This is a genomic window from Micromonospora sp. C97, from assembly GCF_018070385.1.
GTDB classification, from domain to species: domain Bacteria; phylum Actinomycetota; class Actinomycetes; order Mycobacteriales; family Micromonosporaceae; genus Micromonospora; species Micromonospora parva.
The window spans coordinates 170,872-227,388 of the sequence record NZ_JAGPXU010000002.1 but is presented as its reverse complement, the minus strand read 5'-3'; the positions used below and the strand labels follow the sequence as shown (position 1 = coordinate 227,388).

Below are 56,517 nucleotides of genomic sequence, written 5' to 3'. Positions count from 1 at the left end.
CGGCCGCCACCCAGGGCGGAATGGGTCACGGCGGTGGGGTGGCCGCGCACCCGGCGCCCACCAGCTACCCGTCGGTCGGAGCGGGACGCTTCACCGCCGCCGACGGCGAGACCCCCGTGCACGGCACTGACGGTCCGCTGCGCCGCTACCGGGTCGTCGTCGAACGCGACGCCGGCCAGGACCCCGACGTCTTCGCCGCAACTGTCGACGAGGTGCTGGCCGACCCGCGCAGTTGGATCGCCTCCGACGAGCTGCGGGTGCAACGGGTGGCCGACCCGGAGGACGCCGACTTCACCATCTACCTGGCCACCCCGGTCACCTCCGAGCGGATGTGCGCGGAGGGCGGGTTGACCACCGAGCGCTACACCTCCTGTCGCCTGCCCGGTCAGGTCATCATCAACCTGGCCCGTTGGATGGAGGCGGTCCCCGACTACGGCGCTTCCCTGGACACCTACCGGACCTACGTCATCAACCACGAGGTGGGTCACGAGTTCGGCGAGGACCACGAGGCGTGCCCCGGCCCGGGGGAGCCCGCTCCGGTGATGCAACAGCAGACGTACGGCCTGGAAGGCTGCGTCGCCAACGCCTGGCCCTACCTCGACGGCCGTCGCTACGCGGGGGACATCGTCCCCTGATCGACGGGCTCGTCGGTTATTCCCGCTCCCGCATAGCGGACCACGTGTCGTCAGTCATGGCCGAGCGGGGCTCCCGCGAGCAACAATGGCGCGGTTCACACCGCCGATCCCGGGGAGTCCACCGTGTCGTTGCCCCCGCTCGTCGAGCCCGCCGCCGAGCTGACCGTAGACGAGATCCGCCGCTACTCACGTCACTTGATCATCCCGGATGTCGGGGTGACCGGGCAGAAGCGGCTGAAGAACGCCAGGGTGCTCTGTGTCGGCGCCGGTGGCCTCGGGTCGCCCGCCCTGTTGTACCTCGCCGCGGCCGGGGTCGGCACGCTCGGCATCATCGACTTCGACACCGTCGACGAGTCCAACCTCCAGCGCCAGGTCATCCACGGGGTGTCCGACATCGGCCGGTCCAAGGCCGAGTCCGCCGCCGCGTCGATCCGCGAGATCAACCCCCTGGTCAACGTGGAGATCCACAACACCGCGCTGGACCGGGAGAACGTCCGCGAGATCTTCGCCCAGTACGACCTGATCGTGGACGGCACCGACAACTTCGCCACCCGCTACATGGTGAACGACGCGGCGGTGCTGCTCGGCAAGCCGTACGTCTGGGGCTCGATCTACCGCTTCGACGGCCAGGCGTCGGTGTTCTGGGCCGAGCACGGCCCCTGCTACCGCTGCCTCTACCCGGAGCCGCCGCCGCCCGGCATGGTCCCCTCCTGCGCCGAGGGCGGCGTGCTGGGGGTGCTCTGCGCGTCGATCGGCTCGATCCAGGTGAACGAGGCGATCAAGCTGCTCACCGGCATCGGTGAGCCGCTGGTCGGCCGCCTGATGGTCTACGACGCCCTGGAGATGGAATACCGCAAGATCAAGGTTCGTAAGGACCCGAACTGCGTGCTCTGCGGCGAGAACCCCACCGTCACCGACCTGCTGGAAGACTACGAGGACTTCTGCGGCGCGGTCTCCGAGGAGGCCCAGGAGGCGACGCTCGACGCGACCATCACCGCGCTGGAGCTCAAGGAGTGGCAGGACGCCGGCAAGGACATCTTCCTCGTCGACGTGCGTGAGCCGGCCGAGTACGAGATCGTCCGGATCCCCGGCGCCACCCTGATCCCCAAGGGCGAGATCCTCTCCGGTGAGGCCCTCGCGAAGCTGCCGCAGGACCGGCAGATCGTGCTGCACTGCAAGTCCGGCGTCCGCTCGGCGGAGGCACTCGCCGCGCTCAAGGCGGCCGGGTTCAAGGACGCCGTGCACGTGCAGGGTGGCGTGCTCTCCTGGATCAAGCAGATCGACCCGTCGCTGCCCGCGTACTGACGATCGGTCCGGGGCGGCCCGTCCGGCCGCCCCGGCAAATCGACGCAGATGACGCCGGGCGGCCGTCCGGCCGGAGCGACGCAGCCATCCCGGGCTGGCCGATTCCCTGAGGCGGCATCGCGTCTGCGCAGGTAGCGTCTCCGCCGTGGTCGACTTGGAAGCCGCGATCGGGTTCGTCGTGGCGCATGGGGATGCGGTGGAACGCGCCCGCCTCTCCTGGCTCCGCAACGGCACCCCCGTACCCGCCGAGTTGCTGGAGACCGCCGAGGTCGGCCAGTCACCGGACGGTGGTTGGCCGGCCACCTGGGGCGGCGGGACCGCCTCGATCGACGCCACCTGCTTCCGGCTCGCCGAGCTCGACGACCTGGGTGCCCTCGGTCGCCCTGCCGCTCGCCGGGCACTGGACTGGCTGGCGTCGCGACAGCAGGCCGACGGCAGTTGGGACGAGGACGCGTCGCTGGCCGACTCGGCCCCGGAGTGGGCCCGGCCCGGCGATCCGGAGGCCGGGTTCCTCCAGTCGGCCAACGCCGGTTTCTGGCTCACCGTCGCCGGCCTCGACGCGCGCGCGTCGGGCCCGCTCGACCACCGCGTCGGTGGGGCGTACGCCGGAGTGGTGCAGGCGGCGGCCCACTCGCTCGCCGCACGGCTGCGCCCGGACGGCAGCTGGCCGTCGTTCCTCGCCGCCGGCTGGCTGAGCGCGGCGGTGCTGCACCGGCAGGAGATGTTCCAGGAGTCGGCGCGGATCCAGGTGGTGCTCGCCGAGCGGATGCCGAAGATGTCCCCGGGGGAGGTGGCGTGGCTGGCGGCCACGCTGCGCCGCGCCGGCGTGGACCCACAGGACTGGACCATGGTGCGGGCGTTACGCCGGCTGACCGAGACCCAGCGCAGCGACGGTGGCTGGGAGAGCGACGACGGCCACCAGTTCGACGTGCACACCACGCTGGCCGCCATCCGGGCGGCCCGCCCCGCGCCGCCCGGCTAGCAGCGGCTGCCGTTAGCGCAGGTGCCCGTCGCCGGTGACGACGTACTTGGTGCTGGTCAGCTCGGGCAGGCCCATCGGGCCGCGCGCGTGCAGCTTCTGGGTGGAGATGCCGATCTCCGCGCCGAAGCCGAACTCGCCTCCGTCGGTGAACCGGGTCGACGCGTTCACCATCACCGCCGCCGCGTCCACCCGGGCGACGAAGTCGCGGGCCGCGCTCGCCGAGTCGGTGAGGATCGCCTCGGTGTGCCCGGTGCCGAAGCGGCGGATGTGCGCGACCGCCGCGTCCAGCGAGTCGACCACCGCCACGGAGATGTCGGCGGACAGGTATTCGGTGGCGAAGTCCTCGTCGGTCGCCGGGACCACGGCGGCGGAGTACGCGGCCACCTCGGGGGAGCCGTGCACTGTCACCCCCGCCTCGGCGAACGCGGCCAGCACCGGGGGCAGGAACGCGTCGGCGATGCCCGCGTGCACCAGCAGCGACTCGGCCGTGTTGCAGGTGGAGAGGCGCTGCGTCTTGGCGTTCAGCGTCACCGCGACGGCCTTCGCCACGTCGGCGGCGGCATCGACGTAGACGTGGCAGTTGCCCACCCCGGTCTCGATCACCGGCACCGTCGACTCCTCGACCACGGTGCGGATCAGCGACGCGCCACCGCGCGGAATGAGCACGTCGACGAGGCCCCGGGCGCGCATCAGCTCCTTTACCGAATCACGGGAGCTGGCGTCGAGCAGCTGCACCGCGTCGGCGGGCAGGCCGGCCCCGGCGACCGCGTCGCGCAGCACCGCGACCAGCGCGGCGTTCGAGTGTGCGGCGGACGACGACCCGCGCAGCAGCGCCGCGTTGCCGGACTTGAGGCAGATCCCGGCGGCGTCCACCGTCACGTTCGGCCGTGCCTCGTAGATGATGCCGACCACCCCGAAGGGCACCCGGATCTGGCGCAACTCCAGGCCGTTGGGCAGGGTGGACCCGCGGACCACCTCGCCCACCGGGTCGGGCAACGCGGCCATCTCGCGCAGCGCGTCGGCGATGCCGGCCACCCGACCCGCGTCGAGCGCGAGCCGGTCCAGCACGGCCGCGCTCAGCCCGGCCTCGCGGCCGGCCGCCAGGTCCGTCTCGTTCGCGGTCAGGATCTCCGGGGTACGCGCCACCAGCGCGTCGGCCATCGCCACCAGCGCGGCGTCCTTGACCGTACGCGTGGCCACGGCCAGCGTCTCCGCCGCCAACCGGGCCCGTCGCGCCTGCTCAACCACGCTCATGCCAGCACTCCTCGTGAAGGTGGGAAGGTCTGCTCACAGCAGCACCAGGTCGTCGCGGTGGACGACCTCTCGTTCGTACGCCGGGCCGAGCGCCGCGGCGAGTTCGGACGTGGAGCGGCCGAGCAGCCCGGGCAACTCCACGGCGTCGTAGTTGACCAGTCCGCGGGCGACCGACGCGCCGGCGGTGTCCACCAGGTCCACCGGGTCGCCGGCCGTGAACGTGCCGTCCACGGCGGTGATGCCGGCCGGCAGCAGCGACTTGCGCCGCCCGACGACGGCGGCGACAGCGCCGGGGTCGAGGTGCAGCCGCCCCCGGGGCGAGGTGGCGTGGGCCAGCCAGAACAGCCGGGCCGTCGGGCGCCGCTGCTGCGGGTGGAAGAGCGTGCCGACCGGTTCGCCGGCCAGCGCCGGTGCGGCCAGGTCGGCGGCGGTGAGCACCACCGGGATGCCGAAGCCGGTGGCGATCCGGGCCGCCTCGACCTTGGTCACCATGCCGCCGGTGCCGACGCCGGACCGGCCGGCCCCGCCGATGGTGATGTCGGCCAGGTCCGTGTCGTCGCGCACCTCGGCGATCCGGGTCGAGTCGGGTTTGGTGGGGTCGCCGGTCCAGAGCGCGTCCACGTCGGAGAGGAGCACCAGCAGGTCGGCGTGGACCAGCGCGGCCACCAGGGCGGCCAGCCGGTCGTTGTCGCCGAAGCGGATCTCCTGGGTGGCCACCGTGTCGTTCTCGTTGACGATCGGCACCGCCCGCAGGTCGAGCAGCTTGCGCAGCGTCCGGTACGCGTTGCGGTAGTGCGCTCGCCGGGTCACGTCGTCGACGGTGAGCAGCACCTGCCCGACGGTGCGGCCGTGCCGGGCGAAGCTGGCCGCGTACCGACCGATCAGCAACCCCTGCCCGACGCTGGCGGCGGCCTGCTGGGTGGCCAGGTCGCGCGGGCGTCGGGACAGCCCGAGCGGGGCGAGCCCGGCGGCGATGGCGCCGGAGGACACCAGCACCACCTCGCGCCCTTCGGCGGTGAGCCGACCGAGGGTGTCGACCAGCGTGTCGACGCGCTCGTCGGCCAACCCGCCGGTCGCGGTGGTCAACGAGGAGGATCCGATCTTGACAACGACCCGCCGGGCCGTCGTGACTGCGTCGCGCACCCGACCATTCTGCGTGGTCACGGACGCGCCGCCCGGCGGCGTTCCCATATGGTGGCGGATTGTGACTCCTGACGAGTACGTCGAGGCGGTGCTCGACCTGGTCGAGCGGATCCCGGAGGGCCGGGTCATGTCCTACGGCGGGGTGGCCGACGCGCTCTCCGAACGCTCGGGGCGTGCCTCCGCCCGGTTGGTCGGCAACATCATGGCCCGGCACGGCGGCTCGGTGCCCTGGCACCGGGTGGTGACAGCGAGTGGTCGACTGCCGCCGGGGCACGAGCGGGAGGCGCGGGCCCGACTGCGCGCGGAGGGGGTGCCGCTGCGGGGCGAGGGGGTGGACGTCGCGGCGGCGGCCTGGTCGCCGGAGGAGGAGTTGTGATCATCTGCGGGGGTGACCGGTGACGGCCGGGGCCTGCCACACCGACGGTGCCCCGCCCCGGGCGGGGCCGGGGCACCGTGCTGGCGTTCAGAGTGGCAGTGGGGACCGCACCTCGTTGTCGTTGCGTTTCAGGTCGGGCCACTGGCGGTCCGCGGCGTCGCAGTGGACGACGAGGAACCTGCGGACGATCGCGTCGGGCGCCGGCTGGCCGGGCACCAGAAGCACGAACGTGTAGCGGCGCGATTCACCGGCCGGCACCCCGGGGAGCAGGCACGACGGTTGATCGGCCGACGGCTTGGGGTTCGGGTCGCAGCGGGACCAGTCCCCGCCGGCCCGTTCGCCGCCCTCAAGGGAGTGGAACGCGACCTGGGCCGCGTCGACCGGCCCGGCGTTGGTGACGGTGAAGACCAGGGTGAGTCGGCGTCGACTGTCCGCTCCCGCACCGTCTTCGAGCTGGTGGGTCATGGTCACCCGTAGATCGGTGAGCCGGGGGTCCCTGCCGAACGTCGTGGGGCCGTTCGTCTGGCTGAACCGCTGCCCGTTCCATCGGTACGTCCGTACCTGATCGCGCCGCAGGTACTCGGGGGTGCCGCAGCACGGCACGATGTCGGCCACCCGCACCTCGACCGACCCGGCCGGGGTGGTCTCCATGCCGAGAATGTCGTCGAACCCGTCACCGGTCCGGACCACCCGGCCCATTGTCACGATCCGACCGTCCCGGTCCCGGTCGAAGGCCACCACCTGCTTGGCCGACGCCTCGCCGTACCGGCAGGCGACGATGGCGACGGTTTCGTCCGCCCCGTCACCATCGAGGTCACCGTGCTCGAACGCGTCGTCGGTCAGCGTCGACACGTAGGTCTTCGTCGTGTCGGTCCGCAGCCGCACGTTCGAGGTGGCGCAGCCGCCCGCCGCGAGGTCCGACGGCCAGCTCGGCAGGTCGATCCGGGCCGCGAGCAGCTGGGCCCGGCTGATCCGCCCGTCCGGGCCGGCCGGGGCTTCGGCGCTCGGCGTCGCCGAGCCGGTCGGCGGTGGCGTCGGCGGTGCCGAGGTCGACGGGGTGGTGGTGGGTTGGACCGATTCCGCCGGCACCGGCGTGTTCTGGGCGTCGCGCAGTGCGGCGTTGGCGACGACGGGGGCCACCACCAGGACGACCGCCGCCGCGGCCACCGCCGCCGCCGTCATCCGTCGGCGTCGGCGCAGGACGTGCCGGGCCTGGTCGGGGCCGGGGCCGGTGACGTGGGTGACCACATCGTTGCGGTACGCGGTGAACCGCTCGCGCAGTCGCGGGTCGAGGTCAGACATCGCACACCCCCTCGGTGTTCTCGTCGAGCAGCCCGGCCAGGGCGGCCCGGCCACGGTGCAACCAGGACTTCACGGTGCCCTCGGCCACCCCTTCCTGGGCGGCGATCTGGCTGACCGGGAGGTCGGCCAGGTAGTGCAGGATGACCGCTCGGCGGTGGTTGGCGGGCAGCTGCGCCAGCGCCGTGTCGATCGCCACCCGGTCGGGGTTCGGGCCGGCCACCTCCGCCTCGGCGCGGCGCTGCCGCAGCAGGTGGTTGCGGGCGGTACGCAGGCGTCGCCACCGGCTGCGGGCCAGGTTCCAGGCGACCTGCCGGACCCAGGCCACCGGGTCGTCGTACCGGACCAGGCGGTCCCAGCGGGCCAGCGCTCGGCAGAACGCCTCCTGGGCCAGGTCCTGCGCGTGCCCCAGATCCCCGGTGTACGCACTGAGTTGCGCGGTCACGCTGCCGAAGTGTGCGTGGTAGAAGTCGTCGAAGGTGATCGTCGCCGCGACCGCCGCACCGGCTGTCCAGGCCGCCGGTGGCTCATTGGCCCGGGCTCCCATCGTTGCTGCCACTGTCCCTCCCCGTCACCGCCGGGCTGGTCCGCCCTGGGCACCGGTAACACTCCGAAACAGTGACGGCGGTTGCGGGCCCGTGCTGCCGCCAACCTGACTGTTCGGCTGTGCGCACCAGGGCCGGCAGGTTGGTCAGGCCTCGAAATAACGTGAGTAACATTCAGCCCCATGAAAACGCCGCCGGGCGCCGGCTCGTCAGCCACCGGCTCGCTGCCCCGCTCGGTGCACGCCGGCTACGCGCTCGGTTCACTGGCCACCGGCGCGTTCGGCACCGTGCCCGGTCTGTTGCTGCTGCCGTACCTGACCGACACCCTGGGCGTGGCCGCCGGGCTGGCCGCCCTGCTGGTGCTGCTGCCCAAGGCCTGGGACGTGCTGGTCAACCCGGTCGCCGGGCGGATCTCCGACCGCACCCGGTCGCGGTGGGGCGCCCGCCGCCCGTACCTGCTCGTCGCCGGCCTCGCGCTCGCCGTCCTGTTCGCGTCGATCTTCGCCGCGCCCTTCGGTAACGGCTCGGCCGCCGCGGCGTACGTGGCGTTCGCCTTCCTCGCCACCGCCACCGCGTTCGCCTTCTTCCAGGTGCCGTACGTGGCGATGCCGGCGGAGTTGACCGACGACTACGCCGAGCGCACCCGGTTGATGACCTGGCGGATCGCGGTGCTGGCACTGGCCATCCTGGTCTCCGGCGCGGTCGCGCCGCTGGTGGTGGGCGCCGGCGGTGACGGCGTGGCCGGGCACCGCTGGATGGGCCTGTTCGTGGCGGCGCTGATCGCCCTCGGCGCCCTCGGCGCGTTCCTGGGCACCCGGTCCGCGCCCACCGGCACGGTGGGGGAGAGCGAACCGACCCTGCGTGCCCAACTCGCCGTGGCCGGTGCCAACCGCCCGTTCCGGGCGCTGCTGATCTGCTTCGTGGTGCAGTCCGCCGGGGTGGCGACGATCCTGGCCGGGGTCAACTACTTCGCCGGGCAGATCCTTCGCGACGACAAGAGCGGGCCGACCCTGCTGTTCGTCTGCTTCGTCGGGCCGGCGCTGCTGGTGATGCCGATCTGGACCCGGGTCGGTGCCCGGCTGGGCAAGCGGACCGCGCTGGTCGTCGCCTCGCTGATCCTCGCCGTCGGCGCGTTCACACTGGTCGCCGCGCCGGTGCTGCCGCCGGTCGCCGTCTATCCGGTGGTCGCGCTGATCGGCGTGGGGTACGCCGGCCAGCAGGTCTTCGCGCTGGCGATGTTGCCGGACTGCATCGCCCACGAGACGGCGCGCACCGGTCGACGACAGGCGGGCGTCTTCACCGGGCTGTGGACCGCCGGGGAGACCTTCGGCCTGGCGCTCGGCCCCGGCATCTACGGACTGGTGCTGCAACTGTCCGGCTACGTGTCCTCCGACACCGGCTCGGCGGCCGCCCAGTCCGACACGGCGAGGCTGGGCGTCCTGCTCGGCTTCACGCTGATCCCGGCCCTGCTGATCGCCCCGCCGGTCCTCCTGCTCCGCCAGTACACCCTCACCGCCCACAGCGACCTGGTCGATCATGGAGTTGGGCTGGGCGACAAGGCCGTTGACCGTCACCAGAAGGGCACCATGACTCCATGATCGACGAGAACAGGGTTGAGGCCGGGGCGCTCTCCGCCACCGGGGTACCCGCCGAGGTCGCGCTCGCCGAGGTCCGGCAACTGCGCGGCGCCGACCGGCCCACCCACGGGGGACGGCTCTTCGCGTACGTCTACGACCCGGCGGTACCGGGGTTGGACGAACTGGCCGCCGCCGCCCACCGGGAGAGCGCCCACGTCAACGGGTTGGACCCGACCGCGTTCCCGTCCCTGCTGGCGATGGAGAACGCGCTGGTCGCCGCCGCCGGCCGGGTGCTGGGCGCTGGCCCGGGCAGCACCGCCCCCGACGTCGTCGGCAGCGTCACCAGCGGCGGCACCGAGTCGCTGATCCTCGCCGTCAAGACCGCCCGCGACGCCCACCCGGAGATCGCCGAACCCCGGATCGTGGTGCCGTCGAGCGCACACGCGGCCTTCGCCAAGGCGGCGCACTACCTGCGGGTGGCGCTGGACGTCGTGCCGGTCTCCCCGCAGACGCTGCGTCCCGACCCGGCCGCGATGGCCGCCGCCATCCGCCCGGAGACGGTGCTGGTCGCCTGCTCCGCGCCGTCGTACGCGCACGGGGTGATCGACCCGGTCGCGCAGATCGCCGCCGCCGCCGCCGACGCCGGGGTGCGCTGCCACGTGGATGCCTGCTTCGGAGGTTGGACCCTGCCGTACCTGCGTCGCCTCGGGGAGCCGGTGCCGCCGTTCGACTTCGCGGTGCCCGGGGTCACCTCCATCTCGGTCGACCTGCACAAGTACGCGTACGCGCCGAAGGGGGTGTCGGTGCTGCTGCACCGGGACGCCACGCTGCGCGCCCCGCAGTACTTCGCGTACGCCGACTGGCCCGGCTACACGATGATCAACCCGGTGATCGCGTCCACCCGCTCGGGCGGCCCGATCGCCGCCGCGTACGCCACGGTGCGGCACCTCGGCGACGAGGGCTACCTGCGGCTGGCCGGCGTCACCCGGGACGCGGTCGCCGGGCTGGCCGACGCGGTCCGCGCTGTCGACGGGTTGCGGCTGATGGCCGAACCGGAGTCGACAGTGGTCTGCTTCACCGCCACCGAAGACGGCCCCGACCTGTTCGTGCTGGTCGACGAGCTGACCGCGCGGGGCTGGCACACCCAACCCCAGCTGTCGTACGCCGGTCTGCCCGCCAGCGTGCACCTCACGGTGACCGCAGCGGTCGCGCCCCGGGTGGCCGAGTTCGGGCCGGACCTGACCGAGGCGGTGGCCGCCGCCCAGGCGGCCGGCCCGGTCGCACTCCCGCCCGAACTGACGGCGCTGGCGACGTCACTGACCCCGGACGCGCTCACCCCGGAGCTGGTCGCGGGTCTCGCCGCCGGGCTGGGCATGGGCGGCGACACCGACGGTGCGCCGCTGCCCGAGCGGATGGCGGTGGTGAACACGCTGCTCGACGCCGCGCCCCCGGCGCTGCGCGAGCGGCTGTTGGTGGAGTTCGTCGGGCTGCTGCAACGCCCCACCTGGTGACCGGAGCGCCGGCCGCCACGGTCGCCCCCGGGACGTTCGTGGAGGGCGGCGACCGGCGCCGCCCGCGCGATGGAGACGGATCCGGTGGCGCGGGCGCTCAACTGGCGGGCAGCTGCAAGGTGGTAGCTGCGGTGTTGTCGCCGGGCGAACGGTCGGCCGGGAACTTTCCGCCCACGTTGGCCCGCACGGTGAGCGCGAAACCGGTGAGGGTCCGGGCCGGCCCGCCCGGGGCGATGTTCACCGTGACGGCGATCTGGTAGGAGCGGGTGCCGCCGAGGGGAATCGGCCCGTCGCCGGTACAGGTCATCGTCTTGAGGTCGTCGGTCTGGCCCTGGTGGAAGCAACCGCCGATGTTCGTGCCCTTCAGACTGATCGTCGCCTCGACGGGAAGCACCACGATCAGGTCCCCGGCGTCGTACGACCGGGTGGCGGCGTTGCCCATCGTGACGTCGAGCGTTCCGGTGTAGGCGGTGTCGGACGGCTCCAGAGTGAGGGAGCGCGGGGCGCTGATCGACAGGTCGACGTACCGGGTAGGGGTCGGCTTCGGCCTGGGCGTGGGGCGGGAACTGGTTGGCCGATCGGTCGGAGGGCTGGCGGAGGGCGTCGCGGTCGGCGTCGACGGACCGCTCGGCAGGGACGTGGGCGACTGGCTGGTGGGACCGGCTGCCAGACTCTCCATCTGGACCGAGGGAAAATCGGTGACCGGCGAGGGGGCGATGACATCGGTGGGCGGCGGAGCGGCCACGGGCCGAACCAGACTCACCCCGCCGACCGCGACGAGCACCGCCGCGGCGATCCCCGACGACACGACCCGGTTGCGAAGCCGGCGGTACGCCCGCCGACGCGGCACGTCCGGATCAGGCTTGTCGACCTGCTGGAAGCCGGCGATGCTCAGCTCGTCGAAGGCAGCCGCCAGCCAATCAGCTCGCTCGTTGCGCTGCTCCATCTAGTCCGCCCTCCTTCCGGTCGGGCCGCCGTCGACGGTCGCGGGTTGTCGGCTCGAGAGTCCGGACTCCTGCTCGGCCAGACGATCGGCCAGCGTGGCCCGGGCCCGGTGCAGCCAGGACTTGACAGTGCCGGCCGCCACCCCGCAGTCCTCGGCGATCTCACTGATGGTCAGCTCGGCCAGGTAGTGCAGAACCACCGCGCGCCGTTGGTTCGCCGGCAGGGTCACCAGCGCGGCGGTGAGTGCCACCCGATCCGGACCGGGCCCGTTGACCACCTCCACCCGCTGACGGAGGCTGAACAGCCGGGCGGTGCGCAGGCGACGCCACCGGCTGACCGCGACGTTCCAGGCGACCCGACGGATCCAGGCCACCGGGTCGTCGTAGCGGGAGATTCGGTCCCAGCGGGGCCAGGCCCGGCTGAACGCCTCCTGCACCAGGTCCTGTGCCTCGTTCATGTCCCCGACGAACGCGTACAGCTGCACCACCAGTGGCTGGAAGTGACGCCGGTAGACCTCGTCGAAGCGGGGACCATCGTCGTGCGGGACCGCTCCGCTCACCTCGATGTGCAGAAGCGCGGGAGCCGTCACCGGATCGGGTGCGGCGGGGGTGCGCGGCCGCAGGAACCCCTGCGGCCGCGCCTCCATCGAGGACATTCGGTCAGCCGGCGGTGACGGCGAAGGTGGCGATGTTGTCGGCCGGGTCGACGTCGGGCAGCTGGCCGCTCCAACCAAAGTTGCCGTACAGCTGCACCGAACCGGTGCCGAGGTCACCGGGAGACACCTCGGCGGGTGCCCAGATCAGCAGGGCTATCGTTCGCTCCTCACCGGGCATGAATTTCCCGCCGGCCACCATGCAGTGCGCCGTGCAGACGTCCGCGGGTTCGGTGCCACCGATATCGACCCCACGTGGCAGAGTCGGAGCGAGCCAGTACGCGTCGTGTGCCGCGTCGCCCGCGACCCGGACGGTAATCGGCACCCGCCCGAACCAGCTGCCGTCCTCCTGCCGCGTCATGGTGGCGGAGCCGGCGCTCACGGCCGCGTCCGCGATGGTGTCCCGCACGTACGGGCGGGGGGCGCGCAGTGAGCCCGTCGTCGAGCGGAACAGCGCGGAGAAGGCTGCCGTGTCGTTCGCGGGGTTCCGGTCTCCGGTCTCGATGGCGACCTTTCCACCGGGGGTGACCATCGCGTACGGCCGGGTGGTGGTGAGCACCCGGAAGTCAACGGTGAACGTTCGCCGCTCACCCGGTTGCAACGCGCCGCCCGGCACGCCGCAGTAGATCGTCCGGGCCGGCTGTGGCACCCCGAAATTGCAGGGATCGGCGGGGTCGAGCCCGTCGAAGGCGCCAGGGACCGGTTCGGTGACCGCCAGATTGAGGTACGCCGCGTCGTGGCCGCGGTAGTTGACTGTCACCGGAAGGCTGCCCACGTACCCCCGGGCGGTCGGCTCGAGCACCAGCCGGCCGACCGAGACCGCCGTGTCGCCCGGGCCGGCGACCGCCGGCCCCGACAGACCGGTCAGCGCGACCCCCGCGCCCAGGACACCGGCCAGCAGCCGGCGGGTGATGGTTCTGGTCATTCGTGTCTCCCCGTTCCCCGTAGTACCGCCCCATGGCTCCGGTGGCGGTGATGCGAGCAAGACACCCGACGGGCCCCGCAACGGTTGCAGGCCTCGCGCCCGTCGGGTTGTCAGGTGCGTGACAGGCTGCGGGGCTGTGCGAACCAAGGGGATCGTGACCGGCCCCAACGGGTACCCGCCGGAGCTGTGATTGACTGTTCGACGGGGGTAGGAGGGAGGCGGTCGTGCAGCTGCCGGCAGTGCTCGGTGAGCCGATCCGGTTCGTGCTCAACTGGGGGCGCCGCTACTCGCTCTGGGTGTTCAACTTCGGTCTGGCCTGCTGCGCGATCGAGTTCATCGCCACCAGCATGGGTCGGCACGACTTCATCCGGCTCGGCGTGATCCCGTTCGCCCACGGCCCCCGCCAGGCCGACCTGATGGTGGTCTCCGGCACGGTGACCGACAAGATGGCGCCGGCGATCAAGCGGCTCTACGACCAGATGCCCGAGCCGAAGTACGTCATCTCGTTCGGCGCCTGCTCCAACTGCGGCGGCCCCTACTGGGACTCGTACTCGGTGACCAAGGGTGTCGACCAGATCATCCCGGTCGACGTGTACGTGCCCGGCTGCCCGCCCCGGCCGGAGGCGCTGCTGCACGGCATCCTGCGCCTGCAGGAGAAGATCGCCGCCGAGCAGTCCGGCATCGGGGGTGTGCCGCAGCGGGACGTGCTGGCCGCGCCGCTGGACGCCCCGCCCCGCGAGGCCGCCGCACCGCGCTCGGTCGACTCGCTCACCGCCGCACCGGTACGCCCACCCGCAGCGAGCTGAGGACGACCGGCCGCCACCCGGAACTGGTCCGAGCGGCGGCCGACCGCCGCACCGTCAGGTCAGCTGGCCGCCACGGCCAGGTTGAACGTCACGGTGTTGTCGCTCGGGTCGACGTCTGGCACCGTCTCGTTCCAGTAGTGGGTGGCCAGCGCCACGGTGATCGGGGTCGACTCGTCCGCCGGGTCGGTCGGCCGGCTGATGAACAGCGCCACGTCTCGCTCCTCACCCTGCATCAGCAGCCCGCCCGGCACGAAAGCCTGGGAGCCATACACCGGGCCATCGAAAGGCTCGGTGAACAGGATCATCGACCCGGCGGGCAGCTGTGCGGCGGTGAGTGAGTTGGCGAGCTGCCGGGCGTCACCGGCGTACCGGACCCGGAGCGGCACCCGCCGGGTGTTCTCGGGGCCGTCGGTCACCGGCCCGATCACCTGGACGGACGCGTTCGCCTGGGTGTCCTGCACGTACGTCTGCGGGCGGGCGAGCTTGCCGTCGAGGGAGCGGAACTGCGCGCTGAACGGAACGGTGCCCAGCGATCCGGTTTCGTACGAGTAGGCGGTGACCAGGCCGCCCGCCGCGATCATCGGGTAGCTCCGGGGGGTGGTCAGCACCTGGAATTCGACAGTTGCCCGGCGGGACTCACCCGGGGCAAGGTCGTTGCCACGCGGCAGGGCGCAGGTGCGGACCAACAGCCCTTCCTCCACGCCGTCGGATTCGCAGCGTGACTCCGCACCCCCGGAGAATGAGCCCGCCACCGCCTCCCGGATCTGGAAGTAGAAGCCCTGGGTGCTGTCGCTGTTGTTGGTGATCGTCACCCGAAGGCTGCCCCGGTAGCCGCGTTCGGTCGGTTCGAGCACCAGCCGGCTCAGCGAGAAGGTGGGCGCATCCGCCGCGGCCGGTGCGGCCGTGGCCGGTACGGCCCAGCCGATCGTCGCGGTCAGGCCGAGCAGTGCGGCGGTGAGCAGGGTCCCCGTTTTTCGGTACATGTATCTGGTCCTCCAAGGTCGACGCCCGGCGAGGGGACCTGCCGCCGCCCGTGGCGACGACACGATCGACGGACGTAACCGTGGAATCCGGGCCCCCGCTCCGTGACCCAGACAGCATCATCGATGGCCGGGTCGTTCGCCACCCCGTTATGGACCCGCCGCACTAGCCTGCGCAGTATGAGCAGCTCAGCTGACCAGCGCTCCGCCCACATCGTCGACGTGCTCACCGAGGAGTTCGGCGCGTCGATGGCGATCGACCCGGCCGCCTTCCGCCGCAAGTTCCGCAAGATGGCGGCTTCGCCGTTCGCGTTCTACCGGGGCAGCGCCGCGCTGTTCTACGCCGACCAGCTCGGCGACTTCGCCGATGACAGGTATCTCGACGAGCGGACCAGCCGGGTGTGGATCCACGGTGACCTGCACGCGGAGAACTTCGGCACCTACATGAACGCCTCCGGGCAGCTGGTGTTCAACGTCAACGACTTCGACGAGGCGTACGTCGGGCCGTTCACCTGGGACCTGCGCCGGCTGGCGGCCAGCGTGGCGCTGCTCGGCTACGGCAAGGCGCTCTCCGACACCGCGATCGGGGAGTTGGTGGCCGGCTTCGCCAGGTCGTACCTGACCGAGCTGCGGGCCATCGCCGCCGGCGGTGACGACGCGATCGGTTCGATCACGCTGGACAACGCCGACGGGGTGCTGCGCCGGGTGCTGCAGCGGGCCCGGCTCAACACCCGCGTCGACCTGCTCGCCGCGCAGACCACCATCGACAACTACGAGCGACGCTTCTCCATTGGCGACGGGGTCTTCGAGATCGACGCCGCCACCCGGGACCTGGTCAGCGCCGCCTTCCACGACTATTTGGGCACCTTGCCGGCCGCCTCGACGCAGCTCCGCCCGGTGGCGGCCCGGATCAAGGACGTGGTGCTGCGCAAGGGGGTGGGCATCGGCTCGGCCGGGCTGCCGTCGTACAACCTGCTGCTGGAGGGGCACACCCAGGCGCTGGAGAACGACGTCGTCATCTACATGAAGCAGGCGCAGGTCCCGGCCGTGGCGCGGTACGTCACCGACGAGTCGGTCCGCGGCTACTTCCAGCACCAGGGGCACCGGACCGCCGAGTCGCAGCGGGCGTTGCAGGCGCACGCCGACCCGTGGTTGGGCTTCACCGAGCTGAACGGGGCCGGTCAGCTCGTCGCCGAGGTCTCCCCGTACGCCGCCGACCTGGACTGGTCGGACGTGAACGAGCCGGAGGAACTGACCGGGGTGCTCGTCGACCTGGGTCGGGCGGTGGCCCGGATGCACTCGGTGGCCGACGACGAGTCCAGCCACGACCTGGTGGACTACTCCACCGAGGAGGCCATCGTCGCGGCGGTGGACGCCGACGAGGCGGGCTTCGTCGACCACCTGGTGGACTTCGCGCACGCGTACGGGGTGCGTGCCCGCCAGGACCACCAGCTCTTCGTCGACCTGTTCCGCAACGGGCGCCTGCCGGGCATCTGATCGGGCGCGGCGTCGCTCAGGAGGCGAACTCCAGCACCACCTTGATGTCGTCCGGCCCGGGGGTGTACGCGTCGGCGTACCGGTTCACCGGCACCCGCCTGGTGATCAGTGACTCGAGCCAGACCTGGTCGGCGCGGGCGAGCGCCTGCGCGGCCATGTTCCAGTGCCGCCGGTTCGCGTTCACCGAGCCGAACACCACGTTGTTCTCCAGCACCAGGGACCGGTTGAGCGCCCCGGCGTCGAAGTCGATGATCCGACCACCGCTGGACACCCCGGCCAGGCAGACGATCCCGGTCGGGCCCGCCTTGCACATGACGTCGAGCACCACTGTGGGCGCGCCGGTGCACTCGATCACCACGTCCGGTTCGAAGGGCAGGTCGTTGACCGGCACCGCGTGGTAGGTGGCGCCGAGCCCGGCGACCAGCTCCGGCTTCGGCCCATCGGTGGCCCGGTCCAGCACGTGCACGGCGAGCCCACGTTGGGTGCCGAGCAACGCGGCCAGCAACCCGATCGGCCCGGCCCCGGTGACCAGGACGGTCTGCGGCTGCCACTCGGCCCGGTGCCCGATCCGCTCGATGTGGTCCCACGCCTTCGCCACCACACTTGTCGGCTCCAGCAGCACCCCGACCTGGGCCAGCGCCGGGTCGAGCTTGACCGCGAACTGGGGTTCGATCCGCCACCTGTCGCGGGCGAACCCGGGTAGCGCCTTGATGCCGTGCTCGGTGTACTGGCCGTTGCGACACATGTCCCACTCGCCGACCGCGCAGTTCGGGCAGGGCACCGGGTCGGGATGCCGGACGATCCCGGCCACCAGGTCGCCGGGTTGCACGGTTCCGCTCGGGTCCTCGATCACCCGTCCCAGTGACTCGTGCCCGATGATCAGGCGGTCCGCGCCCGGCGGCGCATCGCCGTACTCCCCGGCGATGATCTCGTGGTCGGTGCCGCAGATCCCCACCGCCAGCGCCTCCACGAGGACAGCGCCCTCCTCGGCAGGCGGTTCCGGCTGATCCTCGACGAGGCTCAGCGAGTTGGCGACCCCGGGTCTCACCGTCACAGCGCGCACGCCCTCATCTTTCCCCGCCGGGACGTGCACCGCGTCCAAAGCCGCGAGATCGGCTGGCGTCGGCGGCGGGCAGGTGCGGGCCCGGCCGGCACTAGGATCAGCGGCATGACTCCCGAAGAGGTCGGCGCTCGACTGGTCGCGCTGCTCGCGCCGGTCGCGGTGACCCCGTCGGTCTCCGGCGGGCAACGGTTCGCCCGGGCCACCGTCGACGTACCTCCGGCGAGCTGGCTGGCCGCGGTGTCCGCCGCCCGTGACGACACCGAGCTGGCCTGCGACTTCTTCGACTGGCTCTCCGCCGTCGACGAGTTGGCCGACGGCTTCGACGTGGTGGCGCACCTCTGGTCGAGCCGACTGCGCCACGGGGTGCTGCTGCGTACCCGGGTGCCGCGCGACGCACCCACCGTCGACTCGGTGGTCGACGTCTACCCCGGTGCCGCCTGGCACGAGCGGGAGACGCACGAGATGTTCGGCATCGACTTCGCCGGCCACGGGGAGTTGCTGCCGCTGCTGTTGCCCCCGGAGTTCGAGGGGCATCCGCTGCGTAAGGAGTTCGTGCTCGCTTCCCGGGTGGCGAAACCGTGGCCGGGTGCGAAGGAGCCGGGCGAGTCCGAGGCCGGCGGAGGACGCCGACCGATCCGTCCGCCGGGCGTTCCCGCTCCGGGCGAGTGGGGGCCCACGCCCACCCCGGCTGGCGCCGGTGGTGTGGGGGAGGGCCCGCGTGGCGGCACCCCGGCCAGACCGGCCGGTGAGCGTCCGGCCCGGCCCGCCCCGGGGGCCCGTCCGGCGCGTACTCCCCGGCCTGCCGGCACCGCCGACGCCCCGGCTCCCGCCGACCGCAGCGACCACGACGGGGGTACGCCCTGATGCCGCTCTGGGTGGAGTTGGTGCTCCGGATCGGCGGCGTGGTGGTCGCGTTCCTCACCCTGCCGTTGCTCGTCGGCCAGGCCGAGCACAAGGTGATGGCGCACATGCAGGGCCGGCTCGGCCCGATGTACGCGGGCGGCTTCCACGGTTGGGCGCAGCTCGTGGCCGACGGGGTCAAGTTCGTGCAGAAGGAGGACATCACGCCGCGCGAGGCGGACCGGGCGGTGTTCCGGCTGGCGCCGGCGGTGGCCCTGGTGCCCTACCTGCTCGTGCTGCTGGTCATTCCGCTCGGCCCGGACGACCTGGTCGGGCAACCGTTGGACATCGGCCTCTTCTTCGTGCTGGCGGTGGTCGGCGTCGGTGTGGTGGCGGTGCTGATGTCGGCGTGGGCGTCGGCCAACAAGTACAGCCTGCTCGGCGGCCTGCGCGGGGCGGCCCAGTTGCTCGGTTACGAGCTGCCGCTGGTGCTGGCCGCCGCGTCGGTGGCGATGGCCGCCGGCACGCTCAGCCTGTCGGGAATCGTCGAGGCCTGGCAGCCGTGGTGGCTGCTCTGGCAGGCACCCGCGATGATCATTTTCTTCGTCGCCGGGCTGGCCGAGATCCGTCGGCCGCCGTTCGACATGCCGGTGGCCGACTCGGAGCTGGTATTCGGCTACATGACCGAGTACACCGGTCTGCGGTTCGCGTTCTTCCTGCTCGCCGAGTACGTCGGCATCGTGGTGATCGCCGCGCTGACCACTGTGCTGTTCCTGGGCGGTTGGCAGGGCCCGTTCGCTGATGACCAGCTCGGCTGGCTGTGGACGCTACTCAAGATCTTCGCGGTCTCTTTCGTGATCATCTGGCTCCGGGTGTCCTACCCCCGGCTCCGCGAGGACCAGCTGCAACGCCTCTGCTGGCTGGTGCTGGTCCCCGCGTCCCTGGCTCAGCTGGTCCTCACCGCGGCCGTCCGCATCGCCCTCTGACCTAGCGCGGCAGTGCCTGGTCTCCGCGCGGCACTGCCCGGCCCTCGCGCGCCGGGTGATCGCGCTCGATCCTGGTTGCAGTGGTGTCGGTCGGCGCGGACAACCACTACATCATGATCGAGCGCGATCATCCTGCCCGAGTCGGGCCGGATCGCTCGACGCGGCGCTCTGAGGTGGTCCCGAGAGCCGCTTTCGAGCTGATGTCGTAGACGAATCGTTCGCTGCGGCTGCGGCTGCGGCTGCGGCTGCGGCTGCGGCTGCGGCTGCGGCGGCCGAGATACCGCCCGATGTCACAAACGATTCAGCTCGAAAGCGTCCTTAGCCCACTCCCCGCCCAGGCCCAAGACTGGCGAGCCCGGCCGCCCTCACGTCCCACGCCTGACGACCCCACGCCCCACGCCCGACCCCCGACCGCCGAAGATCCGCGCAACTTCCCCGATGTTGCTGCCTCCGGCAGGCGGGAGACACCAACATCCCTGATGTTGCGCGGATCTTGACGACGAGCCGGGGCGACGAGCGACGAGCCGGGCGGCGAGCGACGAGCCGGGGCGACGAGCGACGAGCCGGTGAGAGGTGGGCCGCTCAGCGCAGCGGGGTGTGCGCGGGGTCCACCGGCTCGGCCGGGGGTGGTGGCGGGGTGCCGTCGCCGAAGGGGCGGCCACCGAGCGTTTCCCGGCCGTGCGGGGTGAGCCAGTTGGACAGGTCGGGGCCGAGCGGAACGATGCCGGTCGGGTTGATGTCGCGGTGCACCTCGTAGTAGTGCCGCTTGATGTGGTCGAAGTCGATGGTGTCGCCGAACCCGGGGGTCTGGAACAGGTCCCGGGCGTACGCCCACAGCACCGGCATCTCACTCAGCTTCTGCCGGTTGCACTTGAAGTGGCCGTGGTAGACCGGGTCGAAGCGGACCAGCGTGGTGAACAGCCGCACGTCGGCTTCGGTGATGGTGTCGCCGACCAGGTAACGCTGGTCGGTCAACCGCTCGGTGAGCCAGTCCAGCCGGTCGAAGAGCTGGTGGTACGCCTTGTCGTACGCCTCCTGGCTGCCGGCGAACCCACACCGGTAGACGCCGTTGTTGACGTCCCGGAACACCACGGCGTTGACCTCGTCGATCTGCTCCCGCAGGTGCTCGGGGTAGAGCTGCGGGGCACCCTCGCGGTGGTACGCCCCCCACTGCGTGGACAGGTCCAGGCTCATCTGCGCGTAGTCGTTGGTCACCACCTGCCCGGTCGGCACGTCCACGATCGCCGGCACGGTGATGCCGCGCTCGTAGCCGGGGAAGCGCTTGAAGTACGCCTCCTGGATGCGCTCGATGCCGAGCACCGGGTCCCGCCCGTCCGGGTCGAGGTCAAAGGTCCAGCTCCGGGCGTCGTGGGTCGGGCCGGCGACCGCCATCGAGATGGCGTCCTCCAGGCCGAGCAACCGCCGCACGATGATCAGCCGGTTGGCCCACGGGCAGGCCCGGCTGACCGCCAGCCGGTACCGGCCCGGCTCGACCGGGTATCCGTCGCGCCCGTCCTCGGTGATCCGGGTGGCGATGTACCGCTGGTCGCGGGTGAATTCGCCGCCCGGCTCGACGTACTTGCCGCCTTTTTCCTCGCCCACGTCAGCCTCCCGGTCGTGTTGCTGCCCTGCACCCCATCCTTACCGATCTCCGACCGATCGACGCGGTGAGCCCGGATACCCTCGCCGGCATGACGGATGTGGAGGCGGCGGCCCGGCGGTTCATCACCGATGTGTGGAACGCCCGCCGAGAGGAGTCGGCGTACGAGTTGGTGGCCGAGGAATGCCCGGGGCTGGGCGGCACCGGCCCGGAGGCGACGTTGGCCTGGCATCGCGAGCGCCGCGCGGCCTTCCCCGACCTGCGCTACAAGATCGTCGACGTGGTCGCGGCCGGTGAGCGGGTGGCCGTGCACTGGCGGGCCGCCGGCACCCACGTCGGGCAGTTCGGGCCGGTGCCGCCGACCGGGCAGGTGGTCAGCTACTCGGGGGCGACGTTCCTGCGCTTCGACCCGGCGGGCCGGATCGTCGAGGTGTGGAGCTGCAACGAGCTGTTCCAACTGCTGCAACAACTCGGTGTCGAGATGCTCCCACCGGCAGCCGTCGGCGGACCCGGGGCGTGATCCGGTTGATCCGCAGCTGACCGTGCTCCTCGGGTGAGCCCTCCGTTCGTGGACCTGTGGGTGGTGGTCGCGCGCGCCGGGGCCACAGGGCAGGATGGTCGACATGAGCGACCCCAGCGAGCGTGGTGACACCAGCGAACGCGGCCTTCCCGGCGCGGGCCTGGTGAAGGGGCTGGCGGTCACCCTCAAGACGATGACCAGCCGTTCGACCACCCAGCAGTACCCGGACACCGCTCCCGACCTGCCGCCGCGCTCGCGCGGTGTGATCGCGTTGTCCGAGGAGAACTGCACGGTCTGCATGCTCTGCGCCCGCGAGTGTCCGGACTGGTGCATCTACATCGACTCGCACAAGGAGGAGGTGGCGGTGCCCGGCGCCGCCCGCCCCCGCCAGCGCAACGTGCTCGACAAGTTCGACATCGACTTCTCGCTCTGCATGTACTGCGGCATCTGCATCGAGGTCTGCCCGTTCGACGCGCTCTACTGGTCGCCGGAGTTCGAGTACGCCGAGTACGACATCAAGGACCTGCTGCACGACAAGGACCACCTCGGTCAGTGGATGGCCACCGTCCCGCCGCCGCCCGCGCACGACCCGAACGGCGAGCCGGCCAAGGAGGAGACCTCCGCCGCGCGCAAGGCCGCCGCCGCACGTCCCGCTCCGCCAGCGGTACGCCCCGACGCCGACCAGGACCCGGCGTCGTGACCGCCCGAGCTGCAGGGGCGGCCCGGTGACCGGCGCGGATGTGCTGCTGCTCGCCCTCGGTGCGGTGGCGGTCGGCGCCGGCGTGCTGGTGGTGACCACGAAACACCTCGTCCGGGCCGGGCTCTACCTGGTGGTGTGCCTGGGCGCGTTGGCCGGTGACTTCCTGGTGCTCAGCGCCGAGTTGGTGGCCTGGGTGCAGGTGCTGATCTATGTGGGCGCGGTGGTGGTCCTGCTGCTGTTCGCGGTGATGCTGACCCGGGCTCCGATCGGCGCCTCCGACGACCTGGACCGGCCCGGCTGGCCGGCCGCGCTGATCGGTGGCGGCGCCGGGCTGGGGCTGACCGTCCTGCTGGTCGACGCGTACCGCTGGAGCACCGTCACGCTGCCGCCCGCCGGCACCGCCGAGCGGCTGGGTGAGCAGATCTTCCAGTCCTGGGTGTTGCCGTTCGAGGTGCTCTCGGTGCTGCTGCTCTCCGCCCTGGTGGGCGCGATCGTGCTGTCCCGGCCGGACATCGGCCGCGCCGGCCCGCCCGGCGACGGCCGGGCAGCCGACCTGGTCGACAGCGAGCCCGGGGGGCGCCGGTGAGGCCGGTCATCCCGTACGTCACCGCCGCGCTGCTGTTCGGCCTCGGCGTGTACGGCGTGCTGCGTCGCCGCAACGCGGTGCTGGTGCTGATGTCCGTCGAGTTGATGCTCAACGCGGTCAACCTGATCCTGGTCACCGCGGACACCACCGCCCGCGCCGTGCTCCCGCACTCGGGGCAGGTCTTCGCCCTGTTCGTCATCGTCCTCGCCGCCGCGGAGATCGGGGTGGGGCTGGCGATCGTCCTTCAGCTCTACCGGCTACGCGCGACCGTCGCCGTGGATGACGTGCCGTTGACCGAGCCGTCGCCGGCGGTCGGCGGGCGCGAGCCGGCCGTCCTGGATTCGGAGGCGGGCCGGTGAGCGGGCTGCTCGGGGCGCTGCTGCCCGCCGTACCGCTGGTCGCCGGGCTGCTCGGCCTGTTGCTCCCCGCCGCCTCCCGGCGCGAGAACGCGACCGGGGGCGACCGGGCCCGGGCGGCGGCCGTGACGCTCGGCGTGACCGGTGCGGCCGGCGCGTTGGCGCTGGCCGTCGCGCTGCTGCTCACCGTCGACCGGCCGACGGAGACGTCGGCCACCTGGGTCGACTTCGGCGGGCTGGCGGTGACTCTCGGCGTACGGCTGGACGGCGCCGCCGCGCTGGTCGCGGTGGCGGTCACCGCTGTCGCCCTGGCCGTGCAGGTCTACTCGATCGGCTACCTGCGGCGCGGCCCGCACGACGATGTCGACGTCGATCACCGCTATCCGCCCTACGCCGCCCAGATCAGCCTCTTCACCGGTGCCATGTTGCTGGTGGTGGTCGCCGGCGACCTGATCATGTTGTTGGTCGGCTGGGAGGTGATGGGCCTCTGCTCGTACCTGCTCATCGCCCACGACCGCCGACTGGCCGGCGCGCCCGCCGCCGCCATGAAGGCGTTCCTGGTGACCCGGGTGGGTGACGTCGGGTTCCTGCTCGGCATCGCGCTGCTGGGTGTGTCGACGGGCAGCTTCCGGATCGCCGACGTGCTCGCCCACGACCACTCCGGCGCGGCGTTGACCGCCGCGGGCCTGCTGCTGCTCGCCGGTGTGGCCGGCAAGAGCGCGCAGTTCCCGCTGCACACCTGGCTGCCGGACGCGATGGCCGGTCCGACCCCGATCTCCGCGCTGATCCACGCCGCGACGATGGTCGCCGCCGGGGTGTACGCGGTGGCCCGGCTCTACCCGCTGTTCACGGCAGCGCCGGTGACGCTGACAGTGCTGGGGGTGCTCGGCGCGATCACGCTGCTGCTCGGCGCGCTCGCCGCCACCGCCCAGGACGACATCAAACGCGTGCTGGCCTGGTCGACAGTGTCCCAGTTGGGCTACATGACCGGGGCGCTGGCGGTCGGCTCACCGTCGGCCGCGTTGTTCCACCTGCTCACCCATGCCGCCTTCAAGGCGCTGCTGTTCCTCGCCGCCGGCGTCGTGATCCACGCCGTCGGCACCACCCTGATGTCGGAGATGGGCGGGCTGCGGCGCAGCATGCCGGTGACGTTCTGGTGCACTGTGGTGGGCCTGGGTGCGCTGGCCGGAGTGCCGCCGTTGGCCGGTTTCTGGAGCAAGGACGGCGTACTGACGGTCGCCGAGTCGGCGGCGTTGGAGGGCACCGGCCCGGCGCCGTCCTGGGTGGGCTGGATCGTCTGGGTCGCCGGGCTGGTCGGCGTGGCCGTCACCGCCTGGTACGCCGGCCGGCTGCTGCTGCGCGCCTTCTTCGGCGATGCGCGCCTGCCCCTGGTTCGGCCGCACGACCCGCCGGCGGTGCTGCGCTGGCCGGTGGTGCTGCTGGCCGTGCCGGCCGCGCTGCTCGGTCTGGCCGGGTTCGTCGGGGCGTTCGCCAACCGCCTGCGGTTCCCCACCGTCCCGGTGGCGGGTTCCGAGGACGGCCTGGTCCACCTGGGTTCGGGGGTGCTGCTGCCGCTCGCGTTCCTGCTGCTCGGCGCCGGGCTGGTGACGTTGGGCTGGCGTCGTGACCGGGCCGCCGACCCGGCCGCCGCGCTGGGTCCGCTGCGGCCGGTCTTCGCCAGCGCGTTCCGGCTCGACGACGTCCAGCACACCCTTGTCGTACGCCCCGTGCGCGCACTGGCCCGTGTCGTGCGCACCGGTGACGAGGTGCTGGTGGACGGTGCTGTCGAGGGCAGTGGCCGAGCCGCGTCGGGTCTGGGCGCGGGGCTGGCGGCGCTGCACCGAGCGGCGCTGCCCCGAGCCGCCGCCGGTGTGCTGGCCGGCGCGCTGTTGATCGGCCTGGCCGCCGCGGTCATTGGAGGAACCCGATGAGTGTCGGGCAGGGGTTGCTGGTCGCGGTGCTGGCGCTGCCGGCGCTGGGCGCGGTCGCGGTGGCGGCAACGCCCCGGGACCGGGCAGCCCGCCTGGTCGGCACGGTCGCAGCGGCGTTGACCCTGCTGGCGGCGGTGCCGCTGGTGTTCGGCGGTCGAGGTTGGGTCGCCTGGTCGGCTGGCGCTCCGGCGGTGCGCCCGTGGCACCAACTGGATCTGCCGTGGGTGCCCGGTCTGGAGTTGCGCTTCCACCTCGGCGTCGACGGCATCTCCTGGCCGCTGGTGGTGTTGACGGCGCTGCTCACGCTGCTCTGCTGCGCGTACACGATGTGGCGGGTGCCCGGCGGCGGCAGCGGCCGGGCGTTGGTCGCGCTGCTGCTGGTGGTCGAGGTGGGCATCCTGGGCACCTTCCTCGCCCTGGACCTGGTGCTGTTCTTCCTCTTCTTCGAGGTCGTCCTGCTGCCGATGTACGCGATCATCGCTGGCTGGGGTGGCGCGGACCGGCGTCGGGCCGCCCGGAAGTTCGCCCTCTACACACTGTTCGGGTCGGTGCTGCTGCTGGTCGGCGTGTACGTCGTGGTCGCCGCCGCCGGCACCGCCGACCTGGTGACGCTGACCGGTGGGGCAGGGCTGTCCAGGGGCACCCAGTTGGCCGCGTTCACGCTGTTGGCGTTGGCTTTCGCGGTGAAGAGCCCGCTGTGGCCGCTGCACTCCTGGCTGCCCGACGCGCACACCCAGGCACCCACTGTGGGCAGTGTCGTGTTGGCCGGTGTGCTGCTCAAGATGGGCACGTACGGTCTGATCCGGGTCGCGGTCGGGGTGGCGCCGGAGGGTGCCCGTTGGGCGGCGCCGGTGCTCGGCGTGCTGGCCGTCGCCGCGATCCTGATCGGTTCGCTGGTCTGCCTGGCCCAGTCGGACGTGAAGCGGCTCATCGCGTATTCCAGCGTGGGGCACATGGGTTTCGTACTGCTCGGCGTCGCCACGCTGACCGCCACCGGCATCCAGGCGGCGTTGATCGGCAACGTCGCGCACGGCGTGATCACCGGCCTGCTGTTCTTCCTGGCCGGGGCGGTGAAGGACCGTACCGGCACGGGTGCGCTCGCGGAGCTGTCCGGGCTGCGGGAGACCGCGCCCCGGTTGGCGGGTCTGCTCGCGTTCGCGGCGATCGCGTCGCTGGGCCTGCCCGGGTTGGCCGGCTTCTGGGGTGAGGCGTTCGCGGTGGTCGCCGCACTGCAGGTGGGCGGCCCGCTCTGGACCACCCTCGGGGTGCTGGCGGCGGTCGGTGGGGCACTCACCGCCGCGTACTTCCTGCGGTTGCTGCGCCAGGTCACCCACAACCGACCGAGCCCCGCCGTCGGGCAGGTCGGCGCCGGCCTGGCCGGGGCGGAGTTGACCGCCTGGGTGCCACTGGTGCTGCTCGCGTTGGCCATCGGGCTGGCGCCGACACTGGTCCTCGGTGTCGCCGAGGCCCCGGTCGACGCTCTCATCGGGGTGGTCAAGCCATGAACGTCGTGCAGAGCGTGGACAGCGTCGCGCTGCTCCCGGCCTACCTGGCCGCCGGCACGGCCGTGCTCGTCCTCATCACCGACCTGCTCGTGGCGCGGCCACGGGCCACCATCGCGGTGGCAGCGCTCGGCGCGCTCGGCACCGCCGTCGCTTCCGCGCTGGTCGGGGCGGGTGCCGAGCGGCGCACGTTCTGCGTGGGCGCCGACTGCTCATGGATCTTCGGCGGTCGCGCGGCACTGGTCGGCGCGGTGGTCGCACTGCTGACGCTGGGTGTGCTCGGGCTGTCGGTGCCCGCGCTGCGGGCCGGGCGGTCACCGGTCGGGGAGTACGCCTTCCTGCTGGCCTGCTCGATGACCGGCGGCGTGGTGCTCGGCGCGGCCGGTGACCTGATCACGCTGATCGTCGCCCTGGAGACGTTGACCCTGCCGCTGTACGTGCTGGTCGGCCTGCGTCGGGGGAGCCTCGCCAGCGCCGAGGCGGCGTTGACCTTCTTCGTGGTCAGCGTGGTGGCGACGACGCTGACCCTGCTCGGCGCGGCGCTGCTGTACGCGGTGACCGGCGGGCTGCACCTGGACCGGCTCGGCGGTTTGCTCGCCGAGCAGCCTGAGCTGCGGGACCTGCCGTTGACCAGCACCGCGGTGGCGGTGCTGTTGGTCGGGTTGGCGTTCAAGGTGGCGGCGGTCCCGTTCCACGCCTGGGCGCCGGCCACCTACGACGGCGCGCCGCTGCCGGTGGCCGCGTACCTGTCCACCGCGTCGAAGCTGGGCGGCCTGATCGCCCTCCTCGCCGTGGTGCAGCGGGCGTTGCCCGCCGACCAGACCGGCCCGGTGCTCGCGGTGCTCGCGGTGCTCACCATGACCGTGGGCAACCTGGTGGCGCTGCGTCAGCGGCGGACCGTCCGGCTGCTCGCCTGGTCGTCAGTCGCGCAGGCCGGCTACATCCTCGCCCCGCTGGGAGCGTTGGCGTTGGCCGCCGGGCGCACTGACGAGGCGCGGTCCGCCGCGTACGCGGCCGCCGTGGCGTACGCCGTCTTCTTCGTGGTGGTGGAGCTTGCCGCCTTCGCCGGGTTGACGGCCCTGCGGCCGGCGGGCGCGGACGGCGGCACGGTGGACGACCTGCGCGGCGCGGCCCGCCGGCATCCGTGGCGGGCTGCGGCGTTCGGTCTCGCGCTGGTGGGTCTGGCCGGTCTGCCGCCGGGGCTGGCCGGCCTGTTCGCGAAGGTGACAGTGGTCCGGGCGCTGCTGGACGGTGGCGCGGCGTGGCTGGCGTTGGGGGTGGCGCTGAACGCCGTGATCGGCCTCGCCTACTACCTGCGGGTGACCGCCGCGCTGTGGGCACCGACGCCCCTCGCCGCCCCGAACGTCGGGGGCGCTGCGGCCGTACCCGTGGTGGGTGTGGTGGCGGTGGTGCTGGCGGTGGCGACGGTGGCCGCCGTGGTGCTGGGTGTCGCCCCGCAACTGGTGCTCGACCTGGCCGGCCGTTGACCTGACCTGCGACTTCGGTCTCAGTGAACTCTCAGCGTTGTAACGGATGGTTGGTGGGTACCGGGTTGTTACACCGGTCAGCGGATCCCGGCGATCCGTGCACCGAAGGAGACATCGTGCACCACAACCGTCTGAAGACCGCAGCGCTGCTTGGCCTGCTCAGCGCCCTGATCCTGGCGGTGGGCTACTGGTTCGGCGGCAGCGGCGGCCTGGTCATCGCCGTCCTCGTGTCGCTGGTCATGAACGGCGTTTCCTACTTCTACTCCGACAAGCTCGCGCTGCGCTCGATGGGGGCGCAACCGGTCACCGAGGCGCAGTTCCCCGAGCTGTACCGGATGGTCCGGGAGTTGGCCGCCGACGCCCGGCAGCCGATGCCGCGCCTCTACGTCAGCCCGACCGCGCAGCCCAACGCTTTCGCCACCGGTCGTAACCCGCAGCACGCGGCCGTCTGCGTGACCCAGGGCATCACCGAGATCCTCGACTACCGCGAACTGCGCGGTGTGATCGGGCACGAGCTGTCCCACGTCTACAACCGGGACATCCTGATCTCCAGCGTGGCGGCCGGCCTGGCCAGCATCATCACCCTGCTGGCGAACCTCGCCTTCTTCATCCCGCTGGGCGGCGGTGACGACGAGGACCGCCCGAACCCGGCTGTGTTGCTGCTCACTCTGATCCTGGGCCCGATCGCCGCCACGGTGATCCAACTGGCGATCAGCCGGAGCCGCGAGTTCCAGGCGGACGCCTCGGGCGCCGAGTTGAGCCGCGACCCGCTGGCCCTGGCCAGCGCGCTGCGCAAGATCGACGCGGTGGCCCGACGCCGGCCGTTGCCGGCCCAGGGCCAGCTCACCAGCACCGCCCACCTCATGATCGCCAACCCGTTCCGGGGTGGCGGCATGGCCGCGCTCTTCTCCACGCACCCGAAGATGGAGGACCGCGTGGCCCGGCTGGAGCAGATGGCCCGCAACTCGGGGCCGGTCCAGTTCCAGCGCTGACCCGCTGATCGACCGCCTCCGCCCGTACCCGGCCACGCCGGGTACGGGCGGACTGCTGTATTTCCGTTGTCTACCCGCCCGGCGGTGGCGTTAGGGTCATAACGGCTCACGCTCATTACACCCTCGGGAGGTTCACGGTGACCGCGCTGCGTCAGTACCTGGGTGTCTGGCGGATCCCCGGGGCGCCCATGCTGCTGGTCACCGGCATCATCGGGCGGCTCGGAATCGGCATGACCCCCCTGGCGCTGCTCCTGGTGGTCGAACAGGTGACCGGCCGCTACTCGCTGGCCGCCATCGCGGGCGGGATCTACGCGCTCGCCGGTGCCGCGCTCAGCCCGATAGCCGGACGGGTCGCCGACCGGGTCGGCCCCACCCCCGTCCTGCTGCTCACCGCCGTCGCCCACCCGCTGGCGCTCATCGGGTTGCTGCTGGCCAGCCGCTCCGGCGACGACGCTCTCCCCGTCATCTACCTCGCCGCAGGCGTGGCCGGCGCCACCTACCCGCCACTCACCGCCGCCATTCGAGGCGCCTGGAACGACCTGACCAGCCCCAACTCCGGGCGTTCCCACCTCCGCAACACGGCAATGGCCGCCGAGACCACCCTCTTCGAGATCGTCTTCGTCCTCGGCCCACTGCTCGTCGCCGGCTTCGTCCTCGTCGCCGACGCGTCAGCCGCGCTGATCGGTGCGGCGGTGGTCACCCTGTTCGGCACGACCGCCGTGGCCCTCGGCCGGGTCATGCGCGGCTGGCGCCCGCACCCGCGCGAACACCACGCCCGCGGGCTCGGACCGCTGCGGGTCCCCGGCTTTCCGGCCCTGCTGATCTGCGTGGCCGGCCTGGGCATCGCGTTCGGGGCTGCCGGGGTGATCGTGCCGGCGTTCGCGAGCGACCACGCCACCGACGACCCGGAGAGCCTCGCCGGTGTGCTCCTCGCGGTCTGGGGGATCGGCAGCGCCCTCGGTGGGCTCTGGTTCGGCGTCCGCCGGCCAGCACCGAACATGACCCGGCAGTTCGCCTTCCTGCTCGCCGCGCTGGCCGCCACCTTCGCCGTGTTCGCGGTGATGCCCACCCCACTGGCGTTGGGTGTCGCCCTGGTCGCCGGCGGGGCCACCATCGCGCCCGCGCTGACCCTGGAGAACACCCTGGTCGGCCGGATCGCCCCGACCGGCATGCTGAACGAGGCGTACACCTGGGTGGTCACCGTCGCGGTGGCGTCCAGCGCGGCCGGCGGCTCGGTGGCCGGCGTGATCGTGGACCACGCCGGCGGCGTCCGCTGGGCGTTCCTGTTCGCCGGGGCGGCGGTCGCCGTCGGTGCCGTGGTCGCCGCACTGCCCGCCGGGCCCATCGCCCGCGCGGAAACCACAGCGGTACGCACCGAACAGCCCGTCCCCGCCTGACCACGTGCGTACCTAGCGGGCGTCTCGGTCGGCCCGTGCTGTGGTCGGATCGTGCTTGATCGACTCAGGTTTCTGAATGTCGCGGTGACCCAGTCGCTTGGATGCCCCGACTTTCAGGAACCCGAGTCGATCTCACCCGGATGCGCTGCGTCCCCAGGTCGGCTCGCCGTGGACAGCCGTCAGCGGTAGTTGTTGAACTGAAGGGCCACGCCGAAATCCTCGCCCTTCAACAGCGAGATGACGGCCTGCAGGTCGTCGCGCTTCTTGCCGGTCACCCGCAGTTGGTCGCCCTGGATCTGCGCCTGCACGCCCTTGGGACCCTCGTCGCGGATCTTCTTGCTGATGGCCTTGGCCTTGTCCGCCTCAATGCCCTGGATCACCTTGCAGTCGATCTTGAAGATCTTGCCCGACGGGCGCGGCTCCCCAGCATCCAGCGACTTCAGCGAGATGTTCCGCTTGACGAGCTTCTCCTTGAACACGTCCAGCGCGGCGCGGACACGCTCCTCGGTCTCCGCCTGAAGACCGATCGCCTCCTCGCCCGACCAGGAGATCTCAGCGCCGGTGCCGCGGAAGTCGAACCGCGTCGCAAGCTCCTTCTCCGCCTGCCGAAGGGCGTTGTCGACCTCCTGACGGTCAACCTTGCTCACGATGTCGAACGACGGGTTCGCTGCCATGTTTCTGCTCCTGCTGTCCGGCGGTCTGGGCCTGCCGTCGGCCGCCGACCAGCGGCACGACCCCCTGACGGTACCCGGTTGCGTCGGTGCCGGGGGGAGCCGCTATTCTTGCTTCCGCCGCCGCGTTGCGACGCGGTGGGGTGCCCTGGCGGGTTGCCCGAGCGGCCAATGGGAGCGGACTGTAAATCCGTCGCGAAAGCTTCAGAGGTTCGAATCCTCTACCCGCCACCAGGTGCGGACACGGCCCCTGACCAGCAGAGATGCTGATCGGGGGCCGTTGTCGTTGGTCTGGCCGGGTCTGGCTGAGTCCAGCGGTTGACGACTGGTTGTGGGCAGATGGTGGGCAGGTCGATCTTGCCCCTGAGGGCTCCTCTGAGGGCTGCGAACGCCCGTCCTCCGGGGAGTGGCCAGCCCGGCGTGATCGCACCTGGAGCACCGGCTGAGGCTGCCGCGGGCATAGCTGGCTGCGTAGGTAGCCCGTGGGCAAGCCAGTCCCGGGGTTGGACTGGCGCGGCAGTCGGAAGCCCTCGCCCTCGATCAGGTCGACCTGCCGGCTTCCGTGCCGCCTGGCCTTGGTCGTGCTGCGTCTGGATCAGTGGAGTTCGGGGCGGCGGTCCGGCGGCAGTCGGTGGCTCCCCGCCCCGGCGCCGGAGGCGGCCGGGGCGGCTTGCCGCCGGCCGGCTCACCGCCCGCGCCGTGCGGAGCGCGGCGCCTTGATCCAGAACAGAATAAATCGGCAGCAGAGTGAAGCGGCCGGGTCGTGCAGGCAAAGCACGCCACGCGCACTCGAGAATGCGCACGCCCAGCTACTTTACTCGTCGGCCTGGACCACCATCAGCATCCGGCCGTCAAGCGGGGTGCGGGTCACGTATGTGGACGTCGGTCCGGGGGGATGGCAATAAACTTCCCGTCTGTTCGGATTGCACGAGTTGCTCGATGCTCTTCTTCTCGAAGTAGCGGAATTTCTGGATGGCGTCGTTCATCTGGCTGACATTGAACACGCCAACCTCGGCGAGCTTTCGGAAGCCGCTGAGGCTAAGCCCCGTGGAACGGAGGAAGAGGTCTGTGTCGAGCGATTCGATGACGTGCATGAGACGCTCCTCGCGGAAGTCGGTGAGGTACATAAAGATGAGTACCTTGGCACTAACCTTCTTGAGCTTCTCGCGAATGTTCTTGCGGTGTTGGGCGATCTCGCTCTTTGGATTGCGCTCCTCTGCCCTGGAGCCGCCCTCGCGTTTGACCTGCTTGAGCTTATCGGTGTTAGTGACGACCTTTTCGGCCTCTTCGCGGATCGTGCGGAAGTCCTCGATCTGTTCCAGCTCGGCCAGCAGCTCTTCGTCTTCTAGCAGACGGCCCATTGTGACGCCGTTAAGGTCGTAGAGATCGACCGAGCGCCACTTCCGGGCCAAAGAGTTGGCGCTGATGCCGCCGTGGGCCCAATCGAGAATCGCATCGACGTCGAGGGCTTCCATGTGCCCCCCGTCGATCGCGAAGATCGGCAGGAAATTAATCAGTTCGCCAAGCACATCACGCTGGGTGACGTCTCGGTCCGGCGAGTTGTTGGCGATCTCGGTGCCGTAGAGCGCAACCAGGCTCAGTGCACGGTTGGGGTCGAACTCGAAGACGTAGGCAGTGTGCTTCCTGATCCGGCCGTCAGCTTTCCATGGTGACTGCACGCGGAACGCGGCTTGGAAGTAGGACTCGGGCGCCCTCAGCGAGCGGAGCATGAAGATTGAGGTCCACTCGGGCACCGTGACCCCGGTCATCAGCTTGCCGCACGACAAGGTGATCGAACCGCTCTTACCCTCTTGGTCGGCGCGGATGATGGCCCTCTGCAACGGCGGCAGGGCATCGGCGCCAATTCCCGCCCTCGCCCCTGCGGCGACGTAGATTTCAAAGGAAGAGAAGAAGTGGTCACGGCGTAGCAAAGCGGCCATCGCCTCACAGGCGGCAACATCGTTCAGGTACCAAATCGAATGCCGCACCGCCTCGCTGAAATGAGCGGACTCGTAAGGGAACTTCGCAGCCCTTCTGCCGTCTATGATCCCCTCTGGGAGCTGCTTCTTGCCGCGGATTAGGTCAAGGAACGACGCGACGCGGTCGGGGTCGTCGAACACATAGCCGTTGTCGCGCTTCTTGGCTGCGAAATAAGTATTGAGGTCGAATCCGTCGAACTCATCGTCGGACGCCCACCCTCCTGCAACATCACCAATCGCGTACGTGTACATCTGCATCTGTGGCAGCAGGTTGTATGGATTGGAGCCGCGCCTGTAATCCCAGGAGCGCTTAGCCCGTTGTTCGTCGATGTATGTCCAGTTGAAGATCGCATCCTCGTCGTAGTCGCCGTTGGTGATCGCTTTAAACGGGGTGCCAGACAGATGCAGATGGAACCTCGTAGAAAGCGCGGCATCTGGCTCCACTAGTACGTCGGCGGTAGTGTCACTCTCTTGATCGAGCGCCTGCGCCACCTGCCGGGCCCGGGCTACATCGTCGGAGTCCTGCGGGTCGTACAGATCCCGCGCGGTCATGGTCGCCGCACCGAAGTGGAACTCGTCAATTACGATGCAGTCCCACTTCACCAGATACAGCGTCTCGTTACGGGGCTTCGGTCGGCCCTGTGGGTCGCGGCCGGTGGCGTCCTGGAATGAGGCGAACCACACCACCGGCGCATCGCTGTCCAGGATGACGTCTGCATCTCTGGTCGGGGTTGAGTTGTCGATGAACCTCCAGCCCGCAAAGTCGATGTGGCTGAGCAGGTCATCGCGCCACGCGCTGCGCACTGCCGGCTTGTAGGTGAGTACCAGCACACGCTGCCAACCCATCTCGCGGGCGAGTTGGTAGGTCGTGAAGGTTTTCCCAAACCGCATCTTGGCGTTCCACAGGAACTTCGGCCGGTCAGCCGCATGCGCACGAAGGTACGCTGCGGTCTGCCACACGGCGGCCCGTTGCTCATCGCGCATGGGGAAGGTTTGGATCCGGGTCGGGCTAAACGCGACACCGCGCTGCAACGAGACGACGGCGCCACGGACCTCGTCCAAGGTCGCCTCGAACCACTCGCCGCCAGCGTTTACGACCCCCGCGGCGCCCAGCACTCGGTGAACGTCGTGGTCACTGAAAGTTGTGCCATCAGGTCGGGTCGCAGGTTCGGAGTGAAACAAGATGTCGACTCCGAGGAGACCGGGGAAAGCGGTGCCCACCTGCTGCCGGACCCGGTCGACGCCCTGACGCGTTGTCTGGCCAACCTTGATCCAGAACTTACCCGACTGGCCGGTCGCTCGCCGCCACGGCTTCGCGTTGCCCGTGTGCGTGTAGGCGTAAATGTAGTTCGTCACTCGCCCTCTGCCTCGTCATCATCTAACCCGTTGGCGGAGCCACTCGCCCGATACTTGTGACCTCCCGGCAGGTGCGAGGCAGGGATAGCTGAATTCAGCGAGAGGACGGGCTCCCGCGGGTGGAGGCTCGACTCGATGTATTGGATCTCGTCGGGGGCTAGATCGAAATAGCTGTAGAGATCAGCATCGGTCCAACGCTGAGTCATCGGAAGTGAAGGGACGAACCTGAAGCGCTCGGAAGTGATGTCCTGCGTCGCCTTGCGCTGAAGAACCAAGAATCTTGCAAACTTTGTAGATAGGTAGAACGCGTAGTTCTCGCACTCATCCTTCGTGTCGAACGCGCCAGTCACGAAATAGGACTCGGTACAAGCGGACCCTGGCGCGACAGCTAGGGGCTCGCCGATGACATAGGAGACCTCGCGCCCATGCCCATCGCCGGCCTTGGGCAGCAAAACCTTCCACTTTGAGACGAGGTCAAAGTTGCGCTCGAAACTCTCTGGGTGGACGTAACCCACACCGCTATTGTGGATCAGCGGGACACTGCCCTCGAAGGGCTGTTCATTCTCGCCACGGTAGTTGGTGCGCCACTCCTGCGAAAATGCGAGGCGTGGCCAGAACCAGCTCTCGACCGAGCCTCCTGATTGCTCAAGGATCTTGTGGACGAGTGCAGAGGCCTTGTTGTCTCGGATCACCACGCCGTGGCCTTCGCGTAGGTCCCGGATGGCGGTAGAAATGATCCGGCCGTCGATGCGGGTAGAGAACTCACAATCGTCGTCGTGGTCGCGATCCCACAGAAAGTAGGAGACGCCGCCCTTGATTTCGACCTGAGGGAAAACGTCGAACAATTTGGGATTGTCCACCAGTTTAACGAGACGACGATCCTTGATCATCTCATCTCGGTACTCGTCGAGACCAAGGCCCCCGGTGAACCAGCGAGACGGCGTGATCATCAAGACGTACTTCGGTTTCAGCCCAATGGCTTTGCGGACGAAGTGCTGGTAGATCGGCATCGTTCGCGTAGTGCCTTCCGCGCCGATCTGGTACGGAGGGTTGCCAACAATCACGTCGAACCTCACGCCTGTCATCTCCTTGACGGGGTACGCGTTATGAATGAACGAGTATGCATAGTGCTCGCGACGCTCGCGGACGAGAGCGGCTGGCGCGTGGCATATTACGCAGTGTCGACCATTGCGATCCAGAGTGTGTTCGGTTGGAACATAGCTGATGTTTCCATCCGGATCTCCGAACGGCACGAGGAGACCGCGCATCGATTCATCCTTCAAGCCTGCCCCCGTGGCGTCTCTCGTTTGATACACCGACCGGCGCGCGATGTCCCCGGACATCTGGGTAATCGCGGCTCCATAGAGCATTTTCCGGAGAATGTGCTGCCGTCGGTTCGCGGGGTTGGGCTCCCACTCGGCAAGCCCGATCATGAGACGCTTAGCTGCCTCGCGAAGAAAGACGCCGGACTTCGTTGCGGGATCCAGCCAGCGGAAGTCGGGTCTCGTCCACACCTCGGAAGGGAGGATGTCCAGCATGGCGCCTGCCAGCTTTGGCGGCGTGAAGACCTCGTCGTTAGGCAGCTGCGCGAGGGTCTCCAGCACGTCTGGAATGTGCACCGGCAGTGATCCGGCGGCCAATCTGGTCGTGCTCATGCTTTTTGTACCCCCAGCTGGGAGTAGTGCACCGTGGCTAAGGGTTCCGGCGGCACATAGAAAAGGTCCATGTCGGGAGCCTCCAGGGGCGACGGGATTCGGGCGAACCTCTCGCCGTCAAGGGGCTTGTACTCAATGAAGATGATGTCCGCAGCAGTGTTCAGGAAGTCGCCGAGCACGATGTTGCTGGCCAAGATTGCCGTCACTGCGCCGCCGAACCCTACGGTTGGCTCAATCTGCCGATTAGTGACCACCGTGTCGATGACCTCGCGCATCCGATGGCGCGCCTCATGCACGTTCTGCTGGTTGATGTCGATGGCATAGATCGACACGAGGCACCGCAATAGCGCGAACTCGTACCAGTAGTCGGTGCCGCCGTGTGCTGTTTCGGTGATGATCGCGATTTTTCGCTCCAGGATCGCGGCCAGGAAGTTTCCGTTGCCGCACGCAGGCTCCAGGAACCGGCTGTCGATCCCAGCGAACGCTTCAGGGATGAGGTCGAGCATCGCCTGGACTTCGCGCGGCTGGGTGTACACCTCACCGAGGTCACGAACCCGTTCTCGGGACTTGATGTGACCGCCCGCTCCACCGGTTGGAACTCGTGACGAGGCGCGTCCAACGGGCCCTTCGGTCACCACCGCGACAGGTTGAGCACTGGTCATCAGCCAATCTTGCCGTACGAGGCAAGCAGGCGACCGAACGGCTCGGCATGGCCAAGAGGCCGAGGCACACCAGCGGCCGCGCAGGCTGCTATCCCGCAGAGGGCATCATCGGGCCGACCGGCGGCCGGGTCACCACGCCATCGATCAACGGTCTGTCGGTCTGGGGCGGCCCTCCAGGCTTCCCTGCGCTCCGCGCTAGTCGGCGGGCATCAGGTGTGACGGTGGCCGAGCGACAGCGGCCAGCGCGCGCCCAAGTGGTGGTACGTGCGGCCCGTTCAGGGTGCCCTAGAAAAGGTGTGCTGAAAGTGTGCACAGAGTATTACGCCTTACTCTGACCGCTTTGCCCGGAATAGCCGATAGGTTCTGACGACCTTTCCGACGGCCCCATTCGTTCGGGTGACGAGCTCTTGTTCAATCAGTGTCGTACCCACCTCAACGGCGAAAAGGGCTGCAAGCTCCGGGTCGGCGGCGACTTGGCGCTGTCGTGTTTCTGGGTGAGGGCTCTTGTCCGGCCTGCCCTCCTGTCGGCGGAGGTGTGCGTAGGTGCCGCGGCCCTGTTCGGTGGCCACCAAGCCTGCCTCGCGTAGTACCGCTATGGCTTGACGAATCGTGCCGCGGGCTGCTCGGAATTCGGCGGTGAGGGTGCTCTCGGCCGGTAAGAGGGTGCCCGGCGGGATAGCGCCACTCTCGATGCGTTCCCGCAGCTCGTTCGCGATCATGCGGTAGCGGGGCTGTCCGTAGTGCGGGGTGGGCACCTGCTCACCGTACCTGGCACTTGTCTTACCAAGTGCCAATCAAGTGACCCGATTCGACGTCTAGACAACTTGTCCACTTGTAGATACGTTTCCTGGTGTGCGGTTGGGATGACGGTTCGTGTCAGGGGTGGCCTCGCGCCCGTCTTGGTCGCAGCTGATGCGCGGCGTCCTGTCGGACCGGTTGCGGTAGCCGCGCGTACAAGATGGCTCGGCGATACCCGACCCGTCCGGCGTCGGACGGTGCGCCGTGCCTTCATCCGGGCCGGTGGCCTGCCGCATTCCCCCGTGGCTGGCCACCGGTCCCCGCCTACCTGTGGAGGTGTGATGTCAGGCTCTCATCGTCGGCACCATTGGCTCTCGTCCTGGTGGTCTCGGAGGCGCCCATCTGCCCGGGGCGCCAACAGCAACATTCAGTCGAGTCCACGCGCGGCTTCTACGACCTCCTCGCCTCGGTGGTCGACGGGCGCCACCCGTGAATTGCCTGCGCTTCGGTACGCACCCTTGATGACGCGGGCCCAGCTCTTCCGAGGTAACGGCGGGCGGTGGCCGCGATGAGTCGTACGAACAAGCCGGCCCCCGTCACGAGCCACCCGGACTGGTGCGCCCCGGATCGCTGCGGCTACCTGGTGCCGCCGGTGATGACCCATATGGCCCGTCGTCATCGCGGCACAATGCAGCGGGCCGGCGACAGTCGGGCGGGCGGGCTCGTCGTCACGTACCTCATCAGCAGTGAGTCCCTGGGCGTTCCCATGGTCGGTGTTCACGTGACGTGCCGGGCCGGGAACGCCTGGGCGGAGTTGTCCTTGCCGCAGGCGGCCCAACTGGTCGAGCAACTTCGCGAATCGCTGGCACAGGCCACCGGGCAGCAGGGGGCCGGCCATGAGTGAGGGTCCTGCAACCCCAGCGGGCCCACCGCAGCCGTCGATCGCTCCGGTCGTGTGCCCGGTCTGGTGTCGAGGTTGTGGACCGAACGACCCGATGCACCGCGGGCTTCTCTCCACCATTGGACGGGAGCGGACCGGTTGGGTCACCGTCCAACTGATCGTGGACCGGTTCGCCCGCCGGGACCTGGCCGTGAAGCTCGACGCGACCCGTTACGGCGCGACGCAGACCGTGCTCCTGTCGCCCGCGCAGGTGGACCGGCTCATCGACGAGCTGGTATACGCCCACCTGGAAATGCTGCCACCGGCAGTTGGTGGCGAGCGGACCGGAGAGACGCGGTGAACGCCGACACCCGTCGAGGCTCAGCCGTTCCTCGTACTCCTGGCCTGCGCCCTGCGCGGCCACCGCGAGCAGCGGTAGCCGTACCGCCGGTTCCTGAGCGGCCCGCTGGTGGGACCACCTGGCAGACGTTGGAACGTCTAGGGGGTACGGTGACCGGTGTGCAAGGCCGGGACTGGCGCCCTCGCTACCTGCAACTCGCGGAAGAGTTGCGGGCGAAGATCGTGAGCGGCGAACTTGCCCCCGGCACTCTGATGCCCAGCGAAACCGAGCTGGCCGACACCTCGGGTCTGTCACGCACCAGCGTCCGCAACGCCATACGGCAGCTCCGTGAATGGGGCCTGGTTCGCGCGGAGCAGGGGCGCGGCACCTACGTGCGGGCACCTCGCCAGCGGGTACGCCGTCGCAACACCGAGCGGTACCAGTGGGAGAAGGATCGCGTCCTGCTCGACGAGGACGAGCGGCTGAAGACTGGCGCCACCGAGCACGACACCGGCCTGACCGTCGATGACCTGAAGTTCCACGCCGAGTATTCGCGGGTGGAGGCGGATGCGGAGATGGCGGCGGCCTTGCAGGTCGAGCCGGGCACTCCGCTGCTGCGCCGGGTCTACTGGACGTCCTCGCGGCACGAGAACGCACCGCTGACCGTGTCGTACTCCTATCTGCCGTACGAGATGGTGGCCGCGAACCCGGACCTGCTCGACGCGGGCAAGGAACCGTGGCCGGGCGGCACACAGCACCAGCTCTACACGCTCGGCATCGAGCTGGACCGGATCGACGACGAGATCCGCGCCCGCCCGCCGTCGCCGGATGAGGCCGAGTTGCTGGACATCGACCCGGGCGTCTCCGTGCTCACCGTGCGGAAGACTTCGACCGACACCACCGGCCGGATCGTTGAGGTCGCCGACGTGGTGATGCCGGGTGACCGCACTGAGCTTGTCTACTCCCACAAACTCCAGCGGTGGAAAACTTGACGCAGCTCGTCTCGGTCATCACCCCGGTCCACGCGCCCAGCATCGAGCACCTGGCTGGCGCCTACGAGTCGTTGGCCAAGCAGGAGATGCCTAACGGCTGGGACTGGGAGTGGCTTGTCCAGGAGGACGGGCAGACCGGCGCCCTGGTCGATGCGCTGCCTGACGATCCCCGGATCAGTCTCGGGGGCGGCCGTCCCGGTGGGCCTGGTGTTGCCCGTACCCTCGCTCTTTCCCGGGTCTCCGGTCAACTCATCAAGGTCCTGGACGCCGACGACCAGCTGACCCCCGGAGCACTCGCCCGGGACATCGCCGCGTTCGACGCGCACCCGCTGATCGGCTGGACCACCTCGCGGGTCCTCGACCTGCTGCCCGACGGGTCGACCGCCGGTTGGGACAAGGATCCAGCCGGCGGAGTCATCGACCGCGGTTCGGTCCTGTCGTTCTGGCAGGCCAACAACTACCGGGCATCGGTGCACCCGGCGACCCTCTGCCTGCGGCGAGATCTCGTCTTCGCTCTGGGCGGCTGGATGGCTCTGCCCGCCTCAGAGGACACCGGCCTCCTGCTCGCCGCCAACGCCGTCACTGCCGGCTACTTCACCCGGGAGTACGGCCTGCTCTACCGCAAGTGGCCCGGCCAGGTCACCAGCCAGGCCGCACACCGAGAACCGGCCGAGTACCAGGCACGGATGAGGATCATCGAGGCCCGAGCCAACGCCCTGGCCTTGATGATCCCGAACGGCTTCGACGGCAGCGCTACGGCGTAGCTTCGTGCCCTGGCATCCCATGAGTACGCCGCCGCTCCTTCATCTCCGCTTCGAAGATGTGCCGTCGGCCGCCGGCTAGCTTCTCCCGCGCGTCCCGCTCAATCTCCTGGAACGCGGCGTAGTAGCCGTCGTCGAACTCCTCCACGATCTGGAACGTCCAGCGGCCGGGTAGCACGTTGCGCCCCAACAGTTCGTGCTCGACCCGGTCGGCCGTCTCGTCGTGCCCTGCCTCGCGGAGCAGCTTCACCACCCGGTCAAGGGTGAGATCCGCGCCGCCGACGAGCTGGTGCGCCGAATACAGATGACCGCGCACCCGGTAAATCGTCTCAAGGGCCTTGCTTAGCTCGCCTAGCGCCTCGATGGTCGTGTCATCCAAGCCCACTGGCCTGGCATGCGCCTCATCAGCCGCAAGCACCTGCTTCTCATCCGCCATGAGGTCGTCAGTACCCAGCAGAATAGGGAGGTATCAGAAGCATCTGGTCACGCCGAGCCACAGGTGAGGGCGGGACCGCCACGCCTGGTCCCGCCCTCGCGCCTTCCTCGCGCTACATCAGCTGAGGGGTCACACCCGCAACCAGCATGATCGTCACCAGGATGTAGATCACCACGAGCCTGGAGGCGCGGATGGTAAGGCTGAACTCAGTCATGCAGATAACCTTTCGTAGGTGAATAACGGGATCGAGCAGCCAGCTCGTTGACCTTCGGGCGGGTTTAGAGGAATGGGCGGCTTGCCTACGCCCTTCACGCCCTGCGGCATCGACCACATTAGCCAATGCGATGCCTACTGTATAGACCTCCGCCGAGAAGAATCTATAAGGAGGGGTGACCCGCGATGGGGAACCTGTCGACGCCGTGTCCGTAGTCTCCTGCCGGTAGTGTTGTGCGGACCGTCCGAACAACATTTACCCTGGTCGGGGGGCGTGAACCTTGATCGTTCGTGCCGCTCAGGCTCGCCTTGCAGCTATATTCCATAGAGATTTAAGTTTGAGATTCAGGGGTTGCCGAGTAGGTGCGGCAAAGAGCGCTCTGATTTAAGCGCCGAGTAAGGGCGCCTAGCGGGGGGTGGAAGAAGCTAGATGATTTCGAGCCAGAGAAAGCCAGCTTTAGATTGTCTAGATTAAACATCCCGCTTGTGGCACACTAAGAGAGCACAGTAAGACGCCAACTACGGCTTGCTGTGATCGGACGCCCGTAGGTTTGTTCATGGGATCGAGCAGCCCAGCGGGTCGATGGCCCCTCCGCTTGCCTCGGTGGGGCCATCGCGCTGCTCAGGGTCAAGACCCCTCAGCGGCGCTGAGCTGCGAATGCCCGCGCCCGCCTTCCAGGCAAATTCCACCGCCGTGGGTGGTCGATGAGGCGGCGCGGCGGTCCCAGCCCTCTCCGAGCCCACCTGCGCCCGGCCGCATCAGTGAACGTCAGCGTTGCATCAACCTCGACCAGCGGGCCTTCCTCGAAGTACGGGATGGGGTCAGGGATGTCGAGGATGGCCACGAAGTCCTTGCTTCCCGGCAGAACGTCGGCGTGTGCGTGTCTGAGCCTTGGGCGCTCATTTCGGGTCACGGATGCCTGCGCCGTAACGGTGAGGTCGAGGATCGGCGCAGCGCCATGGTTGGTGACGACGATTCTGACGGATGGACGGGCCACATCGTCTGGTCCAGCTGGAACCTCGATCCACCGCCGAAGTTCTACAACCGCTGTGATGGTCCGCGCCTGCCCTGCTTCGTTCTCTCTTCGTTCTTGGTTGCGGGAGTAGATCGACCAGAGAAGGCCGCCTCCGGTCAACGCCAGCGCGACGAAGTTGCCGGCGGCCTGCAGCTCAGCGGTATCCACGAACGGCAGGCTATTCCTGCGGCTCAACCCCTAGGCGTCCGCAAGCTTGTTGACTTGTCTGCCAAGTGCCGTCTACCTTGGACGCAACTTGGCAGACAAGTTAACAAGTTGGAGGTTGAGCGATGGCTCTGCGAGGCGGCACGAGGTTCGCGGTGCGGTGTGAGGACGTGTTCCCGGCGGGGTGCGCGTTGGTGCCCGAGTCCCTGGGCGAGGTCGAGGACTACGACGAGAAGACCGGTCGGCGTAGCCCGGCGAAGGACAAGCTGACCGGCCAGCGGGTGTGGCAGGTCCGGGTGATGGACCTGGATCCGGAGCTGGGGAAGCGGTCGCGGGAGACGACGGTGAAGATCTCGGCGGACTACCAGCCGGTGCCGCCGACGGGTGGCCTGTTCGAGGCGGTGGAGTTCGACGGCATGACCGTCACGCCGTACGTGGGCAACAACGGTCGGATGGCGTATTCGCTGCGGGCGACCGGGATGCGTGCCCCGGCGGGCGTGGCTTCGAAGGCGGCGCAGTAGCCGTATCTGGTGGGGGCGGGGCTGTCAGGTCTTGGCGGACGGCAGCCCCGCCCTCTGTCTCTTTCCCCTGCTCTGTCGAGAGAGGTAGTGACATGTCCAAGCGTATGCCTGCCGTCCTGCGGCGGCCCACAGTGGCGGGTGCGCGATGATCCGCCGGCCGCGGGGCGAGGTCGTGATGACCACCGCCGGAGACCTGATGGTGATCCGGCCGCGCCGGCTGGAGCTGCCGGTCTGGCTGATCGCGCTCGGCCTGGTGCTGCGGTGGCTGTGGCGTGGCCTTTGGTGGTGCCTTCGCCACCCGGTCGCCGTCGGCCTGGTCGTGGCCGGGGTGACCCTCTACCGCGAGTTCGGCCGGTCCGGCGTGATCGTGCCCGTGGTCCTGGCTGCCGCCGTATCGGCGCTGTGGCGATGGCGGCATGAATCGTCCTGGTGGACCTGGTGCGCCGGCCCAATCCTCGGCCGGTTCCGGCAACTCTTCGTCTACCGGCGGGCCTGGCGTGAAGCCATGACCCTCTGCGGCCTAGCCAAGGTGTACGACCATCGCACGGTCCTGCCGGAGCTGTTGCGGGTCCGCTCGGATCAGGCGCTCGACGTGCTGACCATCCGCATGGTCCGGGGCCAGACACCGGAGCAGTTCCAGAAGGCAACGGCAAATCTGGCGTACGCCTTCGGCCGGCGGCACGCCCGGGTCTACTCCGAGCGCCCCGATGACCCGCCGATCCGGTCGGGCTACTGGGCGCTGGTCCTGGGCGCGGTGGACCGGCTGCGGTTCCGGGACCGGCCGTCGGTGGTCTACCTGGTGGTGGTCCGCACGGACGCGCTGCGCACCCTGGTCGACCCGTTCGACGTCCCATCTGTGCCCGACTTCACCGCTCTACCTCTGGCGCGCCGGGAAGACCTGCGGCACTGGTGCCTGCACCTGCTCGCCACCCACGTCCTCATTGGCGGCGCCACCCGGTCCGGGAAGGGCTCGGTGCTGTGGTCGCTGGTCCGCGTCCTCGCCGGTGGGATCTCTTCCGGGCTGGTCCGGCTGTGGGTGATCGATCCCAAGGGCGGCATGGAGTTCGCGATGGGCCGGCCGCTGTTCGCCCGGTTCGCCTGCAAGTCGTTCGAGGCCATGGCTGACCTGCTCGACGAGGCCGTGACGGTGATGCGGGAGCGGCAGACCCGGCTTGCCGGTGCGGTGCGAGTCCACACCCCGACCCTGGCTGACCCCCTGGTCGTGGTCGTCATCGACGAGATGGCGGCGCTGACCGCGTACCTCCAGGACGTCGACTTGCGCAAGCGGATCGCCGGCTCACTCGGGCTGCTGCTGTCGCAGGGCGCCGGCGTCGGCGTCCTGGTGGTGGCCGCGTTGCAGGATCCCCGCAAGGAGGTGCTGCCGTTCCGGGATCTGTTCCCGACCCGGATCGCTCTCGGCCTGACCGAGGCGGCACAGGTCGACCTCGTGTTGGGTGACGGTGCCCGCAACCGGGGTGCCCTTGCCGACCAGATGCCCCGCTGGGCCAAGGGCGTCGGCTACGTGATCCTCGACGGCACCCCAGAGCCGGCCCGGGTCCGTTTCTCCTACGTCTCCGACGACCACATTCGGGAGCTGGCCGCCGAGTACCCAGCGCCGGCCGACGCGGCGGACATCCTCGCCCAGGTCGGCCGGGAAACCGCCACCGAACCGGCCCGGCCGCCCCTGCCCCGGCAGCGTCGCGGACCACTGCTGCCCGACTCGCTGCTGAACATCCTCGACCGGGACACCGACGGGGGTGAGCCGCGGTGACCGCCCAGACCGATGGCCGGACCTTCTACCGGCTCCGCGCCCCCGGCGCCGACGGCGGCACCAGCACGGCGGTGTCCGTTCGCGTCGACCCCGCCCGGCCTGACGCGTACCCGGTCTATCTCGCCGTCGGCGGCGGCCGGCGCCGCATGTACCTGACTCCCGACGAGGCGTGGGCGCTGTGGCGCTGCCTCTCCGAAGCGGTGGCCTCCCTCGGCGAGCCACCCGACCACATCCGCACCCGCGTCGCCCCGGCCCGGAGGTAACCGATGTCCCTCAAGAGCTTCTTCCTCGGCACCCACCGTCTCAAGCCGCTGCACATCGAACTCAACGGCTCCCCGGACCGGCTCGCCGGTGCCCTGCACGGCCTGGCGCACATGGTCAACCGCCGCCGCGACCTCAACGGCCAACAGATTTGCATCACCCTGACCGTCCGCGACAACGGCGGCGGCCGATGATCCGCGCTGAATCCGGCATCCGGGTGCTGATCCTGCTCGTCGTCGGCACCATGGCCGGCGCCGCCGCCTTCACCCACGTTCACGACCTGACCGTTGCCCACGGCCAACCCGACTGGATCGGCTGGGCCAACGCCGTAGCGGTCGAGCTGATGGCCATCTACCTCGGCCTGGAGATCCGCGCCCGCCGTCGAACTGGTCGCCCCGTCGGCCTCGTCGGCGTCCTCCTGATCGCGTTCGCGTTGCTCTCCCTCGCCGCCCAGGTCGCCGAAGCCGAACCGTCCGTCTGGGGCTGGATCGTCGCGGCGGTGCCGTCGCTGGCCTTCCTCGCCCTGGTCAAGGTCGTCCTGTCCAGCGCACCCACCACCCCGCCGGCTCCCGAGCCCAATCAACCGCAGGGCGATTGGTACGACGAGCCGCAGCCTGTCGAACCCGCGCCACCGGCTCCGGTGATGCCGCCGGCATCAGCCGCGGTGCTGCCTCCGATCGGTGTCGTCCAGCACAACCGGCCCCAGGTCGTCGGGATCATCCGATGACGGCTCCGACCCTGCCCGGCCTCGAACCCGCCCCGACCCCGGTTGCTCCTCGGCCGGGGTCGCGGGCGGCCCGCATGGCGCTGCCCCGTTCGATCGACGTGCTCAAGGACATCGCCATCGAGTACGGCGTCTGCGTCCGGCCGCTCGCCATGCGCCGGACCGACCTCGACACCGGCCTGACCGAAGTCATCGACCTGCCCTGCGGCGCGACCCGCGAGGACAAGTGCCCGCCGTGCGCCAAGAAGAACCGCCGGCTACGGCAGGCCCAGATCCGCGAGGGCTGGCACCGCGACGACGAACCGCTACCCGGCCCGGAACCCGCGACCGAGGCACAGAAGTCACTGATCCTGTTCCGCGCACACCTGGAGTTCTCCCGCGACGAGGCGGTGAGGGCGGCCCAGTGGGACCAGGTGACCGACCTCGACGAGGCAATCCGCGAGGTAGAGGAAGCCATCACCGCTGAGGGCCTGCGCGGGCGCGTCGGACCACCTCACGCCAGCGACGACGAGGACCAGGACGACGAGCCCGGCCCACGGCGCAAGCGCTCCACCAAGCGGCGCCAGGACGCCCCCGAACTGCCTCGGCGCAAGGTCGAGCGCCGCACCGTCGGCAAGACCTACACCGCCCCGGACGGCTCCACCTACCAACCGTCGATGTGGCTCACCCTCACCCTCGACTCGTACGGCCCGGTCCGCCCCGACGGCACCCCCGTCAACCCCGCCCGGTACGACTACCGTCGCGCTGCCTGGGACGCCGTGCACTTCCCCCGGCTGCTCGACCGGTTCTGGCAGAACCTCCGGCGGTGCGAGGGCTGGAACGTCCAGTACGCCGGCTGCGTCGAGCCGCAACGCCGTCTCGCCCCGCATGCGCACTTCGCCATCCGGGGCACCATCCCTCGGGAGGTGCTCCGCACCGTGGCGGCGGCGACCTACCACCAGGTGTGGTGGCCCTCGGTCGACGTCCAGCGCTACACCCTCGACCGGCTCCCGATCTGGGACGAGCAGACGGCGGCATGGGTCGACCCCGACACCCGCGAGCCGCTGACCACCTGGACGGAAGCCCTCGACACCATCGACGAAGACCCGGACGCCGAGCCAGTGCACGTCGTTCGCTTCGGCGCCCAGGTCGACGCCCGCGGCGTCATGCCCGGCACCGAGGACGCCGAACGGACCATCCGGTACGTCACGAAATACATCACCAAGCACACCGGCGACTGCCACAAGGCGACCACCGATCGGCAACGCAAGCACCTCGACCGGCTCTGGCAGCAACTCCAGGTCACGCCATGCACCGACCGCTGCGCCAACTGGCTGCTCTACGGCGTCCAGCCCAAGAAGGCACACGCCAAACTCAAGCCGGGCCGCTGCAAGGGCAAGGTCCACCAGCGCGACACCCTCGGCATCGGCGGCCGGCGCATCCTCATCTCCCGCGACTGGTCCGGCAAGACCCTCGCCGATCACAAGCACGACGCGCGGGCCTGGGTGCGGGCACTGCTCGGCGTCACGACCGACCGCACCCAGCTCGTCGACGACCAGGGCGACACCGCCGAACGGGTCCGGCACGCCTGGGAACTGGCCCGACCCGATGACCCCGACGTCGGCCCGATGACCCACCGGCTCATGCGGTCGATCAGCGAACGCGCCCGCTGGCGCTCCGAACTGCTGGCCGCCAAGGACCGGGCCGCGCAGGGGTCCTCAGATCTTTCGGCAACTCAGCACAGCGCACAGCACGACGGGGAGGAAACGCAGTGAACGAGGAGTTGTTGACCGTGCCGGAAGTGCTCGCCGAGCTGCGCGTACCGCGCTCGACCTGGTTCTACTGGCGGCAGACCGGCAAGGGACCACGGGTGATCAAGCTCCCGAACGGGCAGCTGCGGGTCCGCCGGTCGGCGCTCGGTCGGTGGCTCGGCGACCTGGAGCAGGACGCCGCATGAAGAGCTACGAGGTCCAGATCTGGGAGATCGCCAAGCGCGCCGACCGGAAGGCTCGACCGTGGCGGGTCCGCTGGGCGGTGAGCGGCCAACGCTTCGAGGACATGTTCCGTACCAAAGCCCTGGCGCACTCATTCCGCGCCGAGCTGGTCCAGGCGGCCAACGCGGGGGAGCCCTTCGACCCGGCCACCGGCCGCCCAATTTCCGAGGCCAGAACCAAGAACCCCACCACCTGGTACGCGCACAGCCGCGCGTACGTCAAGATGAAGTGGCCCCGGGCGGCGGCCAAGACCCGGCGCTCGATCGTCGAAGCGCTGACCTCGATCACGGTGACCCTGACCCGGCCGGCGAAGCGGGGCCGACCGACTGACGCCCTGCTCCGTGAGGCCCTGTATCTCTACGGCCTCAACCCGCGCCGCTGGTCCGACGAGATCCCGCCCGACCACGCGGCGGCGCTCGCCTGGCTGGAAACCGCGTCTCTCCCGGTCGTCGAGCTGGACTCGCCCGCGATGGTCCGCCGCGTCCTCGACAGCCTGTGCGTACGCCTCGACGGCAAGCCCGCGGCTGCCTCCACAGTCCAGCGAAAGCGGGCCACCTTCTACAACGTGCTCGGATACGCCGTCGAGCTGGAGCTGATCGCCTCCAACCCGGTCGACCGGGTCCAGTGGACCACCCCCGAGGTTGCCCAGTCCATCGATCGGCGGGTGGTGGCGAACCCAGCCCAGGTCGGCACGCTGCTGGAGGCGGTGAAATCTCTCGGCAAACGGGCTGACAAGGTCACCGCGTTCTTCGGCTGCCTCTACTACGCGGGTATGCGTCCCTCGGAAGCCGCGGACCTACGGCGGGAGGACTGCGACCTTGCCGGCCGGTGCGCCGACTGCGGGGCCGACTTCGACGACCTGGCGGCGGTGAAGCCTTCCCGGTCCTGCGACCACGAGAAGATCGAATATCGCTGGGGCCGCCTGGTGCTCGCCGGCACATCACCGCGCGCCGGGTCGCACTGGACCGATGACGGTGGCTCCCACGAGCGGCGGGGACTCAAGCACCGGGGGAGAGCCGAGACTCGGACCGTCCCGATCCCGCCCCGGCTCGTCGAGCTGCTGTGCGCGCACGTCGAGAATCACGGAGTCGGCCCGGACGGTCGGTTCTTCCGGGGCCTGCACGGTGGGCCGCTCTCCGAGTCGGTCTACGACCGGTGGTGGAAGCTCGCCCGCGAGAAGGCGCTGACCGAATCTCAGGTCGCCTCGCCGCTCGTCCGCCGCCCGTACGACCTGCGGCACGCTGCGGCCTCCCTTTGGTTGAATGCTGGCGTCCCACCGACCGAGGTCGCCCGCCGCCTGGGCCACGGCGTCGCCGTCCTGCTCCGCGTCTACGCCAACTGCATCGACGGCGGCGACGACACCATGAACGACAAGATCGGCGATGCGCTCGGATGACGATGCTGCCGGTCTGGTGCTGTTGGCGGACGTCCTGCTGAGTGATGTGGACGAGGTGCGCTAAAAGGAGGAGGTGGATTTGCCCGCGTCGCAAGACTCAACCCCACCCGAGGTCCGTGTCACGGCTGGTTCGATTTCAGCCGGGGATAGCCGCGTGCCGGAGCTGCGGCTCTGGGGCATCCGTCGGTCGATCACGTCGGCTGTCGTGGCTGCGCTGCTGCTAGTTGGGGCCCTGATTGCTGCGGCGCTCTGGTATGCGGAATGGCCTGGCCTTGAGCGGGGTGCCACCGTCACAGCAGCCACGCTGTTTGACCTCTTGAAGCTCGTCTTCGCCGTTGTGGCGGGCATCGGCGGTGTCGCAGCCCTGGTGGTCGCCTACCGTCGGCAGCGCGTAGCAGAGCACACAAATGCGCTGGCGGAATTCGCTCACCAACTGGCGCACGCTGCTGATCTACGTGCTGAAGTGACCAAGGCTCTCGCTGAGGCGGCCGACGAACGGGCAAAGATCGAGACCGACCGCAACGGTGTGCGCCTGTTCAACGAACGCTTCGCCAAGGCATCCGAGCAGCTCGGATCGGAGAAAGCGGCCGTACGCCTGGCGGGCGTTTACGCAATGGCCGGACTTGCCGATGACTGGCGGGAAGGTCGGCAGACCTGCATCGATGTCCTCTGTGCCTACCTCCGTATGCCCTACACACCGTCTTCCAGAGCTTCGAATGAAGCGCCAGTCCAGGCCGACGACCGCGTGTCGACCGCGAATAGGGACGAGGGTCGCGCGGCTCGCGAAGAGCGGGAGGTGCGTCATACCGTCATTCGCCTTATCGGTAAGCATGTTCGCGCTGCCGAGGATGTTGCAACCTCCTGGTCTGACTACGATTTTGACTTCAGTGGCGCAGTCTTAGATGGCGGAAACTTTTCAGGCGCGACGTTCGGTGGGACGCTGTCCTTCATCAACGCGACGTTCACTGGTGGATCGGTGTCTTTTGCTGGGACGACGTTCGGTGGTGGAGAGGTTTCCTTTGACGGGGCGTCGTTCAGTGGTGGGGAGGTGTCTTTCGCCAAGGCGACATTCAATGGTGGGATTGCGTCTTTTTTGAGGGCGGCATTTGGCGGCGCGACGGTGTCTTTTGTTGGCGCGAGCTTCAGCGGTGGTTCGGTGTCTTTTGATGAGGCGTCGTTCAGTGGTGGGGAGGTGTCTTTCGCCAAGGCGACATTCAATGGTGGAAGTGTGTCCTTCTTGAGGGCAGCATTTGGCGGCGCGACGGTGTCTTTTGTTGGCGCGAGCTTCAGCAGTGGTTCGGTGTCCTTCCATGGAGCGAAGTTCAGTGGTGGGGAGGTGTCCTTCGCTCGGGCGGCGTTCGAGGGTGCAGAGGTGGACTTCACCAATGCGTCGTTCAGTGGTGGAGAGGTGTTCTTCACCACGGCGACGTTCAGTGACGGGGTGGTGTCTTTTGTCGCGGCAACGTTCGGCGGCGGAGAGGTGGTCTTTTATGGTGCGCGCTTCAGTGGTTCGCAGGTGTATCTCGTAGGGCCGAAGTCTCAATTCCCGCCCAAATTCTCCGAATGGCCCCACGGGCGACCTCCGGATGGGCTCCTCCTGCCTGAGCAGTGAGCAGTGAGCAGTGAGCAGTGAGCAGTGAGCAGTGAGCAGTGAGCAGTGAGCAGTGAGGCCGTGGGCAGATGGTGGGCGGCCAGCTGGCTAACGTCGACCTTGACAAAGGGGGACAGCAGGTCATGGGCGGTGACGCAGGCAGAATGACCGCCCTCTGTAAATCCGTCGCGAAAGCTTCAGAGGTTCGAATCCTCTACCCGCCACCAGGTGCAAAGACGGCCCCCGACCAGCAGAGATGCTGATCGGGGGTCGTTGTCGTTGGTCCGGCCGAGTCCAGCAGTTGACGACGGGTTGAAGGCGTTGCCTGAGGTGGGCGGGGTCAGCCTCAAGCAAATCGACTCGAGCGTCGGGGACCAGCTCGGGGCAGGTGATGGTCTCCGTTGGCATAGCTGACGTTCCCCGGGCGGAGGCGCCCCGCCTTGTCGGTGATCCCGCCTCAGGTTGGAGGAGTGCGCTCAGCCGGCTGTGCTGTCCGAAAAGCCTGCTCGCGCCGGCTGCCCGCTGGTGACAAGCCGGCCCTGCAACTACTGGTCCGGGAACGGCGCGCGATTGCCCGTCCGTTCGACGTTGTTGACCTTGAGCCCCACCCATGCGCGGGTCGGCCGGCCTACTGTGTCGTCGTGCCTGGACCCGACGATGCAACTGACACACACGTCAAGGTTCGTTCGCGACGCTGGCGTATCTGGCTGCTGTCAGTTGTCGCCGTTGCCGCCTGCTGTTTCGGCGTGCTCAAGGTGAGAGACGCCCCTGCGACTGAGGCGCAAGGCTATGTGTCTCAGATCAGCGTGCGCGGTTACGAGCGGGTGCACGACTACATCGATCCTGGTACAGCACCCGCCGAGCAGCGCGCCGCAGTCGCGATCTTCGTCGGCCCTCCGGACGACAACGTCGTCGCCCGCGTGTCCGGACCAGGGCTCGTTGTCGGCGCTCCAGCAACGGATCCGGCCTTCCCTGATTTCGAGATGATCGGCTACGGCAGTTGGCACGGCTGTTTCGTGCACGTCGATCGCTGGAAGACGAGTGATCCACCCATGTCGTACCAACTGACGACCGAGCATCTGACCGCGTTCCGGGCGGGACGGCTGTCCGTGCTGTCCATCGCTGTTGGATGTGGCGGTGGATGACCGCGCGCTCCGGGCGGCCTCGCGAGTCCTCGCTGCTTCCGTGCCGCCTTGCCGTGGGCGTCTTTTCGCTTCGAGGGCAAGCCATCAACGCGACATCGCCGTGCGCCGATATTGTCGCCGGCACGAGTCAACACGGGGCCCGATCGCACGAGCGGTCGGCCGGACATGTCGCCGCCTCCGGCCCAACAGCCGGCACCGTGTCGGCCTGCGGCCAAAGTCGGCTGACCGCCGAATTCTCCCGCTGTGGGCGCACGCTGGCGAAGCACTGAAGCCGAGGTGCGGGCGTCGCGGTGGTCAGTGTTGGTGCGCGTGGCGGTAGGTCGGCGCCCACATCGATGGCCACTTCGCCACATCAGCGCTTTTCGTATCTGTCGTCATCGATGAAAGTTCCACGCCTAGCTGCGCATACCCTGCCTGTGGTCAGCGTTCGTTCTGCTGGCGACCAAACTGAAATGAACCCGACGAGGTACTAGCGGGATGGCGGAGAGCCGGTATGGTGGTCGATGGTCGGATCGGAGGCGCGCGTTCGTCGCGGGCTGTTGAGCGTTGCTGACGGTGACCGTCGTACCGGATGTGGCAGTGCCTACAGCTGGACCCGAATTGCGTTGAAGGTCGCATTCAGCGCTGGGTGAAACGGTTAAGCGACCTGCAGGCTCGTGATCTGGCCCGGTGCGTTGGGGGCGGTAGGCCGAACGGCGGGAAGTAACAGACGGTGGGGCCAGTCGGGCGACCACCACTTCTCTGGCTGCCCGCGCTGTGGCACGATCGTGGAACCTCCATCAACGCTGTACATCTCCCGACAGGAGCGATCATGTCTGGTCGAAGGCTAGGCCGACTCGGTGGGTCTCTCCTCCTTGTTCTTGCTGCCGCCGCCATCGTCGCCTTCCCCGCTGGCCTCTATGACAGCAGTGCTCGCGGAGCTCAGGCCATCGATCTCATCTGGACCGTCGCTCCGGAAGGCACTATCGTCGGCAGCGGTCGCTGACTCGTTCAGCTCACCCCAAGCCAAGGGCGGTAAACCGCAGGCGCCGTAGGGAGCGGTATGGCTCCGCGTGATCGATCGCGACGTCGTTCGGCGGATCGTGCATGGTTCATCACCGCGCCACTGGTGTTCTTCGCCGCGATCTGTTCCATCGTCACGGGGCTGGTGTCGTCCCAGCCCTTCGGTGACTGGCTCCTCGCGCTCCTGTTGCTGGTCGCCATGGCCGCCGTGGGCATGCCGGTCCTCAACTTTGTGGTCCGGCGGCAGTCGTTCGGCATGACCCTGACCGAGATTCCGCTGGTGTTAGCGCTGTTTCTGCTGCCACCGCTGACCGTCGTCGCGATCTACACGGTGGCGTCCATGCTCACACAGACGCGGCACCGGTTCGCGCCTGTCAAGTTCTGGTTCAACGTGGCCAAGGCTGCCGCCGGGACCTCTCTCGCCGTCCTCCTCCTTCAGGCGCTACCGCCGTCGAAGGAGGTGGACGACCCCGGCACCTGGCTGAGTCTCTTCGCGGCCGTGACCGCGGTGATCCTGGTCAGCCTTCTCGGCATCGTCGGCGTGCACACCCTCCTGCAGGGCTGGCAGGCCGGACGGGACTCTCTCCGCACCGCACGTCCCGCTCTGCTCACTGCGGCGATCAACGTCTCGCTCGGTCTCATCATCCTGATCGCCGTCACCACCACCTGGTGGTCGTTGGTGCTGCTGGCCGCTCTCGGTGCGGCACTGGTCCTGGTCTACCGCTCCTACGCGGAGTTCTTCCGGCAACACCGGACGCTGGCCGCGATGTACGACCTCACCCGCGCTATCGGGGAGCGCGGCCAGGACGGCACCCTCGTCGATGCGCTCCTGGGTCGGGTCCGGGCCCTGATGCAGGCCGAGTACGCCACGCTGTGGCTGCCCGCCCAGGGCCGCCATCCCGAGGTGCTGCTCACCGCCCGGGTCGACGACTCGGGGCTGTTGGATGTCGTACCCACGCCGGCGTCCCTTCGCCAGCGGGCGTCGGACGAGGGGCGGACCATCGCGGTGGGGCGCGCTTTCGACGAGAAGGCGAACGAGCGCCAGGCGCTGAGCCACAGCAAGATCAAGGACGTCATCGTGGTGCCGCTCCGGTCCGGCCAGGCGGTCATCGGCACCCTGGAGGTCGCCAACCGGCTCAGCGATGTCGGTCATTTCACCCGTGGTGACATCCCCATCTTCGAGACGGTCTCCGCGCACGCCGCCGTGGCCCTGGAGAATTCGCGACTGGTCGACCGGCTGCGGCACGACGCGCACCACGACACGTTGACCCGGCTGCCCAACCGGCGACGGATCACCGGAGCGCTGGACGAGTCGGTCAAGATCCGCGCGCCGGGCGAGGTGGTGGCGCTGCTGCTCTTCGACGTCGACGGGCTGCGCCAGGTCAACGAGTCCCTGGGTCACGCCGCCGGCGACAAGGTCCTCACCGAGGTCGCCAACCGGTTGCGGGCCAGCGCACCGTCGTCGGCTCTGGTGGGCCGTGCCGGCGGGGACGAGTTCCTGGTGACGCTGCGGTTGGAGAGCGCCGAGGCCGCGCTCGAGTTGGCCGCCCAGCTGCGCGACCAGATCCGCGACGAGATGGTCTTCGACGCGCTCACCCTCGACGTGAACACCGCCGTCGGGGTGGCCGTACACCCGGATCACGGCAGCGACGCGGCGACCCTGCTGCTTCGGGTCGACCTCGCGGCCACCGCGGCCAAGTCGGTGCCGGGCAGTGTGCAGCTGTTCAACCCCGCGCTGGAGTCCCGTTCACTGCGCCGGCTGGGCCTGGCCGGCGATCTGCGCCGAGCACTGGACCAGGGCGAGCTGGAGGTCTACTTCCAGCCCAAGGTGACGCTGCGGGACCGGCGCCTGGTCGGTGTCGAGTGTCTGGCCCGCTGGGAGCACCCGGCGCACGGCACCGTCGCACCGGAGGACTTCGTGGCGGTGGCCGAGCACACCGGCCAGTTGAGCCGGCTCACCGAGGTGGTGCTGCGCGAGGGCCTGCGCCGCAGTCGGGACTGGGCCCTGGCCGACCAGCCGCTGCCCATCGCGGTCAATCTCTCGGCTCGTACGCTCATCGACCAGCACTTCCCGGACCGGGTCCAGGAGTTGTTGACCGAGTACAAGGTGCCGGCGCAGCGCCTCACCCTGGAGATCACCGAGTCGGGGGTGCTGGACGGCACGGACCGACCCATCCCCACCCTGCAACGGCTGCGGGATCTCGGCGTACGGCTGTCGGTGGACGACTTCGGCACCGGCGACTCGTCCCTGGCGCACCTGCGGCGGCTGCCGGTGCACGAGGTGAAGGTGGACCGCTCCTTCGTGCAGGGCATGGCTACCGATCCGGGGGACCTGGCGATCGTCAACGCGGTGGTGACTCTCTCCCAGCAGTTCGGCCTGGCGGTGGTGGCCGAGGGGGTGGAGAGCGAGTTGACCCTGGAGCTTCTCCAGGACATCGGTTGTGAGATCGGGCAGGGCTTCCTGTTCAGCAGGCCGCTGCCGTACGAGCGGTTGGCTGCCTGGTTCGGTGCCCAGGTCGAGCCGGAGACGATCTCCAACGGGGAGCTGCCGCGCCTTCGAGTCGTGCCCTGAGCAGGGCGCGGACGAGCACGGGGGATCCGATTTCACCTGTCGAGCCGGGCCGTGTACTCTTACTCCTGCGCGCCCCACGGGGAGATCGCGCAGGCCCCCTTAGCTCAGTCGGCAGAGCGTCTCCATGGTAAGGAGAAGGTCTACGGTTCGATTCCGTAAGGGGGCTCGAGGGTTCAGCTGGACCCATCGCAGCGGTGTAGCTCAGATGGTAGAGCAAGCGGCTCATAATCGCTGTGTCGCCGGTTCAAGTCCGGCCACCGCTACTCTCGTCTTCCGGGCTAGTTGCCGGTGGTCGTAAGAATGGGCGCTTCTGGCGCCCACTTTGCATGTCCGCGCTGTCAGCGTCTAGGCTGGCGCGTCGTAGTTGTTTCCGTTAGCGAGGAAGGCACTCCGCCGTGGCGAAGGCTACCGATGTCCGGCCGAAGATCACTTTGGCGTGTGTGGAGTGCAAGGAGCGCAACTACATCACGCGCAAGAACCGGCGCAACGACCCCGACCGCATCGAGCTGAAGAAGTTCTGCCCGCGCGACGGTCGGCACACGGTCCACCGCGAGACCCGCTGATCGCTGGCCGGCCTTTGGCCGGCCACCGTCGAAGCTTTTCCGATCGCCGATCTGACCGGTGTGGTGTGGCTCCGCCGCCGCCTACCGATCAGGTCGGCGATTGGGCTTTCCGTGTAGGTTCGCCGCATGCCTCTGGACGCCTCCTTCGTCGGCCGGACCTATCCGCCGACCGCCCCCTACCAGGTGGGCCGAGAAAAGATCCGCGAGTTCGCCACCGCCATCGGCGCCACCGATCCGGCCCACCACGACCCGGAGGCCGCGCAGGCGCTGGGCCACCCCGACGTGGTGGCTCCGCCGACCTTCCCGGTGATCGTCACGATGGCCGCGAGCCGCCAGATCATCGAGGACCCGGCCCTGGGTGTCGACTACAGCCGCCTGGTGCACGGCGACCAGCGGTTCGCGTACACCAGGCCGGTGTTCGCCGGCGACGAGCTGGTCTGCACGAACACCATCGAGGACGTCAGCACCCGGGGTGGGCACGGCTTCCTGACCACCCGCACCGACGTGAGCACCGTCGGCGGGGAGCCCGTGGTGGCGGTCTGGGCCAGGTATGTCATCCGTGGGGAGGCGTGAGATGGAGTTGCCAGCACAGACGTTTCGGGTGACCCGTGCGGACCTGGTCCGTTACGCCGGCGCCTCGGGCGACTTCAACCCGATCCACTGGAGCGACCGGGTCGCCACCTCTGTGGGTCTGCCCGGGGTGATCGCCCACGGCATGTTCACCATGGCTCTGGTCGGCCGG

The 56,517-nt window shown here is 69.4% G+C and carries 54 protein-coding genes and 3 tRNA genes (2 of these 57 cut by a window edge); 40 read left to right on the top strand and 17 right to left on the bottom strand.

The window, feature by feature from the left end; translation table 11 throughout:
- The 3 genes from KBX26_RS04245 to KBX26_RS04235 form a co-directional block, all read left to right on the top strand.
- A protein-coding gene (locus KBX26_RS04245) for a DUF3152 domain-containing protein (RefSeq protein WP_210864776.1) crosses the window boundary here: on the top strand, positions 1-635 show its 3' portion. 187 nt of this gene lie to the left of the window's left edge; the window shows 635 of its 822 coding nt (coding positions 188-822); its start codon lies off the left edge, out of view; it ends in the stop codon at positions 633-635.
- Positions 636-758: 123 nt separating this feature from the next.
- Entirely contained in the window at positions 759-1,940 is a 1,182-nt protein-coding gene (moeZ, locus tag KBX26_RS04240; protein ID WP_030329802.1) for an adenylyltransferase/sulfurtransferase MoeZ, read from the top strand.
- A gap of 94 nt (positions 1,941-2,034) precedes the next feature.
- A complete protein-coding gene (locus KBX26_RS04235) occupies positions 2,035-2,922 on the top strand; it encodes a prenyltransferase/squalene oxidase repeat-containing protein (RefSeq protein ID WP_030329803.1) in 888 nt (295 codons plus the stop codon).
- A 12-nt stretch (positions 2,923-2,934) separates the two neighbouring features.
- On the opposite strand, the gene KBX26_RS04230 is transcribed toward KBX26_RS04235, so the two are convergent.
- Positions 2,935-4,176, bottom strand: a complete 1,242-nt coding sequence (locus KBX26_RS04230; RefSeq protein ID WP_210864775.1) for a glutamate-5-semialdehyde dehydrogenase — start codon at positions 4,174-4,176, stop codon at positions 2,935-2,937.
- Positions 4,177-4,209: 33 nt separating this feature from the next.
- Positions 4,210-5,367, bottom strand: a complete 1,158-nt coding sequence (proB, locus tag KBX26_RS04225) for a glutamate 5-kinase (RefSeq protein ID WP_051708244.1) — start codon at positions 5,365-5,367, stop codon at positions 4,210-4,212.
- Positions 5,368-5,380: 13 nt separating this feature from the next.
- Between proB and KBX26_RS04220 the strand changes: the two genes are divergently transcribed.
- Positions 5,381-5,695: an MGMT family protein gene (locus KBX26_RS04220; protein WP_030329806.1), complete on the top strand. Its 315-nt coding sequence runs from the start codon at positions 5,381-5,383 to the stop codon at positions 5,693-5,695.
- 87 nt (positions 5,696-5,782) lie between these two features.
- Here KBX26_RS04220 and KBX26_RS04215 read toward each other — a convergent pair whose 3' ends face one another.
- Complete coding sequence (locus KBX26_RS04215) at positions 5,783-6,997, bottom strand: hypothetical protein (RefSeq protein ID WP_210864774.1); 1,215 nt, start codon at positions 6,995-6,997, stop codon at positions 5,783-5,785.
- Positions 6,990-7,553 (bottom strand): SigE family RNA polymerase sigma factor, encoded by a 564-nt coding sequence (locus tag KBX26_RS04210; RefSeq protein ID WP_307857743.1) that lies wholly within the window; start codon positions 7,551-7,553, stop codon positions 6,990-6,992. The genes KBX26_RS04215 and KBX26_RS04210 overlap by 8 nt, the downstream gene beginning before the upstream one ends.
- A gap of 168 nt (positions 7,554-7,721) precedes the next feature.
- Here KBX26_RS04210 and KBX26_RS04205 point away from each other — a divergent pair, with 168 nt between their 5' ends.
- Together KBX26_RS04205 and KBX26_RS04200 are read left to right on the top strand one after the other, a co-directional pair.
- Positions 7,722-9,137 (top strand): MFS transporter, encoded by a 1,416-nt coding sequence (locus tag KBX26_RS04205; protein WP_210864773.1) that lies wholly within the window; start codon positions 7,722-7,724, stop codon positions 9,135-9,137.
- Positions 9,134-10,627 carry an aminotransferase class V-fold PLP-dependent enzyme gene (locus KBX26_RS04200; RefSeq protein ID WP_210864772.1) on the top strand — a complete coding sequence of 498 codons (1,494 nt, stop codon included), beginning with the start codon at positions 9,134-9,136 and terminating at the stop codon, positions 10,625-10,627. Before KBX26_RS04205 ends, KBX26_RS04200 begins: the two co-directional genes overlap by 4 nt.
- A 97-nt stretch (positions 10,628-10,724) precedes the next feature.
- Here the strand turns inward: KBX26_RS04200 and KBX26_RS04195 are convergent, their stop codons facing one another.
- The 3 genes from KBX26_RS04195 to KBX26_RS04185 are packed head-to-tail and all read right to left on the bottom strand — an operon-like array spanning position 10,725 to position 13,149.
- On the bottom strand, positions 10,725-11,573 hold the full coding sequence (locus KBX26_RS04195) for a hypothetical protein (RefSeq protein WP_210864771.1): 849 nt from the start codon (positions 11,571-11,573) through the stop codon (positions 10,725-10,727).
- Positions 11,574-12,218, bottom strand: coding sequence for a SigE family RNA polymerase sigma factor (locus KBX26_RS04190; protein WP_374224204.1), 645 nt, complete (start codon positions 12,216-12,218; stop codon positions 11,574-11,576).
- A 13-nt stretch (positions 12,219-12,231) separates the two neighbouring features.
- On the bottom strand, positions 12,232-13,149 hold the full coding sequence (locus KBX26_RS04185) for a hypothetical protein (RefSeq protein ID WP_210864769.1): 918 nt from the start codon (positions 13,147-13,149) through the stop codon (positions 12,232-12,234).
- A gap of 224 nt (positions 13,150-13,373) precedes the next feature.
- Here KBX26_RS04185 and KBX26_RS04180 point away from each other — a divergent pair, with 224 nt between their 5' ends.
- A complete protein-coding gene (locus tag KBX26_RS04180; RefSeq protein WP_210864768.1) occupies positions 13,374-13,955 on the top strand; it encodes an NADH-quinone oxidoreductase subunit B in 582 nt (193 codons plus the stop codon).
- Between the two features lie 59 nt (positions 13,956-14,014).
- On the opposite strand, the gene KBX26_RS04175 is transcribed toward KBX26_RS04180, so the two are convergent.
- Complete coding sequence (locus tag KBX26_RS04175) at positions 14,015-14,938, bottom strand: hypothetical protein (RefSeq protein ID WP_210864767.1); 924 nt, start codon at positions 14,936-14,938, stop codon at positions 14,015-14,017.
- Positions 14,939-15,115: 177 nt separating this feature from the next.
- Between KBX26_RS04175 and KBX26_RS04170 the strand changes: the two genes are divergently transcribed.
- Entirely contained in the window at positions 15,116-16,432 is a 1,317-nt protein-coding gene (locus KBX26_RS04170) for a DUF2252 domain-containing protein (RefSeq protein ID WP_030329813.1), read from the top strand.
- A gap of 16 nt (positions 16,433-16,448) precedes the next feature.
- Here KBX26_RS04170 and KBX26_RS04165 read toward each other — a convergent pair whose 3' ends face one another.
- Positions 16,449-17,495, bottom strand: a complete 1,047-nt coding sequence (locus KBX26_RS04165; RefSeq protein WP_030329814.1) for a glucose 1-dehydrogenase — start codon at positions 17,493-17,495, stop codon at positions 16,449-16,451.
- 105 nt (positions 17,496-17,600) lie between these two features.
- Between KBX26_RS04165 and KBX26_RS04160 the strand changes: the two genes are divergently transcribed.
- Both KBX26_RS04160 and KBX26_RS04155 read left to right on the top strand, forming a co-directional pair.
- Entirely contained in the window at positions 17,601-18,359 is a 759-nt protein-coding gene (locus KBX26_RS04160; RefSeq protein ID WP_210861408.1) for an NADH-quinone oxidoreductase subunit C, read from the top strand.
- Complete coding sequence (locus KBX26_RS04155) at positions 18,359-19,321, top strand: complex I subunit 1 family protein (RefSeq protein ID WP_210861411.1); 963 nt, start codon at positions 18,359-18,361, stop codon at positions 19,319-19,321. Before KBX26_RS04160 ends, KBX26_RS04155 begins: the two co-directional genes overlap by 1 nt.
- A gap of 582 nt (positions 19,322-19,903) precedes the next feature.
- Here KBX26_RS04155 and KBX26_RS04150 read toward each other — a convergent pair.
- Positions 19,904-20,923, bottom strand: coding sequence for a glutathione S-transferase family protein (locus KBX26_RS04150; protein WP_030329817.1), 1,020 nt, complete (start codon positions 20,921-20,923; stop codon positions 19,904-19,906).
- Between the two features lie 89 nt (positions 20,924-21,012).
- Here KBX26_RS04150 and KBX26_RS04145 point away from each other — a divergent pair, with 89 nt between their 5' ends.
- From KBX26_RS04145 to KBX26_RS04105, 9 genes are all read left to right on the top strand, one after another.
- Complete coding sequence (locus KBX26_RS04145) at positions 21,013-21,441, top strand: ester cyclase (RefSeq protein ID WP_030329818.1); 429 nt, start codon at positions 21,013-21,015, stop codon at positions 21,439-21,441.
- A 103-nt stretch (positions 21,442-21,544) separates the two neighbouring features.
- Positions 21,545-22,141 carry an NADH-quinone oxidoreductase subunit I gene (locus tag KBX26_RS04140; RefSeq protein ID WP_030329819.1) on the top strand — a complete coding sequence of 199 codons (597 nt, stop codon included), beginning with the start codon at positions 21,545-21,547 and terminating at the stop codon, positions 22,139-22,141.
- 25 nt (positions 22,142-22,166) lie between these two features.
- Positions 22,167-22,727 (top strand): NADH-quinone oxidoreductase subunit J, encoded by a 561-nt coding sequence (locus tag KBX26_RS04135; RefSeq protein WP_210860238.1) that lies wholly within the window; start codon positions 22,167-22,169, stop codon positions 22,725-22,727.
- Positions 22,724-23,086, top strand: a complete 363-nt coding sequence (nuoK, locus tag KBX26_RS04130) for an NADH-quinone oxidoreductase subunit NuoK (protein ID WP_210860236.1) — start codon at positions 22,724-22,726, stop codon at positions 23,084-23,086. Before KBX26_RS04135 ends, nuoK begins: the two co-directional genes overlap by 4 nt.
- Positions 23,083-25,014: an NADH-quinone oxidoreductase subunit L gene (locus KBX26_RS04125; protein WP_210864766.1), complete on the top strand. Its 1,932-nt coding sequence runs from the start codon at positions 23,083-23,085 to the stop codon at positions 25,012-25,014. Before nuoK ends, KBX26_RS04125 begins: the two co-directional genes overlap by 4 nt.
- Positions 25,011-26,519 carry a NuoM family protein gene (locus KBX26_RS04120; RefSeq protein ID WP_210864765.1) on the top strand — a complete coding sequence of 503 codons (1,509 nt, stop codon included), beginning with the start codon at positions 25,011-25,013 and terminating at the stop codon, positions 26,517-26,519. The genes KBX26_RS04125 and KBX26_RS04120 overlap by 4 nt, the downstream gene beginning before the upstream one ends.
- Entirely contained in the window at positions 26,516-28,003 is a 1,488-nt protein-coding gene (locus KBX26_RS04115) for an NADH-quinone oxidoreductase subunit N (protein WP_210864764.1), read from the top strand. Before KBX26_RS04120 ends, KBX26_RS04115 begins: the two co-directional genes overlap by 4 nt.
- A gap of 116 nt (positions 28,004-28,119) precedes the next feature.
- Positions 28,120-28,995, top strand: a complete 876-nt coding sequence (gene htpX / locus KBX26_RS04110) for a zinc metalloprotease HtpX (protein WP_210864763.1) — start codon at positions 28,120-28,122, stop codon at positions 28,993-28,995.
- A 137-nt stretch (positions 28,996-29,132) separates the two neighbouring features.
- A complete protein-coding gene (locus tag KBX26_RS04105) occupies positions 29,133-30,392 on the top strand; it encodes an MFS transporter (RefSeq protein WP_030329826.1) in 1,260 nt (419 codons plus the stop codon).
- Between the two features lie 179 nt (positions 30,393-30,571).
- Here KBX26_RS04105 and KBX26_RS04100 read toward each other — a convergent pair whose 3' ends face one another.
- Positions 30,572-31,066, bottom strand: coding sequence for a YajQ family cyclic di-GMP-binding protein (locus KBX26_RS04100; protein WP_030329827.1), 495 nt, complete (start codon positions 31,064-31,066; stop codon positions 30,572-30,574).
- Between the two features lie 147 nt (positions 31,067-31,213).
- Here KBX26_RS04100 and KBX26_RS04095 point away from each other — a divergent pair.
- Positions 31,214-31,297, top strand: a tRNA-Tyr gene (locus KBX26_RS04095).
- 617 nt (positions 31,298-31,914) lie between these two features.
- Here the strand turns inward: KBX26_RS04095 and KBX26_RS04090 are convergent.
- The 4 genes from KBX26_RS04090 to KBX26_RS33120 form a co-directional block, all read right to left on the bottom strand.
- Complete coding sequence (locus KBX26_RS04090) at positions 31,915-34,398, bottom strand: GIY-YIG nuclease family protein (RefSeq protein WP_210864762.1); 2,484 nt, start codon at positions 34,396-34,398, stop codon at positions 31,915-31,917.
- Complete coding sequence (locus tag KBX26_RS04085; protein ID WP_210864761.1) at positions 34,395-36,053, bottom strand: Eco57I restriction-modification methylase domain-containing protein; 1,659 nt, start codon at positions 36,051-36,053, stop codon at positions 34,395-34,397. The genes KBX26_RS04090 and KBX26_RS04085 overlap by 4 nt, the downstream gene beginning before the upstream one ends.
- The gene (locus KBX26_RS04080) at positions 36,050-36,715 is read right to left on the bottom strand and encodes a hypothetical protein (RefSeq protein WP_210787578.1); all 666 of its coding nucleotides are present in this window, start codon (positions 36,713-36,715) and stop codon (positions 36,050-36,052) included. Before KBX26_RS04080 ends, KBX26_RS04085 begins: the two co-directional genes overlap by 4 nt.
- 326 nt (positions 36,716-37,041) lie before the next feature.
- The gene (locus KBX26_RS33120) at positions 37,042-37,434 is read right to left on the bottom strand and encodes a GntR family transcriptional regulator (protein ID WP_374224217.1); all 393 of its coding nucleotides are present in this window, start codon (positions 37,432-37,434) and stop codon (positions 37,042-37,044) included.
- Between the two features lie 587 nt (positions 37,435-38,021).
- Between KBX26_RS33120 and KBX26_RS32105 the strand changes: the two genes are divergently transcribed.
- The 4 genes from KBX26_RS32105 (at position 38,022) to KBX26_RS04055 (ending at position 40,429) form a co-directional block, all read left to right on the top strand.
- On the top strand, positions 38,022-38,357 hold the full coding sequence (locus KBX26_RS32105) for a hypothetical protein (protein WP_247680188.1): 336 nt from the start codon (positions 38,022-38,024) through the stop codon (positions 38,355-38,357).
- Positions 38,358-38,448: 91 nt separating this feature from the next.
- Entirely contained in the window at positions 38,449-38,694 is a 246-nt protein-coding gene (locus tag KBX26_RS04065) for a precorrin-4 C11-methyltransferase (RefSeq protein ID WP_247680187.1), read from the top strand.
- A gap of 149 nt (positions 38,695-38,843) precedes the next feature.
- The gene (locus tag KBX26_RS04060) at positions 38,844-39,665 is read left to right on the top strand and encodes a GntR family transcriptional regulator (RefSeq protein ID WP_210864759.1); all 822 of its coding nucleotides are present in this window, start codon (positions 38,844-38,846) and stop codon (positions 39,663-39,665) included.
- Positions 39,653-40,429, top strand: a complete 777-nt coding sequence (locus KBX26_RS04055) for a glycosyltransferase (protein WP_307857742.1) — start codon at positions 39,653-39,655, stop codon at positions 40,427-40,429. Before KBX26_RS04060 ends, KBX26_RS04055 begins: the two co-directional genes overlap by 13 nt.
- On the opposite strand, the gene KBX26_RS04050 is transcribed toward KBX26_RS04055, so the two are convergent.
- Both KBX26_RS04050 and KBX26_RS04045 read right to left on the bottom strand, forming a co-directional pair.
- On the bottom strand, positions 40,419-40,862 hold the full coding sequence (locus KBX26_RS04050; protein WP_210864758.1) for a hypothetical protein: 444 nt from the start codon (positions 40,860-40,862) through the stop codon (positions 40,419-40,421). The two genes, KBX26_RS04055 and KBX26_RS04050, sit on opposite strands and share 11 nt — an antisense overlap.
- A gap of 851 nt (positions 40,863-41,713) precedes the next feature.
- Positions 41,714-42,259 (bottom strand): hypothetical protein, encoded by a 546-nt coding sequence (locus KBX26_RS04045; RefSeq protein WP_210864757.1) that lies wholly within the window; start codon positions 42,257-42,259, stop codon positions 41,714-41,716.
- 122 nt (positions 42,260-42,381) lie between these two features.
- Here KBX26_RS04045 and KBX26_RS04040 point away from each other — a divergent pair, with 122 nt between their 5' ends.
- The 16 genes from KBX26_RS04040 to KBX26_RS03965 all read left to right on the top strand — a co-directional run.
- Positions 42,382-42,777, top strand: a complete 396-nt coding sequence (locus KBX26_RS04040) for a hypothetical protein (RefSeq protein ID WP_030329838.1) — start codon at positions 42,382-42,384, stop codon at positions 42,775-42,777.
- A 175-nt stretch (positions 42,778-42,952) separates the two neighbouring features.
- The gene (locus KBX26_RS04035) at positions 42,953-44,548 is read left to right on the top strand and encodes an FtsK/SpoIIIE domain-containing protein (RefSeq protein WP_210864756.1); all 1,596 of its coding nucleotides are present in this window, start codon (positions 42,953-42,955) and stop codon (positions 44,546-44,548) included.
- Positions 44,545-44,811: a hypothetical protein gene (locus tag KBX26_RS04030; protein WP_210864755.1), complete on the top strand. Its 267-nt coding sequence runs from the start codon at positions 44,545-44,547 to the stop codon at positions 44,809-44,811. Before KBX26_RS04035 ends, KBX26_RS04030 begins: the two co-directional genes overlap by 4 nt.
- A gap of 3 nt (positions 44,812-44,814) precedes the next feature.
- On the top strand, positions 44,815-45,003 hold the full coding sequence (locus KBX26_RS04025) for a hypothetical protein (RefSeq protein ID WP_210864754.1): 189 nt from the start codon (positions 44,815-44,817) through the stop codon (positions 45,001-45,003).
- On the top strand, positions 45,000-45,536 hold the full coding sequence (locus tag KBX26_RS04020; RefSeq protein ID WP_210864753.1) for a DUF2637 domain-containing protein: 537 nt from the start codon (positions 45,000-45,002) through the stop codon (positions 45,534-45,536). The genes KBX26_RS04025 and KBX26_RS04020 overlap by 4 nt, the downstream gene beginning before the upstream one ends.
- The gene (locus KBX26_RS04015) at positions 45,533-47,287 is read left to right on the top strand and encodes a replication initiator (protein ID WP_210864752.1); all 1,755 of its coding nucleotides are present in this window, start codon (positions 45,533-45,535) and stop codon (positions 47,285-47,287) included. The genes KBX26_RS04020 and KBX26_RS04015 overlap by 4 nt, the downstream gene beginning before the upstream one ends.
- Entirely contained in the window at positions 47,284-47,469 is a 186-nt protein-coding gene (locus KBX26_RS04010) for an AlpA family transcriptional regulator (protein WP_030329852.1), read from the top strand. Before KBX26_RS04015 ends, KBX26_RS04010 begins: the two co-directional genes overlap by 4 nt.
- On the top strand, positions 47,466-48,902 hold the full coding sequence (locus KBX26_RS04005; RefSeq protein WP_210864751.1) for a tyrosine-type recombinase/integrase: 1,437 nt from the start codon (positions 47,466-47,468) through the stop codon (positions 48,900-48,902). Before KBX26_RS04010 ends, KBX26_RS04005 begins: the two co-directional genes overlap by 4 nt.
- A gap of 154 nt (positions 48,903-49,056) precedes the next feature.
- On the top strand, positions 49,057-50,514 hold the full coding sequence (locus KBX26_RS04000) for a pentapeptide repeat-containing protein (protein ID WP_210864750.1): 1,458 nt from the start codon (positions 49,057-49,059) through the stop codon (positions 50,512-50,514).
- A gap of 620 nt (positions 50,515-51,134) precedes the next feature.
- Complete coding sequence (locus tag KBX26_RS03995; RefSeq protein ID WP_210857644.1) at positions 51,135-51,638, top strand: hypothetical protein; 504 nt, start codon at positions 51,135-51,137, stop codon at positions 51,636-51,638.
- A 1,042-nt stretch (positions 51,639-52,680) separates the two neighbouring features.
- Positions 52,681-55,212 (top strand): bifunctional diguanylate cyclase/phosphodiesterase, encoded by a 2,532-nt coding sequence (locus KBX26_RS03990; RefSeq protein ID WP_030329854.1) that lies wholly within the window; start codon positions 52,681-52,683, stop codon positions 55,210-55,212.
- A 93-nt stretch (positions 55,213-55,305) separates the two neighbouring features.
- Positions 55,306-55,378: transfer RNA gene (locus tag KBX26_RS03985), tRNA-Thr, on the top strand.
- Between the two features lie 24 nt (positions 55,379-55,402).
- A tRNA-Met gene (locus KBX26_RS03980) sits at positions 55,403-55,475 on the top strand.
- Positions 55,476-55,607: 132 nt separating this feature from the next.
- The gene (rpmG, locus tag KBX26_RS03975; protein WP_007073056.1) at positions 55,608-55,775 is read left to right on the top strand and encodes a 50S ribosomal protein L33; all 168 of its coding nucleotides are present in this window, start codon (positions 55,608-55,610) and stop codon (positions 55,773-55,775) included.
- Positions 55,776-55,901: 126 nt separating this feature from the next.
- A complete protein-coding gene (locus tag KBX26_RS03970; protein WP_030329856.1) occupies positions 55,902-56,348 on the top strand; it encodes a MaoC family dehydratase N-terminal domain-containing protein in 447 nt (148 codons plus the stop codon).
- Between the two features lies 1 nt (position 56,349).
- Positions 56,350-56,517, top strand: the start of a protein-coding gene (locus KBX26_RS03965) for a MaoC family dehydratase (protein ID WP_030329858.1). Its footprint extends 225 nt past the window's final position; only the first 168 of its 393 coding nucleotides appear in the window; its start codon is at positions 56,350-56,352; its stop codon lies off the right edge, out of view.

What these genes read in the sequence shown, in the direction of transcription:
- KBX26_RS04230 (WP_210864775.1), bottom strand. Translation starts at nt 4,176, where the DNA reads ATGAGCGTGGTTGAGCAGGCGCGACGGGCCCGGTTGGCGGCGGAGACG.
- proB (WP_051708244.1), bottom strand. Translation starts at nt 5,367, where the DNA reads ATGGGAACGCCGCCGGGCGGCGCGTCCGTGACCACGCAGAATGGTCGG.
- KBX26_RS04215 (WP_210864774.1), bottom strand. Translation starts at nt 6,997, where the DNA reads ATGTCTGACCTCGACCCGCGACTGCGCGAGCGGTTCACCGCGTACCGC.
- KBX26_RS04205 (WP_210864773.1), top strand. Translation starts at nt 7,722, where the DNA reads ATGAAAACGCCGCCGGGCGCCGGCTCGTCAGCCACCGGCTCGCTGCCC.
- KBX26_RS04200 (WP_210864772.1), top strand. Translation starts at nt 9,134, where the DNA reads ATGATCGACGAGAACAGGGTTGAGGCCGGGGCGCTCTCCGCCACCGGG.
- KBX26_RS04195 (WP_210864771.1), bottom strand. Translation starts at nt 11,573, where the DNA reads ATGGAGCAGCGCAACGAGCGAGCTGATTGGCTGGCGGCTGCCTTCGAC.
- KBX26_RS04190 (WP_374224204.1), bottom strand. Translation starts at nt 12,218, where the DNA reads ATGGAGGCGCGGCCGCAGGGGTTCCTGCGGCCGCGCACCCCCGCCGCA.
- KBX26_RS04185 (WP_210864769.1), bottom strand. Translation starts at nt 13,149, where the DNA reads ATGACCAGAACCATCACCCGCCGGCTGCTGGCCGGTGTCCTGGGCGCG.
- KBX26_RS04175 (WP_210864767.1), bottom strand. Translation starts at nt 14,938, where the DNA reads ATGTACCGAAAAACGGGGACCCTGCTCACCGCCGCACTGCTCGGCCTG.
- KBX26_RS04170 (WP_030329813.1), top strand. Translation starts at nt 15,116, where the DNA reads ATGAGCAGCTCAGCTGACCAGCGCTCCGCCCACATCGTCGACGTGCTC.
- KBX26_RS04160 (WP_210861408.1), top strand. Translation starts at nt 17,601, where the DNA reads ATGACTCCCGAAGAGGTCGGCGCTCGACTGGTCGCGCTGCTCGCGCCG.
- KBX26_RS04155 (WP_210861411.1), top strand. Translation starts at nt 18,359, where the DNA reads ATGCCGCTCTGGGTGGAGTTGGTGCTCCGGATCGGCGGCGTGGTGGTC.
- KBX26_RS04145 (WP_030329818.1), top strand. Translation starts at nt 21,013, where the DNA reads ATGACGGATGTGGAGGCGGCGGCCCGGCGGTTCATCACCGATGTGTGG.
- KBX26_RS04140 (WP_030329819.1), top strand. Translation starts at nt 21,545, where the DNA reads ATGAGCGACCCCAGCGAGCGTGGTGACACCAGCGAACGCGGCCTTCCC.
- KBX26_RS04120 (WP_210864765.1), top strand. Translation starts at nt 25,011, where the DNA reads ATGAGTGTCGGGCAGGGGTTGCTGGTCGCGGTGCTGGCGCTGCCGGCG.
- KBX26_RS04115 (WP_210864764.1), top strand. Translation starts at nt 26,516, where the DNA reads ATGAACGTCGTGCAGAGCGTGGACAGCGTCGCGCTGCTCCCGGCCTAC.
- KBX26_RS04100 (WP_030329827.1), bottom strand. Translation starts at nt 31,066, where the DNA reads ATGGCAGCGAACCCGTCGTTCGACATCGTGAGCAAGGTTGACCGTCAG.
- KBX26_RS04085 (WP_210864761.1), bottom strand. Translation starts at nt 36,053, where the DNA reads ATGAGCACGACCAGATTGGCCGCCGGATCACTGCCGGTGCACATTCCA.
- KBX26_RS04080 (WP_210787578.1), bottom strand. Translation starts at nt 36,715, where the DNA reads ATGACCAGTGCTCAACCTGTCGCGGTGGTGACCGAAGGGCCCGTTGGA.
- KBX26_RS33120 (WP_374224217.1), bottom strand. Translation starts at nt 37,434, where the DNA reads ATGATCGCGAACGAGCTGCGGGAACGCATCGAGAGTGGCGCTATCCCG.
- KBX26_RS32105 (WP_247680188.1), top strand. Translation starts at nt 38,022, where the DNA reads ATGAGTCGTACGAACAAGCCGGCCCCCGTCACGAGCCACCCGGACTGG.
- KBX26_RS04065 (WP_247680187.1), top strand. Translation starts at nt 38,449, where the DNA reads ATGCACCGCGGGCTTCTCTCCACCATTGGACGGGAGCGGACCGGTTGG.
- KBX26_RS04050 (WP_210864758.1), bottom strand. Translation starts at nt 40,862, where the DNA reads ATGGCGGATGAGAAGCAGGTGCTTGCGGCTGATGAGGCGCATGCCAGG.
- KBX26_RS04040 (WP_030329838.1), top strand. Translation starts at nt 42,382, where the DNA reads ATGGCTCTGCGAGGCGGCACGAGGTTCGCGGTGCGGTGTGAGGACGTG.
- KBX26_RS04035 (WP_210864756.1), top strand. Translation starts at nt 42,953, where the DNA reads ATGACCACCGCCGGAGACCTGATGGTGATCCGGCCGCGCCGGCTGGAG.
- KBX26_RS04025 (WP_210864754.1), top strand. Translation starts at nt 44,815, where the DNA reads ATGTCCCTCAAGAGCTTCTTCCTCGGCACCCACCGTCTCAAGCCGCTG.
- KBX26_RS04020 (WP_210864753.1), top strand. Translation starts at nt 45,000, where the DNA reads ATGATCCGCGCTGAATCCGGCATCCGGGTGCTGATCCTGCTCGTCGTC.
- KBX26_RS04015 (WP_210864752.1), top strand. Translation starts at nt 45,533, where the DNA reads ATGACGGCTCCGACCCTGCCCGGCCTCGAACCCGCCCCGACCCCGGTT.
- KBX26_RS04005 (WP_210864751.1), top strand. Translation starts at nt 47,466, where the DNA reads ATGAAGAGCTACGAGGTCCAGATCTGGGAGATCGCCAAGCGCGCCGAC.
- KBX26_RS03990 (WP_030329854.1), top strand. Translation starts at nt 52,681, where the DNA reads ATGGCTCCGCGTGATCGATCGCGACGTCGTTCGGCGGATCGTGCATGG.
- KBX26_RS03970 (WP_030329856.1), top strand. Translation starts at nt 55,902, where the DNA reads ATGCCTCTGGACGCCTCCTTCGTCGGCCGGACCTATCCGCCGACCGCC.